Here is a 57,671-nt window from a genome sequence, read left to right as displayed (position 1 = left end):
CTCGTCCTGTCCCAGCACGTCGAGCAGTTGTACGCGCGGGAACTGCTGGCGGACGGCCGGGGCGGGGTGGGCTATCTGCTGAAGGACCGCGTGTTCGACGCCGACCAGTTCATCGACGCGGTGCGGCGGGTCGCCGCGGGCGGCACGGCGATGGACCCGCAGGTGATCTCGCAACTCCTCGACCGGCGCTCCCGGGACCGCCCGATGGGGGCGCTCACCCCACGCGAACGGGAGGTGATGGGGCTGATGGCGCAAGGGCGCTCCAACACGGCCATCGCCGGGCAGCTGTTCATCACCGAACGGGCTGTGGCGAAGCACACATCCAACATCTTCGCCAAGCTCGATCTGTCCCCCTCGGACGACGACAACCGGCGGGTTCTCGCGGTTCTGGCCTATCTGGACCGGGGCACCGGGGAATGAGGTCCGCACGGGGGTTTGAACACGGGGGCCCCTCGCTGCGTATCGCTGGCCATGAAGCCCAAGACACACAAGCGTTCCCCTTTGCTGAACAGAACGGCCGGTGCGGCGGCGGCCCTTCTGTTGGGAGGCGGCGGGCTCGCTGCGGTGAACTACGCCTCCGCCGGCGAGTGGAACAACCAGCCCGAAAGCCGGAAAGGAGCGGCGGTCCAGCAGGTCTCCACCATCGCCTGTCCCAACGTGGTGGACCGCCTGCGCAACGTCCCCAAGCAGTCGAAGCAGGAGGTCGCCGAGGAGCTGGCCAAGCTCGACAGCCAGATCGGCGACTCCTACAAGCGCCTGGCCACCAACGGGGACGAGGCGCTGCGCGACCCGTCCTGGACCCGCAACGCGGTGCTCAACCCGCTGGTGGACAAGCGGCGCGCGACCATCGAGCGCATCCAGATCGCCCTCGAACGCCAGGGTGTGCAGCAGGCGGGCCTGAAGAAGCTCGCCAAGTGCAAGATGAAGAACGGCGGCCAGATCGCCCCGAACGACGGCCAGCAGGGCGGTGACCAGGGCGGCCAGGGCGGCGGCCAGGGTGGCCAGGACGGTGGTGACCAGGGCGGCGAGGCTCCGCCCGCGAGCGGCCCGGTGCCCGAGGACTTCGTCGACATCAACGACGTCCAGCCGAACGTCCAGAACCCGGAGAACCAGGGCAACGCCTCCACCGGGAAGTTCACGACGGCCTGCGGCACCAACGAGAACCGGATCTTCAACTCCGACAACGTCATCGTGGCGCCCGGCGTGAGCAACGGCGCGCACCACATGCACGACTACGTCGGCAACCAGGCCAACGACGCGTTCGCCAGCGACGAGGTCCTCGCGCAGGGCGCGACCACCTGCGCCAACCAGGAGGACCTCTCCACGTACTACTGGCCGGTGATCCGTGACCTCACCGCCGGGGACGAGGCCGACGTCAACGAGCCGGGCGGCGGCCAGGACGGCAACGTCGGCAAGATCATCCAGCCTGCCGAGGTGACCCTGGACTTCGTGGGCAGCCCGGTCGGCGAGGTCGTGGAGATGCCGCGCTTCCTGCGCATCATCACCGGTGACGCCAAGTCGTTCACCAACGGCAACGCCAACGTCAACTCCTCCTGGAGCTGCACCGGCTTCGAGGACCGGCAGATCGAGGACAAGTACCCGCTCTGCCCCGAGGGCAGCCAGGTGGTGCGCAAGTTCGAGTTCCAGAGCTGCTGGGACGGCCAGAACATCGACAGCGCCAACCACCGTGACCACGTCGCCTTCGCAGGTGAGGACGGCTCCTGCAACGACGGGTTCGTCGCCATCCCGAAGCTGGTCCAGCGGATCGTCTACGACGTGCCGACCGGCCCCAACTTCGCGCTGGACACCTTCCCGGAGCAGCTCCACAAGCCCATCACGGACCACGGTGACTTCATCAACGTGATGTCCGAGGGGCTGATGGCCCAGGCCGTGGAGTGCATCAACACCGGCCAGGAGTGCACCTGACGGGGCGCCTCCGGGCGGCCCCGGGCGGCTCACCCGCCGATCGGATCCCCTGACGGTCCCGCGTGACCGCCCTGGTGGGGGTGCCGGTGCTCGCACCGGCACCCCCACCGCTGTTTCCGGGGCGGGGCGGGATGGGGCCCGCTGTTCCCGGGGCGGGGGCGGGGTAGGGCTCCGCTGTTTCCGGGGCGGGGGCCGGACGGAGTCCCGCGCCGGAAACCGCGGCCCCGTCGGCAGGCCGCCCACGGGCGGAGACAGATCGGCGCGCGGCCCGGGCACCCGGGCCGGGGCTCGGCCCGGGCGCCGTGACCGTTCCGGCGCCGGGCCTCCGGCGCCGGGCCGGGCCGCGCGTGCCCGCCACGACGGTGACACCGGTGCCGCTCGCCCGCGGGGCGCCCCCGCCGTGCCACCGCCCCGGGCCCGCTCCCCCGGGCCCGCTCCCCCGGGCCCGCTCCCCCGGCCGGGGCGCCCCGCGGCCGCGTCAGCCGTGGTCGCCGCCGTGGCCCTTGCCGTGCCCGCCGTCCCCGCCGTCCCCGCCGTCGTGCTTACCGCCGTCGTGCTCGCCGCCGTCGTCACCGGAGTCCCCGCCGTGCGAGGCGCCCGCCGCGAGGTCGCCGCCGAGCTTCCCGCGGAAGTTCCGCAGAAGGTCCTCGTCCCCGACGATCACCCACTTGGGGCCCACCAGATACGAGCCGCCGTACGCCTCGGCCTCCGAGAGCCAGTCCTGCTGCCCCTGGTGGCTGAGGAAGGTGGTCACGACATAGCGGCCGTCCCCCTTGCCGCACTGCCCCTGGCGCAACTCCTCCGCGTCGATCTGGATGTGCGGCTCCGGGCAGCCCGCCTTGCCCGCGAGCTGCTCCACCGTGCCGGTCGCCGCCTTCGGCACGGTGTCCCCGTCACCACTGTCACCGCCGTCGCCGCAGCCGGCCAGCAGCAGGGCGCCGGCCATCGCGGCGGCGGTCACCGCGGCGCGGAGCGGGCCGACGGGCCCCCGGGCCGGGGCAGGGCCGGTGGCCCGGGCGCCGCTCCGGGCGGGGCGGGACAGGACGGGACGCTTCGCGGACACGGTTCCTCCGAATGGGTCGACGAGGGTGGCGGACCGCCCGGGCGCAGGGCGCCGTAACGGTCTCCTGACAGCGGGTACGGGCCGGCGCGGCGCGCGTCTCATTGCCCGTCCCCGCCGCGGTCGTTAGCGTGCACCCTTCGCACATCTGTTGTCCTGTGACTACGCAGAGTGGGGAGCGCACGTGACCGATCTGACCCGACGTGTACTGCTGGGCACCGCCGGGGCGCTGGGCGCGGCCACCGCGCTCGGCCCCTCTCACAGCGCCCACGCCGCCCCCGCCGCCGGGGCGGCGCACGCGCGGGCGGGTGCCGCCCGGCCCGGCGAGCCGCCCTTCGACACCGTTCCCGCGCGGTCCGCCCTGGAGCGCCTGCTGCCCGGCCACGCGGACCAGTTCACCCTGGAGCCGCTGGCCGGGGGGCCGGACCGGTTCCGGGTCGGCGCCGGGCCGGACGGGCGGGTGGAGGTCGCCGGCACCGGGCCGGGCACCCTGCTCACCGGCGTCCACTGGTATCTGAAGTACGTGTGCCGGGCGCATCTGAGCTGGTCCGGCGTCCAGGCGGAGCTGCCCGGCCGGCTGCCGGCGCCGGCGCGCCCGCTGACCCGGTCCGCAACCGTGACCCACCGCTTCGCCCTCAACGACACGCACGACGGCTACACCGCCCCGTACGCCGACTGGCCCCGCTGGGAACGCCTGATCGACATCATGGCGCTGCACGGCTGCAACGAGGTGCTGGTCACCCCCGGTCAGGAGGCCGTGTACCACCGGATGCTCCAGGACTTCGGCTACTCCGGCGACGAGGCCCGCGCCTGGCTCCCCGCCCCCTCCCACCAGCCGTGGTGGCTGCTCCAGAACATGAGCGGTTACGGCGGCCCGGTCGGCCCGGAGCTGCTGGCCCGCCGCACCGAGCTGGGCCGCCGCATCTGCGGGCGGCTGCGGGAGCTGGGCATGGCGCCGGTCGTCCCGGGTTATTTCGGCACCGTCCCGGACGGTTTCGCCGGGCGCAACCCCGGCGCCCGGACCGTCCCCCAGGGCACCTGGGCCGGGCTGAAGCGCCCCGACTGGCTGGACCCGCGCTCCCCCGCCTTCGCCGCGGTGGCCCGCTCCTTCTACCGCCATCAGAGTGAACTCTTCGGTCCGGTCCGCCACTTCAAGATGGACCTGCTGCACGAGGGCGGGGACCCGGGTGACGTGCCGGTGCCGGAGGCCGCGCGGGCCGTGGAGTCCGCGCTGCACGCCGCCCGCCCGGACGCCGTGTGGGTGATCCTCGGCTGGCAGGCGAACCCGCGCCGGGAACTGCTGGACGCGCTCGACCGGGAGCGGACGCTGATCGTCGACGGGCTGTCGGACCTGGAGACCGTCACCGACCGGGAGGCGGACTGGGGCGGTGTCCCGTACGCCTTCGGCACCATCCCCAACTTCGGCGGGCGGACCACCATCGGCGCCAAGACCCACCTGTGGACCGAGCGGTTCACCGTCTGGCGGGACAAGCCCGGCTCCGCGCTGGCCGGCACCGCCTACATGGCCGAGGCCGCCGAGCGCGACCCCGCCGCTTTCGAACTCTTCAGCGAGCTGGCCTGGCGGGAGGAGGCCGTGGACCGCGCCGCCTGGTTCGAGGGGTACGCCGACCTCCGCTACGGCGGGCGGGACCGCGCCGCCCGCGAGGCCACGGCCGTCCTCCGCGACACCGCGTACGAGATCAGCAGCCGCGACGGCCGGCCGCACGACTCGATCTTCGCCGCCCGCCCGAGCCTCACCGCCCGCTCCGGCACCCATTACGCCACCCACACCCCCGCCTTCGACCCGGCCGCGTTCGACGGCGCCTTCGCCGCCCTGCTCGCCGTCCGGGCGCCGCTGCGCGACTCCGACGCCTACCGGCACGACCTCACCGACCTGGCGCGGCAGGCCCTGGCCAACCGCTCGTGGCAGCTCCTCCCCCAGCTCCGCACCGCCTTCGAACGCGAGGACCGGGAGACCTTCGCCGCGCTCTCCGCCCTCTGGCTGGAGCTGATGCGGCTCAGCGACGAGATGACCGGCGCCCACCGGCGGTTCCTGCTCGGCCCCTGGCTGGCCGACGCCCGCCGGATGGCCTCCGGCGAGGCGGAGGCCGACCGGCTGGAGCGCACCGCGCGGGTGCTCGTCACCACCTGGGCCGACCGCCCCACCGCCGACGGCGGGCGGCTGGCCAACTACGCCAACCGGGACTGGAACGGCCTCATCGGCGACTTCCACCTCCCGCAGTGGCAGCGCTACCTGGACGAGCTGTCGGCCGCGCTGGCCGGGGAGCGCGAGCCCGGCGCCATCGACTGGTACGCGGTCGAGGAGCCCTGGACCCGGGAGACCAAGCGCTACCCCGAGCAGCCGGTGACCGACGCCTTCACCACCGCGCGCCGCGTCCACCGCGTCCTGGCCCGCGCCCCGTACCAGGGCACCGTCACCGTGACCGCCGAGCCGGCGACCGTGCCGCCCGGCGGCTCCACGGAGCTGACCGCCGCCTTCCGCAACACCAACGGCCTCTCCCCCACCGGCCGCGTCGTGTTCACCCTCACCGGCCCCGGTGCCGAGCCGCCCGGGCCCGTCACCCTGCCCGCCGTCGAAGCGGGCGGCACGGCCGAGGCCCGCTGGCGCGTCGCCGCCCCGGAGGGACCACCGAGCCGCCCCCTGGAACCACTCCCCTACGACCTCACGGCCCGTTACGGACCGCGCGGGGAGGAACCGGTGCGCGCCTCGCACCCGGGCACCCTGTACGTGGCCTCCCCGCCGGCGGCCGGCTGGCGCACGGCCAACGGCAACGGCGCCCTCTTCGGGCAGCTCGGCGACCGGTACGCCATCGAGGGCGGTGGCGCCGACCTGTGGAAGGCCACCGCCGAGTTCGGCGCCCTGTACCGGCCGGGCGTCCTGGCCGTGGGCGCGGCGGTGACCCTCCGCGTGGACACCCAGGCGGTCACCGGCCCCTGGGCCCGCGCGGGGATCATCGTCCGCGACGCGCTGGGGACGGCCGGCTCGCGCGGCTTCGTCAACCTGTCCGTCACCCCGGCGAACGGCGTCGCCCTCTCCTACGACGCCGACGGGGACGGCACCCTGGACACCTACCGGCGTGTCACCGGGCTCGCCGCCCCCGTCACCCTGCGCCTGACCCGCACCGGGGCCCGCGCCTACCGCGGCGAGTGCTCGGCGGACGGCGGCGCCACCTGGCGCGCGGTGGCGGAGGTGACGGTCCCCGGGGGCGCCGGGGCCACGCAGGACGCCGGGATGTTCATGTCCGCGGCCAACGGGGGTGACGGGGCGCGCGGGCTGGTGGAGTTCAGCGGCTGGCGCCTCTCCTGACCCGCCCGCGCCCGGCGGGGCCCGGTCCACCCGGCGGACGGTGATCGCCCGCCGGGCCCGGGCCCGCCGCCAACTTCCGCGGCCAGGGCGGGACTTGGCTCACGGTGCCGCTCCGGCCCGCGAACCGGGCCCCGCCCGCCCGGACCGGGGCGCTCCCCGCCCGGGTCACGGCGGTCCGGCCGGTGGTTAGGGTGGCCCTCATGACGAGCGTGGCACGCCGCCGGATGGGGGTCGAGGAGCGGCGGGAGCAGCTCCTCGCCGTGGCGCTGGAGCAGTTCGGCCGCCGCTCCCCCGACGAGGTCTCCCTGGACGACATCGCGAGCGCCGCCGGCATCTCGCGACCGCTTCTCTACCACTACTTCCCCGGCCGGAACGGCCTCTACGAGGCGGCGGCGAACCGGGCCGCCGAAGAGTTGAAGAATCGTTTTTCCGGACCTCCGGAAGGGCCGCTGCGGGACCGTCTGGCGCGGGTCACGCGCCGCTGGTTCGACTTCGTCGACACCTACGGCCCCGGCTTCGCCTCCCTGCTCCGCCACGACGGCCCCCCGGGCCACGGACGGAACCCCGTGCCCGCCGGCGAGATCCGCGCGGCGGCGCTCCGCGAACTCCTGCTCCACCTCGGTCTCGACGAGCCCGGCCCGCGCCTCGCCCTGCTGCTCCGCTCCTGGCTCGCCCTCGCCGAGACCGCCGCGCTGGCCCGGCTGGACGGCTGCGGGATACCGCGCGGGCAACTGGAGGACCAGCTCGTCCGCGCCTTCACGGCCCTGGCGGCGGCCACGGCGCCGGACGACGAGGAGACCGCCGGGCTGGTGCGCCGTATGGCGGCGGAGGAGGGCACCGACGGCCCCACCCTCACCGCCTTCCTCACCGGCCCGCGGCCCCCGCACCGCACGGCGGACCCCGCCGCACCCTGACCCCGCCGCACCTGACCCCACCGCGCGGCACCACCCGGCGTCCCACCGGCCGGCCGCCCGCCCGGGCGCGCCCGACGGCGCCCACGCCACCCGAACCCCGCCGGGGCCCCGGAGCCTCCTCCCCGCACCGCCGCGGAACCGCCTCCGGGCCGCCCGAGGCTCCCGGCCGCCCCCGCCGAAACCCCGCCCCCCGGGGGGACGAGCGGCGGAGCGTTTGAGGAGTACAGTTATGAGAACCGTACTCCTCAAAACAGCATCCGCGACCCATCCAGGAACGCCATGGACAAGCCTGCCGAGATGTTCGACCGCGACCACGAGTGGTCGGCCCTGAGCCGGTTCATCACCGACCCACAGCCGGGCGCCACCCTCGGCGTGGTCTCCGGGCGCCGCCGCCAGGGCAAGACCTTCCTGCTGGACGCCGCCTGCCGGGCCGCGGGAGGCTTCTACTTCGGCGCGACCGAAGCCGCCGACGCCGAGTCGCTGCGCCGGATCAGCGACGCGCTGACCGCGCACGCCCGCCCCGCCAGTCCGTTCCACTTCGCGAACTGGTCGGAGGCGGTGGACGCCCTGCTCGCGCTCGGCACCGCGCGCCCCGTACCGGTGGTGATCGACGAGTTCCCGTACCTCGCCAAGGCCAACCGGGAGCTGCCCTCGATCATCCAGGAGGCGCTGCGGCCGCTGCGCGCCGAACGCACCGGCTCCCGTACGAGGCTGCTGCTGTGCGGCTCGGCGCTCTCCTTCATGGGACGGTTGCTGTCGGGCAGCGCCCCCCTGCGGGGACGGGCCGGGCTGGAACTCCTCGTCCGTCCCCTCGACCACCGGCTCGCGGCCGAGTTCTGGGAGATCGACGACCCCCACCTGGCCCTGAAGGTGAACGCGATCGTCGGCGGAACCCCCGCCTACCGCCGCGAATTCGCACGGGGTGACACACCTGAGGGCCCGGACGACTTCGACGACTGGGTCGTCCGCACCGTCCTCAATCCGGAGACACCGCTGTTCCGCGAGGCCCGGTATCTGCTGGCCGAGGAGCCCGACTTCCGCGACACGGCCCTGTACCTGTCCGTTCTTGCCGCCGTGGCCGACGGCAACGCCACCCGCGGAGGTGTGGCCGGCTACCTGGAGCGGAAGGCGAACGACATAGCGCACCCGATCACGGTTCTCGAGGACGCGGGCCTGCTGCGCCGTGACGCCGACGCCTTCCGGGACAACCGCTCCACCTACCGCATCGCCGAACCCCTGATCGGCTTCTATCACGCGATCATGCGTCCGGCCTGGCATCAGCTCGAACGCCCCGGCAGCGCGCAGCGGGTCTGGCAGGCCAGCCGCCGCCGCTTCGCCGGAAACGTCCTCGGCCCGCACTTCGAGCAGGTCTGCCGCGACTGGGCCCTGCATCACGCCGATCCCGAACTCCTCGGTGGCCTGCCCGCCCGCGTCGGGCACGGTGTCGTCCACGACCCCGCGGCCCGCACCGGCCACGAGATCGACGTGGCGGTCATCGGCATCGCGGACGGCACCAAACCGCCACTCCTGGCCATCGGCGAGGCCAAGTGGAACGACACCATGGGCGCCGCCCACATCGACCGACTGCGGCACCTCCGCGACCTCCTCGCCCGGTCCGGCCGGTACGACACCGCCGGAACCCGGCTCCTCTGCTTCAGCGGAGCCGGGTTCAACGACACGGCACGCGCCGCCGCCGCAGCCGATCCCGGTATCCGGCTGATCGGCATGGCCGACCTCTACGGACAGGACTGACCACCCCGCCCTCCCGCCGGGCACCGCGCGCGGGGCCCGTTCAGCGCCGCTGGAAGACCGCGACCGTGCGGCCCGGGACGGTGAAGGTGCCCGTGGCCCGGTCGTAGGAGGCGGACTTCACCACCGGGTCGGCGCCCCCGGCCTGCACGGGGTGCAGCGCGTGGTCCCGTCCGGCCGCCGGCGGGAGGCGCTGCCCCCGCTCCTGCGGGGTGGCGTTGAAGACGACCACCAGCCCGCCGAGGGCCATGGTGACCACGCCCGGGGTCTCGTCCGGCCCGGAGAGCGGGAAGGAGAGCTGCCGCTGGACGTCCTCGGCCGTGGCCAGCCCGAACTCCGGTTCGGTGGTGCGGATGCGGAGCAGGTCCCGGTACGCGGCCGAGGTGCCCTCGATCTCCGCGCAGCCCGGGCGGAGTTCCTCCCGGGTGAGCAGCGGCTTCGCGAAGGGCCACTTGTCCCGGTTGTCGGCCGCGGGCGGCAGGCCCCGGCCGAAGCCGTTGCCCTGGCGGCAGTCCCAGTGCAGCGCGTTGAACCAGTCGCCGCTGTCGTAGGAGTTGCGGTCCAGGGACTTGGAGCGGAGCAGGTCGCTGCCCGCCTGGGAGAGCGCCGGGCCCTGCGAGAGGGTGGCGGTGGCCATGGCCAGCACCTGCATCCTGGCCCGGTCCGCCGCCGGGGTCCCCGGCGGCAGCTTGTACGCGAGGGCGTCGTAGAGGGTCTCGTTGTCGTGGGCGTCGGCGTAGGCGAGGGCGTCCCCGGGGGCGGCGGCGTAGCCGGCCGGTGAGCCGTTGTAGTCCACCTCCGCGCCGCGGACGGTCCGGCCGGAGGTGTCGGTGAAGGAGTAGGCCGCCAGGTTGCCGGTGAGGCCGACCTTGAGCAGGTCCTGGTAGTGGAGCAGCCGGGCCCGCCGCTCGGCCTCGCCGCCGTTCGCCGCCGAGCCGTTGTCCTCGGTGAACAGGCCGGAGGCGAAGCCCTGGACGCCGGGGTCCGCGTCGAAGGGCCCGCCGCCGCGCACCGCGTCCCGGGCCCGGTCGCTGAAGGTGGCGATCGAGGTGCCGGCCATGTTCTCCTGCGTGGCCTGGACGAACCGGGCGTCGCCGGCGACCTCGCCGAAGTCCCAGCCCTCGCCGTAGAGGAGGATCTCCTTGCCGTCCACCCCGTCCCGCTCGGGCGTCAGCGCGTCCAGGGCCTCGCGGACGGCGAGGATACCCGCCTTGGGGTGGTGGCCCATGAGGTCGAAGCGGAACCCGTCGACCTTGTACTCCTTCGCCCAGGTGACGACGGAGTCCACCACGAGCTTGCCCATCATCGCGTGTTCGGGCGCGGTGTTGGCGCAGCAGGTGGAGGTGGCGACGGTGCCGTCCGCCAGCAGCCGGTGGTAGTAGCCGGGGACGATCCGGTCCAGCACGGACTTCTCGTCCTGGCCGCTCGCCACGGTGTGGTTGTAGACGACGTCCATGACGGCGCGGAGCCCGATGCCGTTCAGGCCCTGCACCATCCGGCGGAACTCGGTGGTGCGCCGGGGGCCGTCGGGGTCGCTCGCGTAGCCGCCCTCGGGGACCATGTGGTGCAGCGGGTCGTAACCCCAGTTGTAGCCGTCCCGCGCGGCGGTCTCCGCCACGCACTCCTGCTGCCGCGGGGAGTCCGCGGGCAGCGCGGGCAGGTCGCAGCGGGGCTCGACGCGGTCGGACGGGCGTTCGGGGATGGTGCCGATGTCGAAGGCGGGCAGCAGGTGGACGTAGGAGGTGCCCGCCTCCGCCAGCTTCCTCAGGTGGGTCATGCCGTCCGAGTCCCGGTCGGTGAACGCCAGGTACTCGCCGGGGTGCCGGGAGGTGGGGTCGCTCGCCGAGAAGTCGCGGATGTGCAGCTCCTGGATCTGCGCCCGCCGGAGTTCCACGGCCGCCGGCTTCTTCAGCGACGCCCAGCCCGCGGGGGCCAGCGCCGGGTCGGCCAGGTCGGTGACCAGGCTCTCCCTGGAGTCGGCGGTGAGGGCGGTGGAGTACGGGTCGGTGACCTCGTTGGTGACCAGCTCCCCGGTGCTCGGGGCCCAGACGGTCACCGCGTAGCGGTACGGCTTGCCGCGCCAGCCCTTCGCGCCGGTGACGCTCCAGACGCCGCTCCGGCCGTCCCGGCGCATCGCGACCGTCCTGCCGTCCAGGGTGAGGGAGACCTCGCGGGCGGTGGGCGCCCAGACGGAGAGGGTGGGGGTGCCGTCCGCGGCGAAGACCGGGCCGAGATCGGCGCGGACGGCCGCCGCCGCGTAGAGGTCGTCCAGGACGCCCGGGATCTGCACCCCCGTCGCGGCGAGCGGCGTACCGTCCGCCGCGCGCTGGACGGCGGCCACCTGGCCGCGCAGCGCCGCGCGGGCCCGGCCGCGGTCGCGTTCATCGACGGTGAACGCCGGAACGTCCCTGAGGTGCGGATACGCCGCCCGTTGCGCCTCGGTGAGGGAGGCGGGTGCGAGCCGCAGCCGATGCCCCTGGGCCGGGCGGGCGCCCTTTCGGACGGTGAGGCCGCCCCGGGGCGCGTACACGAGTTCCTCGCGGGTGGCGGCGGTGGCCGTCACCTGCCAGACGACGGTGTCGCGGTCGATCCACTGCGCCTCGGCCCGGGTGAGGTCGAGGGCGGCGGAACCGGGCGACTCCGAAGAAGCAGCAGGGGCAGCGGGGGCGGCGGATGCGGCGGGGCCGGAGGGGGTTGCGGGCGGCGGCGGGGCGGCGGACGCGGGCCCGGCCGCGGGCAGCACCGCCGCGACGAGCGCCGCGGCGACGGCCGCGACGGTGTGGCGGCGGCGCGGATGACCGGTCACGGGTGACGACTCCTCGGGGTCCACGGGGTGTGGGGCATGAGCGCGCGGCTGACGCGATCCGGACGGCGCGGCGCCCCGCCGGGGGCCGGGGCCGCGCCGTCCGGGCGGGGTTCAGCAGCCGCGTGCCCCGGTGTGCAGGGCGAGCGCGGTGTTCGGGCCGAGGGTGGCGGTGAACCGGCCGGAGCCGTCCACCGTCACCGTCCGGCCGCTCTGCACATCGCAGTACGCGCCACCAGGCAGCGAGGTCTGGAAGGTGCGGTTGAGCGACCCGCTCTCGTGGTTGACGGCGACGTAGCCGGCGCTGCCGCGGCCGAAGGCGATGGCGTCGTTCCCGTTGTCCCACCAGTGGGTGACGGGTGAGGTGCCCACGGTGTTGCGGAAGGCGACCATCTTCATGATCTCCGGCCACTTGTGCTGGCACTTCCAGCCGTCCTGCCAGCAGGCGTTCACCGTGCCGCCGTTCGGGGGACCCGCGTCCTTGTCCGACCACTCGTAGCCGGAGTGGATGTCCGGCGCCCCGTACGGCCAGGCCAGCATGAACACGTTGGCCAGGGTGTAGTCGGCGCCGTTCTTGTAGCTGAGGGTGTCGCCGCCGCGCTCGGTGTCGTGGTTGTCGACGAAGACGGCGGACCGGCCGCTGTCCATGTGGCCCCAGCCCTCGCCGAAGTTCGCGAGGTACGCGAGGTTCTCCTGCTGGAAGACCCGCTTGAGGTCGCGGGCGTAGCGGAACTCCTGGACGTCGCCGTTGCCCAGGTACTCGCTCGGCGAGACGGCCTCGCCGGCGCCGAAGATGGCCTCCTGCTTCCAGTAGGCGCCGGGGTTGGTGAGCCGGGACTTGATGTTCGCCAGGTCGGCGGCCGGCATGTGCTTGGCGGCGTCGATGCGGAAGCCGTCGACGCCGAGGGAGAGCAGGTCGTTCATGTAGGCGGCGATGCGGCCGCGGACGTACTCCTCGCCGGTGTCCAGGTCGGCCAGGCCCACCAGCTCGCAGTGCTGGACGTTGTAGCGGTCGCGGTAGTTGCTGATCTCGGACCGGCAGTCGTCCATGTCCGCGCCCGAATAGAGGCCCGGGTAGTCGTACTTGGTGTACGAGGACCCGCCGGTGCCGGTGCCGGAGCCGGCCGACATGTGGTTGATGACGGTGTCGGCGACGACCTTGACCCCCGCCCCGTGACAGGTGTCGATCATGTTCTTGAAGGCGTTCCGGTCACCGAGCCGGCTCGCGATCTTGTAGCTGACGGGCTGGTACGACGTCCACCACTGGCCGCCCTGGATGTGCTCCTGCGGGGGCGAGACCTGGACGTAGCCGTAACCGGCCGGTCCGAGGGTCTGGGTGCACTCGCGGGCGACGGAGTCGAACCGCCACTCGAAGAGCACGGCGGTGACCTGCTTGTTTCCCGGGGGTGCCGCCTGCGCGGGGGCCGCTGGCGAGACCAGCCCGACGGCGGCGCCCGCCACCAGGGCGAGTACCGCGGCCAGGGGCCGGCGTCCGCTGACGCAACGGGCCATTGCTTCCTCCTGGGGTGAGGAATCGAGGGGTGGGGAGAGGGGGCGCGAGGTGGGGGTGCCGAAGGTGGAGGCGGCCTCGTGCGGCGACGCGCCACGCCCGTGGAGACCGCTGAAGGTTCTTGCTGCAAGAAACGTCAAGCGCTTGGTTCCCGGAACGTATGCGACCCTCCCTCCGAGGTCAATACCCTGGACATCGCCGCGTTACCGGCGGGAAATCGGCATCGCGACCACCCTGCTGACGACCTGCAATCTCTTACGCAATCAGTTGCATGAGAGGGGACACCCAGAACCGGGGCGCCGGAAGCGGGGGCATGACGGTCTTCACCCCCCGGAGCCGTCGCCTACGGTGAAATCTGAAAGCTGACACTGACGTCAGAGGCAGATCCGCCGAGGCGGGGCGACGGGAGACACCATGAGGATCGGGGAACTGGCGAGGCGGGCCGGGGTCAGCGTGCGCTCACTGCGCTACTACGAGCAGCAGGGGCTGCTGGACCCGGAACGCACCGCGGGCGGCCAGCGCGTCTACGAGGAGGGAGCCGTCGAGCGGGTCCACCTGATCCAGCAACTCTTCGCCGCGGGCCTGCCCAGCCGCACGATCATCGATCTGCTGCCCTGCGTGTCGACGGGGGTGGCCACGGCCGGCATGTTCGACACGATCCGGCACGAGCGTGCGGCCATCGAGCGGCGCATCGCCGAACTCACCGCGGCACGCGACAAGCTCGACGGGGTCATCGAGTGCGTCCTGCGCGCCGGGATCCACCAGGAACCGTCACCGCACGCCGCCGGGTGACGATCCCGCGCCCGCCGCGCGCCGCGCTCCCGGCCGCGGGAGGCCACCGACCGGCGTCACAGTAGGGGCGCCCGGCCGGCGGTTCACCCGCGGTCCGGGCGGCCCGCCAGCAGGTCCGACGCCCAGGAGGTGAGGCGGCCCCAGCGGGCGTCATGGCGCCGCTCCCGCTCACCGGCGCGGCGCCGGCGGCGGGAGCCCTCGGGGTAGCGGCGGTGCGCCCAGAGCGAGCCGGGCCGGGCCAGCCGCACCGCGGCGATCCAGGCGACCGGGGGCAGGAAGACCCCCAGCACCCCGGAGCGCAGCTTGCCCTTGGCGAAGGCGACCACCACGACCAGGAAGTGCGCCACCACCGACAGGACCAGCACGGTGCGCCCGTTCTGCTGGTCGACGCCGATGTTCTCCACCCCGAGCGGCGAGACGCCCAGCAGGACCATGCCGACCGCCGCGGCCGTGAGCACCACGGCCTCCACCGAGGCCCGGCCCTGCGGGCTCCAGTAGACGTCGGTGAGGTAGAGCATCAGCGCGAACTCGTCCATGACCAGGCCCATCCCGGCGCCGAACACCATGGCCATGGCGTTCCGCCCCCAGCCCTGGCCCGGCGCGGCGGCCATCCCGAAACCGCCGACCGCCGCGAGGACCACCCCGGGCACCATGTGGTGCACATGGACCCGCCCGCCGCCGATGTTGCGGAAGGGTCCGACGCCCGCCCGGATCATCCGGGTGACGCCCCGGGTGACCAGGAAGACGATCACGAAGACGGCCAGGGCGAGCAGCAGCGGCAGCTTCCCCGGCGCCTCGATGTTCCGGTACCACCAGTCCCCCATGCCACCTCTCCTCCCGCCGCACCCACGGACACGACGACCGGTATGCCACGAATATCCCGATCGGCGTTCACCTTAGGCGCCGCGGCCACCCCCGGACCGCCGACCGTCCCTGCGGCCGCTGCCGGATCACCCGGACTCCCCCGGGACCGGTGGCGCGCCCACGGCGTACGGACGGGGTCCGGGTGGTGTCCGGGTTCTGTACGGGTCCGCGCCCGGAACCCCGGCCGCGTTCCGGAGTTGGCAGGGCGTCGCCGTGGACACATCCGGAGGGAAGGGACGACGAGGATGGGAACCAGCCGCCTGCGGAGCAGGGCCCCGAAGGACGACCGTCCCGCCATCTGGGTGGGCTACGGGAAGATCGTCAAGCTGTTCCGGGAGCGCGCCGGGCTGACGCAGGAACAGTTCGCCGAGGCCATCGGCTACTCGTCCGAGCAGGTGGGCTCCGTCGAACAGGGCCGCCGCCCGGCGAAACTCAACTTCACCCAGGGGGCGGAACGGACACTGAACGCCGGGGGTGTGCTGGACGTGCTCCAGGAGAGCGTGGACCTCGCCCGGCTCCCCGCGTTCTTCCAGGACTTCGCGTTGATCGAGGCGAACGCGGTGAGCCGCTTCGCCTATGATCCGCTGCTCGTCCCCGGCCTCCTGCAAACGGAGGCATACGCCCGCACGCTGCTCAACGCGCATTTCCCGCCACTGGCCGACCGGGTGATCGAGGAGCGCCTCTCCGCACGCCTGGCTCGTCAGGATCTGCTCAGGCGCACGCAACCGCCTCTGGTCCTCGTCTTCATCATCGAGGAGGCCGTCCTGCACCGGCACGTCGGGGGGTCCGACGTGATGCGGGAACAACTGGGATACCTGCGGGAGTGCGGCAGTCTGCGCAACGTCTCGGTACAGGTCATGCCGACGGCCCGTTGCGCCCACAGCGGTCTCAACGGCCCCATGGTGCTGCTGGAGACCTCCGACCGCAGGCCCTTGGTCTACATCGAATCGCAGGACATCGGCACGGTGGTATCCGACCGGGAAGAGGTCAGTGAGTTCTGGATGCGCTATGGGATGCTTCGCTCGCAGGCTCTCGGAGAGGAGGAGTCTGCGCATCTCATCGAGCGCTTGGCGGGAGACCTATGTCAAGGGAACAGCCCGAGCACATGACGTGGTTCAAGAGCAGCTACAGCGGGACGAGCGGCGGTGATTGCGTGGAGGTGGCCGTCGACCGGAACGCCGTTCACGTACGGGACTCCAAGGAGCGGCGCGGCCCGGCGCTGCGGTTCTCCGCCGCCGGGTGGTCCGCCTTCGTGGCGGGCGCACGCGCCCGGGGCTGAGTCCCGCGCCGCTGCCGCACGGCGTGGCACGGCCGGACCCCGCACCCGATCGCCGGGGTGCGGGGTCCGGCCGTTCCCGGCGCCGGCGGCTCGCCCCGCTCAGCCGAGCGGGGCGACGAGACGGAAGGAGCTGTCGTTGCGGAACAGCTTCGACCCGTCGGTCGTCTCGGCCTTCAGGGCGAAGTTGCGGTGGCGGAGGAAGACGTCCGGCAGGAACTGGGACTCGAAGGACACCGAGTCGGCCGTGGCGCCCGGGCGGTCGCAGAAGGTGGCCTGGCGCCGGAAGGACTGGGAGTCCCCGAGCGCCGAGAGCACCACCTGCGAGTCGGCGTCGACCCGCACATAGCGGCCCTCGTCGTTCTTGAACGAGTAGCAGGAGTCGTCGGAGAGGCCGGGGAGCACGTTGAAGGCGGCCCGCCGGTCGTCGGGCACGTCCCCCGCGTCGATCCTGCTGAGCCGGATCCGGCCGTCGCTGTGGCGCAGGTAGCGGCCGGGGTAGTTGACGGCCTGGAATGACCGTTTCGCCACGGCGCCGGGCTCCGGCAGCCCGCCGCCCTCGGGGGCGGTCGGGCTCGGGGGCACGCTCGGCTGGGGCGCGTTGGGCAGCGAGGGGGTGGGACGGGGGGCCGCCCCGTCGTCACCGTCCGGGAGGAGGCTGCCGTCGTTCATCCCGAAGAACCAGATGGTGGCCAGCAGGGACAGGCCCAGCAGGGTGGCGAGGAACAGCACCGGGTTCAGCGGCCACCGGCGCAGACGGCTCCCCGTCCCCCCGGTGTCCTCCGGCGGTGGCGGAGGGGACGAGGGTTCGGCGGGTTCCTCCGGCGCCTGCGCGAAGAAGGCCTCCGCCGGTGACGGCGGGGAGGCTTGCCCACCGCGACGGGCGCTCCGCCCCGGGCGCCGCTCGCGGGGCGGTTTCCGGCGGCGCCCCTCGGGCGCGGGTGCGGGCGGCGCCATCGGGACCAGCGGCCCGGTGGAGAACGGCCCGGACGCCGCCGGCATGGAGGAGAACGGGTCGGCCGCGGGGAAGGGATCGGGCGGGAACGGGTCGGAGGGGAACGGATCGGCCGGGAAGGCGTCCGTCCGGGAGGGCGCGGACGCGAACGGATCGGCGGACGACGCCTGCGCCCCCGCGAACGGGTCGGCGGGCGCCTGCGCTCCGGCGAACGGGTCCGCGGGCGCCTGGGCCCCCGCGAACGGATCCGCGGGCGTCTCCGCCCCGGCGAACGGATCGGCCGGCGCCCGGGCCCCCGCGAAGGGGTCGGCGGGTGCCTGCCCCGCGAAGGGGTCCGTGGCCGCGCGGGCCCCGGCGTAGGGGTCGGAGCGGGCCCCCGCGGAGGCGAACGGGCCCGAGGTGTACGGGTAGTCCCCGGCCTGCGGGGGGAACCCCGTGTCCTCGCCCGTGGGGAACGGGCCACCCGGCCGGGCGTCGCCCGCGCCCGGGTACGGCGGGAAGCCTGTGGGGTCGGGGCCCGGATCACTGTCGAAGCGGTGGTCTTTGGCCAACTTGGTTTCCTCTCAGGCCTGTCCGGCGAACACAGCGGGAGCTGAGCGGCCTGCGGACCGGAGGGTCCGGGGCCCGGGACGCACGAGATTGCGCCACAGTAACGGAAAGGTCACCCCGGAGGAGGGCGTTTCACTTACTGGTTCCACGGTGGTAATCGCCCAGTTGGCACCCGGAAACGGAAGAACAGCATCCGCGACCGGTCCGGACCTGGGAGATCATGCTCCGGGCCGGGCACCGAACGGTCACCGGACCGCGCCTGCGTCCCCCGGCCCCCGGCCCCTGCCCACTGCCCACTGCCCACTGCCCACTGCCCGCCGCAACCCGGCCGTCCCGCCGGGGTGTTCCGCGCCCCGGGCCTGCGCCGCCGACGGGATCGGCCGCGGGCCCCACCGTCAGGAGACCGGCCCCCACCACCTCTCGGCCGCCACCTCACGGGCGCTCATCTCGCGGATCTCACCTCTCGGGCCGCCGCCCCTCGGTCCCCGTCACCGCCTCGCCGCCGCCCGCCGCCCGCCGCCCGCCGCCCGCCGGTCAGCCTGCCGCCGCCCGCCGGGCCGGCCCGGTGGAACCGCGCACCACCAGGTCCGGCTGGAAGACGAACTCCGCCCGCTGGCCCCGGCTGCCCTCGATCTCCTCCAGCAGCGCGCCGACCGCCGCCGTCGCCATGGACCGCACCGGCTGCCGCACGGTTGTCAGCGGCGGGTCGGTGAAGGCGACCAGCGGGGTGTCGTCGAAGCCCACCACGGAGACGTCGCCGGGCACGTCCATCCCCCGCTGCCGGGCGGCGCGGATCACACCGAGCGCCATCAGGTCGCTGCCGCACACCACTCCGGTGCACCCCTCGTCCAGCAGCGCGCCCGCGGCGGCCTGGCCGCCCTCCAGGCCGAACAGGGTGTGCCGCACGCGCCGTCCGGCCTCCTCGGCCGAGTGGCCGAAGGACTCCCGCAGTTCGGCAGTGAACCCCTCGGCCTTGCGCCGCGAGGGCACGAAGCGTTCCGGGCCGACGGCCAGGCCGATCCGCTCGTGCCCCAGCTCCGCCAGGTGCCGGACGGCCATCCGGGCCGCGGCGCGGTCGTCCGGGGAGACGAAGGGCGCGGCGACATGCTCGTTGTAGCCGTTGATCAGGACGAACGGCACCCCGTGCGCCGACAGCCGGGTGTAGCGGACGGGGTCGGCGGAGGTGTCGGCGTGCAGCCCGGAGAGGAAGATGATCCCGGTGACGCCCCGCTCCTGAAGCTGTTCGACCAGTTCGTCCTCGGTGGCGCCGCCGGGCATCTGGGTGCAGAGGACCGGCGTGTAGCCGTGCCCCGCCAGGGTCTGCTCGATGACCTGGGCGAAGGCCGGGAAGATCGGGTTGGTGAGCTCGGGGATCACCAGCCCGACCAGCCCGGCGCTGCGCCGCCGCAGCCGCACGGGACGCTCGTAGCCGAGGACGTCCAGCGCGGCGAGCACCTTCTGCCGGGTGGTCCGGGCCACCCCCGCCTTGCCGTTCAGCACCCGGCTGACGGTGGCCTCGCTGACGGCCGCCTGGACGGCGATGTCCGCGAGCCGCGGGGCGGCGGAGTCGCCACCCCGCGGCGGCGCCATGGTCACACCGTCCACCACACGGCGGAGTCGGCGGGCAGGACCGCCTCACCGCCTTCGAGGGTGACGTCCGAACCCGCCAGCAGCACCTGCCCGGGCACCGGGAGGCGGACCGGCTCGGCGGTGGTGTTGACGGTGCAGACGAACGCCGTCCCGCCGTTCCCGCCGCTCTCCCCGCTCGTCCCGGGCTCCCCGGCCGGGACCCGCCGGAAGGCGAGCACGCCCTCGGGCGCCTCCAGCCACTCCACCGCGTCCCCGGCGCCGAGCGCCGGGTGGTCCCGGCGGGCGGCCAGCGCGGAGCGGTAGAGCTCCAGCATCGAGGCCGGGTCGCCGGTCTGCGCCTCGACGCTGAGCTTGGCCCAGCTCTCCGGCTGCGGGAGCCAGCTCGGGCCGCCCGGCTCGGGCCCGAAGCCGTACGGGGGCTCCGAACCGGACCACGGGATCGGCACCCGGCAGCCGTCACGCAGCCCGTTCTGCCCGTTCGTCTTGAAGAACGACGGGTCCTGGCGGACCTCGTCGGGCAGGTCGGTGACCTCCGGGAGGCCCAGCTCCTCGCCCTGGTAGAGGTAGGCGGAGCCGGGCAGGGCCAGCATCAGCAGCAGGGCGGCGCGGGCCCGGCGCAGCCCGCGTTCCGGGTCTCCGCCGGCGTAGCGGGTGGTGTGGCGGACCACGTCGTGGTTGGAGAGCACCCAGGTGGTCGGGGCGCCCACGGGGCGCATGGCCTCCAGGGACTCGTCGACCGCCGCGCGGATCCGGGCGGCGTCCCAGCCGGTGTTCAGATAGTGGAAGTTGAACGCCTGGTGGAGTTCGTCGGAGCGGAGGTAGAGCGCGGTGCGGTCGGCGCTGGGGGTCCACGCCTCGGCGACGCCGATGCGCTCGCCCGGGTACTCGTCGAGCACCTTCCGCCAGTCGCGGTAGATCTCGTGGACGCCGTCCTGGTCGAAGAAGGGCAGCTTCTGGTTGCCGAGCAGTTTCAGCTGCTCGCCATGGCCCATGTCGGGCAGGCCGGCCGCCTTGACCAGGCCGTGGGCGACGTCGATGCGGAAGCCGTCGGTGCCCAGGTCCAGCCAGAAGCGGAGGATGGTGCGGAACTCGTCGTGGACGGCGGGGTGGTCCCAGTTGAAGTCCGGCTGCTCCGGGGCGAAGAGGTGGAGGTACCAGTCGCCGGGGGTGCCGTCCGGGTCCGTCGTGCGGGTCCAGGCGGGCCCGCCGAAGATGGACTCCCAGTCGTTGGGCGGCAGCTCACCGTCCGCACCCTTGCCGGGCCGGAAGTGGAAGCGGTCGCGCAGCGGGGAGCCCGGCCCCTCGCGCAGCGCCTGACGGAACCAGACGTGCTGGTCGGAGCAGTGGTTGGGCACCAGGTCCACGATGACGCGCAGGCCCAGCGCGTGGGCGTCGCGGATGACGGCGGCGGCGTCGTCGAGGGTGCCGAACATCGGGTCGATGGCGCGGTAGTCCGCCACGTCGTAGCCGGCGTCGGCCTGCGGGGAGGCGTAGAAGGGGGAGAGCCAGACGGCGTCCACGCCCAGGTCCCGCAGGTACGGCAGGCGGGCGCGCACCCCGGGCAGGTCGCCCATGCCGTCGCCGTCGGCGTCGGCGAAGCTGCGCGGATAGACCTGGTAGATCACCGCGTCCCGCCACCAGCCGGTGGGCTGAGCCGCGGTGGGGGCGGGGGAGCCGGTCCGGGTCACGTCGGTGCGGTCGTCGATCATGTCGTCCCTGAGTCTCGGGGAGGGCGGCGGCCGGTCCGGGCGGATGTCCGGAGACCGCCGGGCGGCAGGTGGGGGGCGGGTAGGGGTGCGGACGGTTACCGCTGCCCGTATCCGGTGGTGGCTGTGCCCATGAACGCTGTGTGCACGGGCGCTGTGTTCATGGGCACGGCGTCCGGCCGGTCTCCCGGGGTGCCGGTGGGCCGGCGGGCGCCATGGGGTCGGTGGGCTCCTCGGGGTCGGTGGGCTCCGTGCGTTCGGTGCGTTCGGTGGGTCGCGGGACGCCCGTCAATTCTCCCGGATGCCAGGCGCGTTCCGGCGGGGAGCACCCGCGCGTCGTGCGGGCCGTTCACGACCGCTCCGGGCCGGTCATGACTTGGTCGCGCCCGCGGTGAGCCCGGACACCAGATGGCGCTGGGCGATACCGAAGACGATCGCGGCGGGCACGGCGATGACGACGGCCGCGGCCGTCATCGATCCCCAGTCGCTGCTGTACTGGTTGACGAAGGTCTGGAGGCCCCCGGCGAGCGTCAGGTTCTCCTCGCCGGTCATGAAGGCCGAGGCGTAGGCGACCTCGGCCCAGGCGGTGACGAAGCTGTAGAAGCCGGTGACGGCGAGCCCGGGCTTGGCCAGCGGCAGGATCAGCCGCCAGAAGGTGCCGAAGGGGTTGAGCCCGTCCACCCGGCCCGACTCGTCGATGGCGACGGGGATGGTGTCGAAGAAGCCCTTCATCATCCACGCGCAGAACGGCACCGCGATGGTGAGGTACGTGATGATCAGGCCGATGGGCTGGTTGAGCAGCCCGAACCGCGCCATGAGGTTGTAGAGCGGCACGATCAGGATCGCCATCGGGAACATCTGCGTGATCAGCAGGGTCCACATCAGCGGGCGCATCCCGGGGAAGCGGAAGCGGCTGACGGCGTAGCCGGTGGTGGCCGAGATGAACACCCCGAGCACGGTGGTGACCAGCACGACCAGCACCGAGTTGCCGAACCAGGTCAGGAACGCCGTCTCGGTGAGCACGTGGTGGTAGTTGTCCAGGGTGAAGTTCTCCACCAGCGAGGTGGTGAAGGCGTCGCTCCCGGGCTTGAAGGAGGTCACCAGCAGCCACAGCGGCGGGAAGACGGCGACCGCGGCGGCCAGCAGCAGCCCCGTGTGCAGGGCGGCGGAGGCCAGCGGCCCCCGCTCGCCCCGGCCGCGTACCCGCGCCGGGGACGATCCGCCGCCGGTGCCCGGGGGGCGCCCGGCCGGGGCGGGGGCGGTGGTGGCCGGGCCGGGGGTCACCACCGGCGGCGCTGCCGATGTGCTGTCCGGGCGGCCGGCGGGCTCCGGGTTTCCGGTGGTCCTCACGGTCGTCACCACACCTCTCCCTGCTTGCGGAGCGAGCGGCGGTAGACCACCGCGAAGAGCATGAGGATCAGCAGGATCAGCACGCCCCAGGCCGCCGAACCGGCGAAGTCCCGCGGGCTGTTCAGGAACGACAGCCGGTAGGCGTAGGTGACCAGGATCTCCGTGGAGTCACCGGGCCCGCCCCGGGTGAGCAGGAAGATCACCGGGAACATGTTGAAGGTCCAGATCGTGGAGAGCAGGATCACCGTGGAGCTGACCGAGCGGATGCCGGGCAGCGTCACGTTGCGGAACCGCTGCCAGGCGCCGGCCCCGTCCATCTCGGCGGCCTCCAGCAGCTCGCCGGGTATGGACTGGAGGGCGCCCAGCAGGGCGACGAGCATGAACGGCACCCCGAGCCAGACGTTGACCGCGATGACGGAGATCTTGGCCCAGGCCGGGTCGGCCAGCCAGGGCACCCCGTCGATGCCGCCGCCGGCCAGGACCTGGTTGAGGATGCCGTTCTTCTCGTTGTAGAGCATCCGCCAGGCGAAGACGGAGACGAACGCCGGGATGCCCCAGGGCAGGATCAGCGCCATCCGGTAGGCGGCCCGGCCGCTGACCTTGCGGTTGAGCATGTTGGCCAGGACCAGGCCGATGAGGAAGGTGATCGAGACACAGCCGACCGTCCACACCACCGTCCAGCCGAGCCGGTCCCAGAAGACGGAGTCGGTGAGGACCGCCCGGTAGTTCTCCAGGCCGGTGAACTCGTAGGTCGCCTCGATCTCGTTGACGCCGATGGTGCGGGCGACGTTGGCCTCGTCGGCGTCGGTCAGCGACAGGTACACACCGCGGGCGAGCGGATAGCCGATGATCACGCCGATGACGATGACCACCGGGGCCACCATGGCCCAGGCGTACCAGTGCGTGGCCAGGGCGCGGCGCAGCCGCCCGGGCGCCCCTCCGGATGGTTCGCCGGTGCCGCGGGCCCGGCCGCGGGCGCTCTTCCGCGCGCCCGCGGCCGGTTCCGCCGACCGGCCGGTCTCGACAGCCATGGTCGTCGGTCAGCCTCTCCCCGAGTCGTCCGCGGCGCCCGTCGCGCCCGCGGCTCGTGCTCCGTCTACTTCCAGTCCCCGTCCTTGAGGAGCTTCGCGTACTCCTCGCCGACCTTGTCCGCGGCGGCCCGCGGCTTCGTCTTGCCCGTCAGCACGTCGGCGAGCTGGACGCGGATGGGCTCGAAGAGGGAGTTGCCCTCGGCGATCCAGGGGCGCTGGACGGCCTTGTCCACGGCCGGCTTGAAGAACTGGACCATCTGGTTGTCCTTGACGGACGCCTCCGCGTAGACCGAGGTGCGGGTCGGCAGCAGGCTCAGCTCCTCGGTGGTGGCCTTCTGCACCTTCGCGGAACTCATGTACTCCACGAACGCGTAGGAGGCGTCCAGATTCTTCGAGCCCGCGTAGACGGAGAGGTTGTGGCCGCCCTGCGGGGCACCCTGGGCCTTGCCGCCGGCCGGGACGGCGGCGACGCCCAGGTTGTCCTTCTCGTCCTTGAACTCCTTGCCCGCGAGGGTGTCCTCGATGGCCCAGGGGCCGTTGATCATCATCGCGACCTTGCCGTCCTTGAAGGACTTCTGCATGTTCTCCCAGCCGTCGGTGATGTCCGTCGTCGCGGCTCCGGAGTCCACGAGGTCCCTGATCGCCTCGAAGGCGCCGGCGCCGGGGCCGTCGTCGATGGTGATCTTCTTCGCCTCGTCGTCGACCATGTCGCCGCCCTCGCCGTAGAGGAAGGGCAGGAACCAGTAGGGGTCGTCACCGCGCATGTAGAAGGGGGTGACGCCGTCCTTCTCGAACTTCGCGGCGGAGGCCTTGATGTCCGCGAAGGACTCGGGGACCTCGACGCCGGCCTCCTTCAGCAGCTTCTTGTTGTAGAAGAGCGCGAGGGTGTCGGTGACCTGCGGCACGCCGTAGGTCTTGCCGTCGTACTGGGTGGAGCCCCAGGGCTGCTCCAGGAAGTCGTCCTTGTCCTCGACGGCGCCCGTGCCGTCCAGCGGGGCGAGGTAGCCGATCTTGGCGAAGTCGGCGACCCAGGCGACCTCGGTGCGCATCACGTCGGGCGCGCCGGAGCCGCCGCCGCCCGCGGCGTTCTTGAACTTGCCGTTGGCCTCGCCGAAGGGGACGTTGACGTAACGGACGTCGACCTTCGGGTGCTCCTTCTCGAAGGCCTCGGCGGTCTTCTCGAAGAAGGCCTTCTCGGCCTCGTTGGAGGTGTCCCAGAAGGTCACGGTGCCGGAGAGCTCACCCGAGCCCCCCTTCCCGCCGTTCCCGCCATCGCCGCTGTCGCCGTCCCCGCCGCATCCGGCCGCCGCCAGGGAGAGCGTCGCGACCAGCGCGGTGGCCGCTATGCCACGCCGCATGGTGTAACTCCTTCATGAGATGCCCGAGTCGGCCGGGGCCCCGCGGGGGCGTCCCGCCCTGGCCGCGCCGTCGCGGCGCCGGGTGTACGGGGAACGTAACAGGGACGCAAGGTGGCCGAAACCCCTTGCGGCAACTTTCTGCAAGAAGCCCGGATCGTTACGGCCACGTGTCTGCACGGTAGCCTCCACCCTCTTGACGTCCGGGATCCGAGCCTCCCTCCGCCGCCCCGGGAGCGGGCCGCCGCTGCAAGACTTTGCATGGTGATACGACTTCCGGCCTGCGGCCCCGTACACCGCCACCGTGGCCCGCGGCACCCGCGAGGGACGCACGCGGCCGGAGCGCGCCCCGCCGGGCCGGGCCGTCGGCGCGCGGTGCGCGGTTCCCGACGCCGCGCGGGGCTGCCGGACCCTCGCGCCGGCCTGCCGCCGCCACCGCGGGCTCGGGCGCGGGCGCGGGCGGCCTCACCGATGCGCACCGGCCCTCCGTCACCCGGGCGGCCCGCCCGACTTGCACCTCACACCGATGTGAGCTTTTAGCTTGGAGAGTGCCGGCGCCCGCCGGGCATTCACCCCGTGACCTCACACGCGGCCGGACCGGGCCGTGCGGAAAGGCGGAACGTCATGCGCGCAGCACGGTATCACGAGTTCGGCGATGTGGAGACCCTGGTGGTCGAGGAGGTGCCGGACCCGCATCCCGGGGCCGGTGAGATCCGCGTCCGTGTCGCGGCGGCCGGCGTCAACCCCATCGACTGGAAGGTGCGCTCCGGCGCGGCGCGGGAGCGGATCCCCGTGGACCTGCCGGCGATTCCCGGACGGGACGCCACCGGTGTCGTCGACGAGATCGGCGCAGGGGTGGACGGGGTGAGCGTCGGCGACCGCGTGTTCGGGCTGGGCGGGGTCACCGGCGCGACGGCGGAACTGGCCGTGCTCTCGGCCTGGGCCCCCGCGCCCACCGCCTGGTCCGACGAGGAGGCCGCCGGCGCCGGCCTGGCGCCCGTGACCGCGATGAGCGGGCTGACGGTGCTCGGCCCCCTGGAGGGACGCACCCTTCTCGTCGAGGGCGCCTCCGGCGGCGTGGGAAGCGCCGCGGTGGAGATCGCGGTGGCTCAGGGCGCCACCGTGATCGGGACGGCCGGTGAGCGCAACCAGGAGTTCCTCGCCTCTCTCGGAGCCATCCCCACCACCTACGGCCCGGGCCTCGCGGAGCGCGTGGCCACCCTGGCCCCGGGCGGGGTCGACCTCGCGTTCGACACCGCGGCCTCCGGATCCCTGGCCGACCTCGTCGCGATCGTGGGCGGCGACCCCGCCCGGGTGTCGACGGTCGCCGACCACGCCAACGCGGAACGCTTGGGGGTCCATGTGGCCAACGCCCGGAACGACCCCGCGCTCCTCGCCGACGTGGGTGAACTCGGCCGGCGGGGCCGCTACACCCCCCGCATCGAGCGGACCTACCCGCTCGAACAGATCCGGGAAGCCCACGCGCACTCCGAGAGCGGACACACCCGGGGGAAGATCGTGGTCCTCATCTGAGCCCGCTCCACCGTCCGGGGCCTTCCGCGGCCGGGGCCGCGGGAGGCCCGCCCTCCGCTCACCGGTCCCGCGACGATCCGGCCACACCGGAGAGCGTCCGGTCCACGGTGGCCGGGAGCGGGCGCCCCCACGGCCGGACGGGGCCGGCCCGCCGACCACCGCCCGGGGCACGCCACCCCGTCCCACGAGTCCCTCCGTCACCAAGGGGACCCGCCGCGCGTTGTCCCTGCCGGCGTCCCCGCGCCGCACCGGCCCACCGAAGGGGAGACGACGATGACGACCCGCGCGCACACGACCGCCCGCCCTGACCGGCCCCGCACCGCGCCGGCAGCCGTGCGCTCCCCCGTCCGCCCCGGCGGCCGCTGGTGGCGGGGCGCGGTGATCTACCAGATCTTCGTCCGCTCCTTCGCCGACGCCGACGGGGACGGCATCGGCGATCTGCGCGGCGTCCGCGAGCGGCTGCCGTATCTGGCCCGGCTCGGCGTGGACGCCGTCTGGCTCACCCCCGTCTACCGGTCCCCGCAGGCCGACGCCGGTTACGACGTCTCCGACTACCGGGAGGTCGACCCCCTCTTCGGGAACCTGGACGAGCTCCGCGCCCTGATCCACGATCTCCACGCCCGGGGCCTGCGGATCATCCTGGACATCGTCCCCAACCACACCTCCGAACAGCACCCCTGGTTCCGCCAGGCGCTGCGCGAGGGGCCCGGCTCCCCGCTCCGCGGGCGCTACTGGTTCCGGCCCGGCAAGGGCGCGCACGGCGAGGTACCGCCCAACGACTGGGAGTCCGTCTTCGGTGGCCCCGCCTGGACCCGCACCACGGACCCGGACGGCACCCCCGGCGCGTGGTACCTCCACCTCTTCTCCCCCGGGCAGCCCGATCTCAACTGGCAGCACCCCGCCGTCCGCGACGAGTTCCGCTCCATCCTCCGCCGCTGGCTGGACCTGGGCGCCGACGGCTTCCGCATCGACGTGGCCCACGGGCTCGTCAAGGAACCCGGACTCCCCGACATCGCCCCCAGCGAGCAGGCGCGGCTGCTCTGCACGGAGTACCTGCCGTTCTTCGAGCAGGACGGGGTGCACGAGATCTACCGGTCCTGGCGCCAGGTCCTCGACGAGTACCCGGGGCCGCGGATCGCGGTGGCCGAGGCCTGGACGCCCAGCGTCGACCGCACCGCTCTCTACCTGCGCCCCGACGAACTCCACCAGGCGTTCAACTTCCAGTTCCTGCGCAGCGCCTGGGACGCCGGGGAGCTGCGCTCCGTCATCGACGCCTCTCTCTCCGCCGCCGCCGTCGTCGGCGCCACCACCACCTGGGTGCTCTCCAACCACGACGTGGTCCGCCACACCACCCGCTACGCCGGCGGAGACCCGGAGCGCGGGCTGCGCCGGGCCCGCGCCGCCCTGCTGCTGATGCTGGCCCTGCCCGGCTCCGCCTACCTCTACCAGGGCGAGGAACTGGGCCTCCCCCAGGTCACCGACCTGGCCACGCTCGGCGGCGGGGATTCCGCCTCGGGGGGTAAGGGACGGGAAGGCGCGCGGGAGGGCTGCCGGGTCCCGCTCCCCTGGTCCGGCACCGAGCCCCCGTACGGCTTCGGGCCCGAGCCGGGCGGCCCGAGCTGGCTCCCGCAGCCGGAGAGCTGGGCGGGGCTCAGCGTCGAGGCCCAGAGCGGCGACCCCGCCTCCACCCTGGAGCTCTACCGCTCCGCGCTGGCCCTGCGCCGGGAGCACCCCGCGCTCGGCGCCGGGGAGCGGATCCGCTGGCTGGCGGCGCCCGACGGCGTGCTGGCCTTCCTCCGCACCTCCGCCGACGGGCCGCGCCGGGACGGCGGGGGTGCGCGGGCGGGTACGCGGGCAAGCGCGCAGGCAAGCGCGCGGGCGGGAGCGGCCGGAGACGGGCCGGGGCACGGCGGGGACGGCGAGGCGGGGGCCGGGGACGCCGTGGTCTGCGTCCTCAACACCCTCGGCCACCCCGTTGACCTCCCCCACCCCGGTGGCAGGCCCCTGCTCGGCTCCACGCCCCCCGCCCCCGCGTCCGGCGGGGCCGGAGACGGGAGCCACGACGGCACCGGTGACGGCCCTGACGGCCCTGACGGCGCTGACGGCGCCGGCGCCGTGGAACCGGCCCGTGCCGGGAGCGTCCGCATTCCGGCCGAATCCTGCGTGTGGTGGGCAATCTGACACGGGACCGGTACAGTCCAGCCCATGACCGCACGGCTCGCCGACATCGCAGCCCAGGCGGGGGTCAGCGAGGCCACCGTCAGCCGCGTGCTCAACGGCAAGCCCGGAGTGGCCGCGGCCACCCGCGAATCCGTGCTCGCCGCGCTCGACGTCCTCGGCTACGACCGCCCGGTCCGGCTGCGGCGGCGCAGCGCCGGCCTGGTCGGCCTGATCACCCCGGAGCTGGACAACCCCATCTTCCCGGCCCTCGCGCAGGTCATCGGGCAGAACCTCACCCGTCAGGGTTACACGCCCGTGCTGGCCACCCAGACGCCCGGCGGCTCCACCGAGGACGAGCTCACCGAGATGCTGGTCGAGCGCGGGGTCTCCGGCATCATCTTCGTCTCCGGGCTGCACGCGGACACCTCCGCGGACATGGGGCGCTACGACCGGCTCCGCGGCCAGGGGGTCCCGTTCGTCCTGGTGGGCGGCTTCTCGCCGAAGGTGCGTGCCCCGTTCGTCTCGCCCGACGACCGCGCGGCGATGCGGCTGGCCGTGACCCATCTCGCGGCGCTCGGCCACACCCGGATCGGCCTGGCGCTGGGGCCCCGGCGGTTCGTCCCCGTACTGCGGAAGACCGAGGGGTTCCGGCAGGGGATGCGGGAGGAGCTGGGCACCACCCCGGAGGAGTGCGAGGAGCTGATCGAGTACTCCCTGTACACCCTGGAGGGCGGGCAGGCCGCGGCCGACGCGCTCCTGGGGCGTGGCTGCACGGCCGTGGTCTGCGCGAGCGACATGATGGCCCTCGGCGCCATCCGCGCCGCCCGGCGGCGGGGGCTGTCCGTCCCCCGGGACGTCTCGGTCACCGGTTTCGACGACTCCCCGCTGATCGCCTTCACCGACCCGCCGCTCACGACGATCCGTCAGCCCGTCCAGGCCATGGGACAGGCGGCCGTGCGGGCACTCCTGGAGGAGATCGGGGGCACCCCCGCCCCGCACAGCGAGTTCATCTTCCTGCCGGAACTGGTGGTCCGTGGCTCGACCGCGGCGGCTCCCCCGCGCGGGCCCGCCCCCGGCCCGCGAGGCGGCGGGCAGCACGCGGCCGACGTCCGGGCCGGAGGGTGATCGGAGGGACGCGGCCGTCTGGCACACTGTGGCGCGTGGGTGACGCGACTGTGAGGACTCTGGAGAAATCACCGGCCGCCGAGCGGCCCGAGGAAGCACAGCCCCGGGGGGAGCGCCTTTCGTTCGACCGTCTCAGGCTGCCGCGCCGCCCCCGGCTGCGTTTCGAGATCCTGCTGATCGCGGTCAGTTACTGGACGTACTCGCTCATCCGCAACGCCGTTCCCGAACAGAAGGCCGCCGCCCTCCGCAACGCCGACTGGATATGGCGGGCGGAGGAAGCGCTCGGCATCGCCGTGGAACACGCGATCAACCACGCCGTCAACTCGGTGACCTGGCTGATCGTGGGGATGAACTACTACTACGCCACCTTGCACTTCGTGGTGACCATAGGGGTGCTGGTGTGGCTGTACCGCCGCCACCCCGGCCGCTACGCCGCCTCCCGGCTGGTGCTCTTCCTCACCACGGGCCTCGCGCTCCTCGGCTACTACCTCTTCCCGCTCGCCCCGCCCCGGCTGGTGCCGGACGGCGGGTTCATCGACACCGTGGTGGTGCACGGCACCTGGGGGTCGATGGCCTCCGGCAATCTGGCGTCGATGTCCAACCAGTACGCGGCGATGCCGTCCATGCACATCGGCTGGTCGGTGTGGTGCGGCGTCACCGTCGCCCTGCTCGCCCCCGCGCTGTGGGCCAAAGTGCTCGGCTGGCTCTACCCGGCGGTGACCCTGCTGGTGATCGTCGCCACCGCCAACCACTTCTGGCTGGACGCGGTGGGCGGGGTGCTCTGCCTGGGCGGTGGTTACGCCCTCTCCTGCCTCTGGTACCGCGCGCCGTCCCACCGCCTCCCGCGCCATCCCGCCGTGGCCGATGCCCGCTGAGCCCGCTGAGCCCGCTGAGCCCGCTGAGGTGCGGGGCGCGGCGGCCGTACCCCGTCCCGCCGGGCCCACGGACCCCGCGCGCTCCGGCCCGACGGCGATCCCCGGCGGCCCGTCCGGGCGGAGCGCCGCGGCCGGCGGACGGCCGGCCGGACTGCCGTACCAGGTGGTCGCCACCGACCTGGACGGCACCCTGCTCCGCGGTGACCTCACCGTCTCCCTGCGCACCCGGCAGGCGCTCAAGCTGGCCACCGGCGCCGGGGCGCTGCATCTCGTCGTCACCGGCCGGCCCGCCTCCTCCTGCCGCCGGTTCCTGCTGGAGCTCGGTTACAGCGGGCTCGCGGTCTGCGGGCAGGGCGCCCAGCTCTACGACGCCGCCACCGACCGGCTGCTGTCCTCGGCGGCCCTCCACCGGGACCCGGCCCGCGCGCTGGTCGCCGCGGTGGAGCGGGAACTCGGCCGGCTGGAGCTGGGGGTGGTCAACGCCGCGCCGGAGAACCGCTGCGTCTCCACGGCCGGCTTCTTCGGCGCGCCGCCGCCGGGCAGCGAGACGGTCACGGACCGGGCGGCGCTGTGGGCCGCGCCGCTGGAGAAGGTGCTGATGCGCCATCCGGAGCTGCCCGACGCGGCCGTGGTGGCCACCGCCACCCGGCTGGCGGGCGGCGCGATGACGGTGGTGCACTCGCAGCGGGGCATGGTGGAGCTGCTGCCCGCGGGCATCTCGAAGGCGACCGGGCTGGCCGCCGCCGCGGAGCGGCTGGGCTTCACCGCCGCCGGGACGGTCGCCTTCGGCGACATGCCCAACGACCTGCCGATGCTGGCCTGGGCCGGCCACGGCGTGGCCATGGCCAACGCCCATCCGGACCTGCTCGCGGCGGCCGACGAGACCGCGCCGGCGTCGAACGACGCGGACGGGGTCGCGATGGTCCTTGAACGCCTGTTCGCGGTGGAGGGTGACGGGACGGCGGCCGGCACCGGCACGCGGGACCTCCCGGAGCGCCGCGCCGGCCGGTGACGCGCGCCTTCCCCGGTCCCGGGCGCCCTCCGGCGCCGGGCGCCCGGCCGGGAGCGGCGTACGCCACGCGCCGGACGCGGCACGGACCGGTCAGGCCCGGCGGCACCCGGGCCGCGCGCGGCGTCAGGCCGTACGGCCGACCGGGCGGGGCACCGGGGCCGCCGCCGGCTCAGCCCTCGTCGTCGTAGAAGAGGCGCTCCATCACCCCGCGGGCGCGGCGCGTCACCCGGCGGTAGTCGTCCAGGAGTTCGCCGCTGCTGCCGAGTTCGTAGCCGAGGTAGCGGCCCACCGCCGCCCGCTCACGGACGTCCGCCGGGAAGGTGTCGCCGGGCCGGCCGCGGACCAGCATGACGGCGTTGCGGACCCGGGTGGCCAGCACCCACGCCTCGTCCAGCATCGCCGCGTCCTCCGCGGTGACCAGCCCGGCGGCGTGCGCGGCGGCCAGCGCCTCCCGGGTGCGGGTGGTGCGCAGGCCGGGCTCGGCCCAGGCGTGCCGGAGCTGGAGGAGCTGGACGGTCCACTCGACGTCGGAGAGTCCGCCGCGGCCCAGCTTGACGTGGGTGGAGGGGTCGGCGCCGCGGGGCAGCCGCTCGTGTTCCATCCGCGCCTTGAGCCGGCGGATCTCGCGGAGGGCCGTCTCGTCCGGCCCCCCGGCCGGGTAGCGGAACGGGTCGATCAGCTCGATGAACCGCTTCCCCAGCTCCGGGTCGCCGGCGACCGGCGCCGCGCGCAGCAGCGCCTGCCGCTCCCAGGGGCGGCCCCAGCGGCGGTAGTACGCCTCGTAGGAGGCGAGGGTGCGGACCAGCGGTCCGGTCTTGCCCTCCGGGCGGAGGTCGGCGTCGATGGGCAGCGGCGGGTCGGCGGAGGGGAGCTGGAGCAGCCGCCGCATCTCGTTCGCCACGGCGAAGGCGGCCCGGGTGGCCTCCGCCTCGGCCACGCCCTCGCGTGGCTCGTGGACGAAGAGGACGTCGGCGTCGGAACCGTAGTTGAGCTCCTGCCCGCCGAAGCGGCCCATGCCGATGACGGTGAAGCGGGTGGGCAGGGTGTCGCCCCACTCCGCGCGGACCGCGGCCCGCAGCGCCCCGGCGACGGTGGCCGCGTTGAGATCGGTGAGGGCGGTGCCGACCCGGTCGACGGCGGGCCCCGCGTCCTCCCCGGCGGGGCTGTCCTCGGTGCCGTAGGCGCCGATGAGGTCGGCGGCGGCGGTGCGGAACAGCTCGCGGCGGCGGACTCCGCGGGCCGCCGTGACCGCCTTCTCCGGTCCGTCCGCCCGGCCCACCGCGGCCAGCACCTCCTGGGTGAGCGCCGCCCGGTCGCGGGGGCGCAGCCCGTCCTGCCCGCCGAGCAGGGCGACGGCCTCCGGGGCGCGCATCAGCAGGTCCGGGGCGAGGCGGCCGGCGGAGAGGACCCGGGCGAGGTTCTCCGCGGCGGGCCCCTCGTCCCGCAGCCAGCGCAGATACCAGGGGGTGCCGCCCAGGGCGTCGGACACCTTGCGGAAGTTGAGCAGGCCGGCGTCCGGGTCGGCGGAGTCGGCGAACCAGCCGAGCAGCACCGGCAGCAGGGTGCGCTGGATGGCGGCCTTGCGGCTCACGCCGGAGGCCAGCGCCTCCAGGTGGCGCAGGGCGGCGGCGGGGTCCGCGTAGCCGAGGGCCTCCAGCCGGGTGCGGGCCGCCGCGGTGGACAGCCGCACCTCGCCGGTCTCCAGCTGCGCCACGGCGTCCAGCAGCGGGCGGTAGAACAGCTTCTCGTGCAGCCGCCGCACCTCGCGGGTGTGGCGCCGCCACTCCTTCCGCAGCCGGGCCGCGGGGTCCGTGGCGCGGTCCCAGCGGCAGACCGCGGCCATCGCGCGGCCGAGGCGGCGCAGGTCCTCCTCCGACTCGGGGACGAGGTGGGTGCGGCGCAGCCGGTACAGCTGGAGGCGGTGCTCCATGGCGCGGAGGAACCGGTACGCCTCGTCGAGCGCGGCGGCGTCGGCCCGGCCGACGTAGCCGCCGGCGGCGAGGGCGGCCAGCGCCTCCAGCGTGGAGGCGCTGCGCAGCGTGGTGTCGGCGCGGCCGTGCACCAATTGCAGGAGCTGGACGGCGAACTCGACGTCCCGCAGTCCGCCGGGGCCGAGCTTCAGCTCGCGCTCCACCTGCGCGGCGGGGATGTTCTCCACCACGCGGCGGCGCATCTGCTGGACGTCGGCGACGAAGTTCTCCCGCTCCGCGGCCTGCCACACCAGCGGGGTGACGGCCGCGCGGTACGCCTCGCCCAGCCGCTCGTCCCCGGCGACCGGGCGGGCCTTCAGCAGCGCCTGGAACTCCCAGGTCTTCGCCCAGCGCTCGTAGTAGGCGAGGTGGCTGGAGAGGGTGCGGACCAGCGGCCCGTTGCGGCCCTCGGGGCGGAGGTTGGCGTCGACCGGCCAGATGGTGCCCTCGGCGGTGGTGTCCGAGCAGAGCCGCATCAGGTGTGAGGCGAGCCGGGTCGCCGCCTGGAGCGCCGCGGCCTCCTCCTCGGCGGAGGCCCGCTCGTCCGCGGCCTCGGCGACGAAGACGACGTCCACGTCGGAGACGTAGTTCAGCTCGTGGCCGCCGCACTTGCCCAGGGCGATGACGGCCAGCCGGCAGGCGGCGGCGTCCTCGGGGGCGGCCTCCCCGGCGATGCGCAGCGCGGCGCGGAGCGTGGCGGTGGCCAGGTCGGCCAGCTCGGCCGCGGCCTCCGCCACGTCGATGGTGCCGCAGACGTCACGGGCGGCGATGGTGAGCAGGCAGCGGCGGTAGGCGGCGCGGAGCGCGTCGGCGTCGCCGGCGGCGGCCAGGTCGCGTTCGAACTCGGTCAGCCCGGGGTGGAGGTCGTCCGCGTCGTAGCCGACGAGCGTCTGGAAGTCGAGAGGGTGGCGGACGAGGTGGTCGCCGAGTTCCTCGGAGGCGCCGAGCACCCGCAGCAGCCGGTCGCGGAACGGCTTGGCGGAGACGAGGGTGTCGAGCAGGGCGCGGGCCCGGGGGCCGTGCGCGGTGATGTCGCGGGCCCCGGCGCCCCGGCCCTCCGCGTCGTGCGCGACCAGGGCGTCGGTGAGCCGGACCAGCGTGCGCAGGGCGAGATCGGGGTCGGCGGTCGCGCCGAGCGCGTCGAGCAGCTGGGGGTCGCCGCCGATGGCGCCGAGTTCGGGTGAGCGCAGCAGCCGTTCGGCCGTCGCCGGGTCGGTGAATCCATTCCGCACCAGCCGGGCGTGGTGGCTGTCCCGGCGTCCGCTCGGCAACGTCATCAGGCCTCCGGTCCTGTTCGGGGTGGTCCGAGCCTATGCCCTGCGGCGGCCGCCGCGGGGGCCGGGAGCGGAACGCGGACGGTTCGCCGCCCCGCGCCCCCGCCGGGTGGCGGATCTCCCCCGGACGGGCGGTCCGCTCGGCCATCGGGACGGCGGGGGCGGGGAGGGCCGCCGGTGAGGACCCGCCGCCGGGTAACGGCCCCGCATGACTGTCGCTGCCGAGTTCCCGCCACAGGGCTGGCTGACCGAGACGATCGCGGTGCTGGTCCTGGTGGTGGAGACCACCGGGGCGCTGATCGTCTTCACCGGCGCCGTCTGGGCGTTCCTCCGGTTCGCGGCCGGCCTCGCGCCGGGCCGGGCGCGGAAAAGCGGCCGGGAGCGGGGTGGCGGCCGGACACGGGGTGGCGGCCGAGTACGCGGCGGAGGCCGGGAGCACGGTGGCCGGGAGCGCGGCGGCTTCAACGCGATCCGGCTGACGCTCGGCCGGTTCCTCACGCTGGGGCTGGAGTTCCAGCTCGCGGGGGACGTGCTGCGGACCGCGGTCGCCCCCACCTTCACCGAGATCGGGCAGCTCGCCGCCATCGCCTCCATCCGGACGGCGCTCAACTACTTCCTCGGCCGCGAACTCGCCCAGGAGCGCGCCCAGCTCGAGCACGACCGGGCCCGCGCCGGAGGGGGCCGGTCCGGCGGTGGCGCTTCCGGCGGTGGTGACGGCCCCGGCGGAGGCGACGGCCCCGGCGCGGGCGGTGGTGACGGCTCCTCCGGTGGCGGGCACCCCGGTCCCGGCACGGGCCGCGGCGCCGTCGCCGGGTCCGGCGCGCGCGGCGGCGAACCCGGCGGCGGGTCCCGGCCGGGCGGGCCGCCCCTCCCGGGCGACGGTTCGTGAGGGCGCTGATCGAGACGGCCGCGCTGCTCTCCGCCGTCCTCGGCGTACCGGCCGCGCTGATCGTCTACGCCCGCGTCCGCGAGGTGGGGACGGCGCTCGGCGTCCTGCTGGACTTCCTGGCCGCCGCGGGCCTCATCCGGCTCTCGGCGGCGATGTCCTGGAGCTCCATCCTCGGTGCCGCGGCCGTCATCACCGTCCGCAAGGTCGCCGCCTACGGGGTGACCCTGACCGAACGCGGCCACAGGGCCCCTGACGTTCCGGACGCCAGGCACGCCACGGACGATCCGGATGCAACGGCTGCCACGGCTGCCCCGGACCCGGCGGACGCCCCCGGCGCGCCCGGCGCCGCGGGGAACGGCTGACCGGCGGCCGCCGGACCTGCCCGTTCCCCGCGTCTCCACCCGGCGGGGAAACGGCGGCCCGCCCGCCGCCGCCTCCCGCTCCGTGCCGCCGGGGCCCGGGGCACCGGCGGCCCGCTCAGTAGGTGATCTGGAAGGTGGCGTCCGCCCGGTCACCGGCGGGGGACCCCGCGCCGATCTCGTCGATGCGCAGCACGTAGTTCGCGTGCCGGAGGTACCGGGACGGATAGTTGTGCGAGCGGAACGACGTCCAGGAGGCGTCGGCGAGCCCGGCGGCCCGGTGGAAGGTGGCGTCACCGGCGAATCCGGCGGAGCCGTCGTTCCGGTCCAGCCGCAGCGCGTAGCCGGAGTGGCGCAGGAAGCTGCCCGGGGCGCTCACCGCCTCGAAGGACACCCCGGCGGGGTCGGCGAGCCCCGCGACGAGCCGCCACTGTGACTCGGGGTAGGGGTCGAAGGGGTAGGCGTCGATACGGGCCGCGGAGTTCTGGTGGCGGATGAACCGGTCGGGCTCGTTGTAGGACCTGACGCGGCGCCAGGACGGTGTCCCCCAGCGGGCGACCAGGTTGTCGTGCTCGGCGGTGGTGATCGGGCAGATGGTGGCGTGCTTGGCGTTGAGCGGCTGGGTGTAGGAGAACTTGCCCACCCGACTCCAGGCGTCCCGGCTGATGTCGTTGCTCGTCCAGACCTCCAGCTCGGCGTTGTTGGGGCTGAAGGAGTCGCCCCACAGATACCACTGGTTACGTGTGTTGTCCTTGGTGACGATGGGCGCCTCGATGGCGCCGCTGACGACTCCGGCGGTGTAGGTGCCGTTGTCGAAGCTGCGCGGCTGGAGCGTCGCGGACCGCGCGCCGTACAGGCGGCCGTTCGTCAGGTTCTTGTAGTAGAGGTAGTTCCCGGCGGCGGAGATGTGCAGGGTGGCGTCGAGCACGTCGTAGCCCGGGTGGAAGAACAGCTGCGGGGCGCTGACGTTGACGAAGTCGCTGGTGTAGTTGACCCAGAAGGCCTGGTAGCCGTCGATGTTGCCGGAGAAGACGATCCCGTACTGGCCCCGGGAGGCGTCCCAGAACGCCTCGGGCGCCCAGGTGTGCGCCTGCTTGTCGTGCAGCTTGAGCCGCCGGTAACCGGTGAAGGCGCGCAGGTCGGTGGAGTCCCAGGCGTGGATGTACTGGTTGTTCCGGCCGAAGTCGAGACCGTAGAGGTCGGTGGCGAGGACGATGAAGGTGCCGTCCTGCTTGCGCATGATGTAGGGGTCGCGCAGGCCACCGGTGCCGGCGGTGGGGGTGGCGACGGGGTTGTTGCCGTTCAGCGGGACCCAGTTGAGGCCGTCCCGGCTGACCGCCAGGTGCAGGGCGTACACCGCGCCGAGCTGGGAGGGCGACTCGGTGAAGTAGCCCATCACATAGCCGCCGTAGGGCTCGGCGGCCGCCGCCCGCCCGGCGGCCGCGGGCACTCCGGCGGTGGCGGCGGCCAGCGATGCGGCTCCCCAGGAGAGGAAGGTACGTCTGCTGCTCATGCTGTTCCCCTTGTCTCGCGGACATCTCACGACGGACGTGCGGATCTCGCGGGGGACGCGCGGGGCCCCGGATTCCGCGTCGTGGCGGACCTGGGGGTGCCGTCGGTGACGGGCACGGAAGCGCCGCGGGCCCCCGCGGCCGGGGGCGGGGCCGGCACGGCAGGGCGGGAACGGTGTCCCCGGCCTGGGCGTCCATGGGCGGGGCGCGGGGACGGGCGCCGGTCAGGGGTTACGTCACCGGAGCCATTCCGTTCGATACTGCGAACAACGTTCGTATAGCCGGACAGAATCTAGGATGGGTCCCGGCGGGTGTCAATGGCTCACGCAGCCGCGGCCACCGCATCCCGCGACCCGGCGGCCGGTGGCCCCCGGAGCCCGCGGAAGACCCACGGCACCGCTCCGTCCGGCCCGTGACCGTCCCGCACCCGCATCCGCGCCCGGCGCCACAGGGCGCACGACCGGGGGCCGACGGTTCACCCCCGCCGGCCCCCGGTCACCCCTCACACCGCGAACGGCGCCTACAGCACCGGCAGCATCTTGCGCAGTTCGAAGGCGGTGACCTCGGAGCGGTACTCCTCCCACTCCTGCTTCTTGTTGCGGAGGAAGAAGTCGAAGACGTGCTCGCCGAGGGTCTCGGCGACCAGCTCGCTCCGCTCCATCAGGTCGATGGCCTCGCCGAGGTTCTGCGGGAGCGGCTCGATGCCCAGGGCGCGGCGCTCCGCGTCGGAGAGGGCCCAGACGTCGTCCTCGGCGCCGGCCGGCAGCTCGTAGCCCTCCTCGATGCCCTTGAGGCCGGCGGCCAGCAGGACGGCGTAGGTGAGGTACGGGTTGGCGCCGGAGTCGATGGAGCGGACCTCGACCCGGGTGGAGCCCGTCTTCCCGGGCTTGTACATCGGGACCCGGATCAGCGCGGAACGGTTGTTGTGCCCCCAGCAGATGTACGAGGGGGCCTCGCCGCCCGCCCCCGCCGTGCGCTGCGCGCCGCCCCAGATCCGCTTGTAGGAGTTGACCCACTGGTTGGTCACCGCGGAGATCTGCGCGGAGTGCTGGAGCAGCCCCGCGATGAACGAGCGGCCGACCTTGGAGAGCTGGTACTCGGCGCCGGACTCGTAGAAGGCGTTGCGGTCGCCCTCGAAGAGCGAGAGGTGGGTGTGCATCCCCGAGCCGGGGTACTCCGAGAACGGCTTCGGCATGAAGGTGGCCTGGACGCCCTGCTCCAGCGCCACCTGCTTCATGATCAGCCGGAAGGTCATGATGTTGTCGGCCGTGGAGAGGGCGTCGGCGTAGCGGAGGTCGATCTCCTGCTGGCCGGGGGCGCCCTCGTGGTGGGAGAACTCCACCGAGATCCCCATGGACTCGAGCATGGTGATCGCCTGGCGGCGGAAGTCCATGCCGACGTTCTGGGGGGTGTGGTCGAAGTAGCCGGAGCTGTCCGCGGGGACGGGGCGGCGCCCGTCCACCGGCTTGTCCTTCAGCAGGAAGAACTCGATCTCGGGGTGGGTGTAGAAGGTGAAGCCCAGGTCCGAGGTCTTGGCGAGGATGCGCTTGAGGACGTGGCGCGGGTCGGCGTAGGACGGGGAGCCGTCCGGGGTGAGGATGTCGCAGAACATCCGCGCGGTGCCGGGGGCCTCGGCGCGCCAGGGGAGGATCTGGAAGGTGGAGGGGTCCGGCTTGGCGATCATGTCGGATTCGTACACACGGGCGAAGCCCTCGATGGCCGAGCCGTCGAAGCCGATCCCCTCGTCGAACGCCTGCTCAAGCTCGGCGGGGGCCACGGCGACGGACTTGAGGAAGCCCAGCACGTCGGTGAACCACAGCCGCACGAACCGGATGTCGCGCTCCTCCAGCGTCCGGAGCACGAACTCCTGCTGCTTGTCCATCTCTCTCCTTGCCTGGGGATTCCCGGTCGCGGACCGGGAGGGAACGCGTCCTCCGCCCTGGTAGCCATGTGCAGCGTAGTACGCGGCGGCCCCCGCCCCCCGCGGCGGTCGCGGGCCGGGCCACCCTCCGGCGGCACGGGCGGTCACGAACCCGCCCCGGCCACCGGATGGCTGCGCCGTACTCGCCATCCTCGCAGGTCGGGGACGCGTCCACGAGTCCCCCGCCGGACGGCTCACCCGGCAGTATCGCAATCGGGGGTTACCGCTGGATTTCGCCCGGGTCCCGGGCCGCGGAACGGCCGGGAACCTCCCGCCCGCGCGGCCGGCTCCCGGGGGCGGACGGCGCCTCCACGGGCCGGCCCTTCCGGCCCGTGCGCCCCGCCTGCCCCGGCCACGCGCGGGCACACCGGCGGCCCGCCGATGGGGGATGCCGGCGGGCCGCCGGCCTCGGGGTGGCCGGGGTGGCCGCGAAGGGCCGGAGGCGGCTGTGGGCGGCCGCGGGGCGACGGCGGGGTGACCGCGGGTGCGCGCCGGCGGGGCCGCCCGTGCCGAGCGCCGGGCCGGCGCGCCCCGGGCCGGCGCGCCCCGGGGCCGGGGCGCGACCCGGCGATCAGCGGAAGCTGTGCTCCTCCGCCGGGTACGCGCCGCCGGTGACGTCCTCGGCGAACGCCCGCGCGGCGCCGCCCAGCTCCTCACGCAGCCGCGCGTACCGCTTGACGAACCGCGGCACCCGGCCGCCGGTCATCCCGGCCATGTCCGTCCACACCAGCACCTGGGCGTCGCACGCGGGCCCCGCGCCGATCCCGACGGTCGGGATGTGCAGCGAGCGGGTGACCTCGGCGGCCAGTTCGGCCGGGACGAGCTCCAGGACGACCGCGAACGCGCCCGCGTCCTGCACGGACTTGGCGTCCCGCAGCAGTTGCTGCGCGGCCTCCTCGCCGCGCCCCTGCACCGGGTAGCCGCCGTAGGCGTTGACGGACTGCGGGGTGAGGCCCACGTGCGCCATCACGGGGATCCCGGAGCGCACCAGCAGCTCGATCTGGTCGGCCGAGCGCTCGCCGCCCTCCAGCTTCACGGCGCCCACCCCCGCCTCCTTGACCAGGCGGGTGGCGCTGCGCAGCGCCTGGACGGGGCCCTCCTGGTACGACCCGAACGGCAGGTCGCCGACGACCATCGCCCGCCGGGTGCCGCGCACCACGGCGGCGGAGAGCAGGAGCGTCTCATCCATGGTGACCGGCACGGTGGAGTCGTAGCCCAGGTGGCAGTTGCCCATGGAGTCGCCGACGAGGAGCACGGGGATCCCCGCCTCGTCGAACACGGAGGCGGTCATCGCGTCGTAGGCGGTGAGCATGGGCCACTTCTCGCCCCGCTCCTTGGCGGCGGCGATGTCGCGCACGGTGAGACGGCGGCTGCCCGTCCCGCCGTACAGCGCCCCGGTGGTGCCCTTCGGCGCGCCCGGCGCGGGCCCGGAGGGCGCGGGGGCGCCCGCGGCTCCGGGGGTTCCGGGGGTGTCGGAGGCAGGCGGAACGTGCGTCATGGCGGTGACTCCTTGTCGTCTCGAGGCGCCCTGACGGCGTCCCCGGATCGCCTCCCATGGTGGCACCGGGCGGACGGCGGCGGAAGTGGCGTGCCCCACACCCGGGGCCCGCCGCGCACCGGCCGCCGCACCGGCACGACCGGAGGCAGATATTCCGGTTTCCGCGGGGTGACCCAGGGCACCGGTACGGTCCGGAACCCGGCGCCCCGCCCCGGACGTCCCCCTCACGGAGGGCCGCCGCGCACGGCGGGGCACCAGCGGCCACGTCCCCTAGGGTGCGTACCGGGGAGCGGCACGGCGAGGCACGAGGACGGCAGATGGCGCAGGTGTACATGACGGACGCGGAACGCGGCGGCGCGGACCCCGGCGGGCCCCGATCCCGGTTCCGCCGCCTGCTGGCCGCCCGGTTCGGGCCGGGCACCTGGCGCCGGGGGGTGCTGCTGGCCCTGTGCTCGGTGGCCGTGGCGCTGCTGCTCGTCCTCCACTCCGAGGTGCCCAACCGCGTCGGCAGCCTGGGCAGCCTGCTGGAGACGTTCCTGCCGTGGCTGGGGCTGGCGCTGCCGGTGCTGCTGATCCTCGGGCTGATACGGCGCTCGGCGACGGCGCTGGTGGCGCTGGTGCTGCCGGTGGCCGTCTGGCTCAACCTCTTCGGCGGCCTGATCACCGACAAGGCCGCCCCGGCGGGCGGCGGCGGGCTGACCCTGGTCTCGCACAACGTCAACGCCGACAACCCCGACCCGGCCGGCACCGCGCGGGACGTCGCCGCCTCGGGCGCCGACGTGGTGGCGCTCCAGGAGCTCCGCCAGGCGCACGTCCCGGTGTACGAGAAGGAGCTGGCCTCCGCGTATCCGCACCACGTCGTGCGGGGCACGGTCGGGATCTGGAGCCGCCATCCGCTGACCGGCGTCCGCGACGTCGATCTCGGGCTGGGCTGGACCCGGGCCGTGCGGGCCACCGTGACGGCGCCGGACGGGCCGCTGGCCGTCTACGCGGCGCACCTGCCGTCGGTGCGGGTCAAGCTGAACGCCGGCTTCACCGCCGGGCAGCGGGACGACAGCGCGGAGGCGCTGGGCCTGGCCATCCGCGAGGAGCCGCAGGAGCGGGCCGTGCTCCTGGGGGATCTCAACGGCACGATGAACGACCGCGCGCTGTCCCCCGTCACGTCACAGCTCCGGTCCACGCAGGGGGCGGCGGGCGACGGCTTCGGGTTCAGCTGGCCCGCGTCGTTCCCGCTGGCGCGGATCGACCAGATCCTGGTGCGCGGGGTGGACCCGGTCACGTCCTGGTCCCTGCCCCGGACGGGCAGCGACCACCTGCCGGTGGCCGCCACCGTGCGGTACTGAGCCGGGGCGGGACAGGGGCAGCACCGTCCGGTCGCGGCCCCGTGCCGTCCCGCCCCCGGGCGGGACGGCACGGGGCCGCGACCGGATCCGCCGGCCGGGGTCAGTCCGTCTCCTCGCGCCACCGGTTGGTGATCGGCAGCCGCCGGTCCTTGCCGAACCCCTTGGCGGAGATCTTGGTGCCCGGCGGGTACTGGCGCCGCTTGAACTCGGCGGCGTCCACCATCCGCAGCACCCGCGCGACCAGCTCCGCGTCGAAGCCCGCGGCGACGACCTCCTCGAACCCGTGGTCCCGGTCGACGTAGAGCTCCAGGATGCGGTCGAGCACGTCGTAGTCGGGCAGCGAGTCGCTGTCCACCTGGCCGGGGCGGAGTTCCGCGCTGGGCGGCTTGGAGATCGAGTTCTCCGGGATGGGCGGGGTCTGGCCGCGCTCCTCGGCCGCCCGGTTGCGCCAGTGGGCGAGGCGGTAGACGGAGGTCTTGTAGACGTCCTTGATCGGCGCGTAGGCGCCCACGGAGTCCCCGTAGAGGGTGGAGTAGCCGCAGGCCAGCTCGGACTTGTTGCCCGGGGCGAGGACGATGTGGCCCTCCTGGTTGGAGAGCCCCATCAGCAGGGTGCCGCGCAGCCGGGCCTGGAGGTTCTCCTCGGCGAGCCCGGTGAGCTCCGCCGCCTCCAGATAGGCGTCGAACATCGGGCCGATCGGAACGGTGCGGAAGTGGAGCCCGGTGCGCTCGGCCAGCTCGGCGGCGTCCCCCTTGGAGTGCTCGGAGGAGTAGCGGGACGGCATGGAGACGGCGTGGACGTTGCGGGCGCCCAGCGCGTCACAGGCGATGACCGCCGTGAGGGCGGAGTCGATGCCGCCGGAGAGGCCGAGGACGACGCTGCTGAAACCGTTCTTCGCCACGTACGCCCGCAGCCCCACCACCAGCGCCGAGTAGACCTCCTCGTCGTCGCCGAGGCGGTCGGCGTAGCCGGCGGTCAGCTCCGGCTCGTAGGGCGGCAGCGGCTCGGATCCGATGACGACGTGCTCGACGCGGAGCCCGTCGCCGGGAGTGCCGGAGGGGATCTCCCCGGCGGCCGGCAGGTCGAGGTCGACCAGGACGCAGCCCTCGGAGAACTGCGGCGCGCGGACGAGCACCTCGCCGCGGGAGTCCACCACGATCGAGTCGCCGTCGAAGACGAGTTCGTCCTGGCCGCCGATCATGGCCAGGTACGCGGTGGTGCAGCCGGCCTCCTGGGCCCGCTTGCGGACCAGCTCCAGCCGGGTGTCGTCCTTCTCCCGCTCGTAGGGCGAGGCGTTGATCGACAGCAGCAGGCCGGCACCGGCCTCCCGCGCGGCGGGCACCCGGCCGCCGTCCTGCCAGAGGTCCTCGCAGATGGCCAGGGCGACATCGACGCCGTGGACCCGGATGACGGGCAGCGTCTCCCCGGGCACGAAGTAGCGGAACTCGTCGAACACCCCGTAGTTGGGCAGGTGGTGCTTGGCGTAGGTCAGCACGATCTCACCGCGGTGCAGCACGGCGCCCGCGTTCCGCGGCGCGCCGGCGGGCTGCCCGTAGCGCGGCTGCGGGTGCTCGGAGCGGTCCAGGTAGCCGACGACGACGGGCACCTCGCCCATCCCCTCGTCCCGGAGCCGGGCCGCCAGCGAGGCGAGGGCGGAGCGGCTGGCCTCCACGAAGGAGCGGCGCAGCGCGAGGTCCTCGACGGGGTAGCCGGTCAGCGCCATCTCCGGGAAGGCCACGAGATGGGCGCCCTGCTCGACCGAGTGCCGGGTCCAGTGGACGATGGACTCGGCGTTCCCGGCGAGGTCGCCGACGGTGGAATCGATCTGGTTCAGTGCGAGGCGAAGTTGGGGCACGCCGGCCATCCTAGTCCCGAGTAATCGTCTATCTGACACGATGCGGCGGAGAGACGGGTCACCGCCCCTCCCGGCCGACCGTCTACCCGGTGCCGAGCGCTCCACCACGGCCACGGAGGGGACCGCCCGGGCGCCCCGCGGGGGCCTTCGCCGCCCTCCGGCGCGGCCCCGGCCGCGCCCGGCGGCGGGAGCTCGCGGCGGTGGTCAGCCCGTGGTGTGCCCGGCCGAGGCGGCGCGGGCGGCCCGGGCCCGCCGGTGGTAGAACCAGGCCATGTTGGAGGAGACACCCGCCACCATCACCCAGAGGACGCCGAGCCAGCTGCCCTCCACGAAGGACACGACCGCCGCGGCGGTGGCGAGGAGACAGACGGCGACGGCGAACAGGGCGAGGCGGGGCATGGGGGCGGCTCCTTGGCGCGCGTTCCGGGGCGGCGTACCGGACCATTGTCCCCCACCCGGCGCGGACCCCTGCGCCCACCCGGCCCGGACCACTCCCCCGCCCCGCCCGTGGCTCCCGCCACCGGGCCGTACGCGCCGCCGCCGGCCCGGCCGCGCCGCGCCGCCCCGTCCACCGCGCGGTGCGTTTCCACCCCCGCCGCCCGGCGGGAGTCTCCGCGCACGGACGCGGTTGTGCTCCGGCGCGCGCACGGCCCGGCCGCCGCCTCGCGCGGCCTCCCGTTCCCGTGGCGGTACCGTCGCCCCGGGCCGGCGGCCCCCTTCGCTCACACGTCGGTGACCCGCAGCCCGGCGTGCGCCTTGTAGCGCCGGTTCACCGAGATCAGGTTGGCGACGAGCGACTCCACCTGGTGCGCGTTGCGCAGCCGGCCCGCGAACACACCGCGCATCCCGGGGATGCGGCCGGCCAGCGCCTGGACGAGCTCGCAGTCCGCGCGGACCTCCCCGAGCACCATGACGTCGGTGTCGATCTCCTCGACCGCCGGGTCCTTCAGCAGCACGGCGGAGAGGTGGTGGAAGGCGGCGGTCACCCGGGAGTCCGGGAGGAGCGCGGCGGCCTGCTCGGCGGCGCTGCCCTCGTCGGGACGGATGGCGTAGGCGCCCTTCTTGTCGAAGCCGAGCGGGTTGACGCAGTCCACGACGAGCTTCCCGGCCAGTTCCTCCCGGAGCGAGCCGAGGGTGGCGGCGTGGCCCTCCCAGGGCACGGCGACGATGACGATGTCGCTGCGGCGGGCGCACTCGGCGTTGTCCGCGCCCTCGACCCCGTGGCCGAGTTCGGCGGCGGCCTCCTGCGCCCGCCCGGCGGCCCGGGAGCCGACGATCACCCGCTGCCCGGCCCGGGCGAGCCGGTAGGCGAGGCCGCGGCCCTGGTCACCGGTACCGCCGAGGACGCCGACCACCAGGCCGGAGACGTCGGGGAGCTGCCACGGGTCCTTGGCGGGGGCTTTCCGCACTGCGTCGGTGGAGTTCATGACAGTGATGTTGTCACACATGGCGCACGTGCGGACCGTCCTGCCTCGTCCGGCCCCGGCCGCCCACCTCACCCCGCGCCGCCGGGCCGTCTCCTCCGTACGTCACCCGCCATGCCGCCTGCTTTCGCGCGGACGTCCGCAGGACCGGCCGCCCGGGGCCGCCGGCTCGGCCCGGCGCCCGGGACGGCCGGGTGGGCGGGGTCGCCCCCCGGGGTGAGGGCGGGGGCGGCGGTGAGACGGGGTCCTCCCCGGACAAGCGGGTGCCGGGACCCGTGACGGCGACCGCCCATCCGCCGATCGCCCCGGTGGGTGCCGTGTGGCCATCGGACTCTGCCGGCGCGTCCGCCCGCGCCCCGCACCACCCGGCGGTCCCCTGCCGTACACCCTCCCGTCACCCCTGCGGGGGAACGGGGCGCCGTCGGGCCGACGCGCCCCGCGCGGCCGGAGCAGGATGCGGGCCATGGACGCCGTACGGGTGGCGCTGCTGCGCGAGATCCTCGCCGGAACGGCCTGGCTGGACGCCACCCGGTGGTTCGCCGGGGCGTTGCGCCGCTCCGTGGACCCACCGGGCGGCGGGCTGCTGCTGGTCGGCGGCGAGGGGTACGAGCCCTGGCACCTCGCCGCCCACCTCGGCGAGGAAGCCGCCCGGTCCGGGCTCCCGCAGCTCTCCCCCACCCTGGTCCGCCACCGCGTGGAGCCGGGCGCGCCGCCGCACCTGGCCGTCGGCCCGGACCGGCTGGCCGCGGCACGGCGCGGGGAGACACTACTGGTCGTCGCCCCGGACCGGCCCGGCACGCCCCTCCTCGAACGGGTGCGGGACGCCCGGCGCGCGGGGGCGACCGTGCTGGCGATCGACGGGGGCGACCGGGACCTGCGCTCCCTGGCCCACGAGTCGCTCGGCGTGCCGGAGACGGATCCGGCCCATGCCGCGTCCGGTGCGGCCCCCGGCACCGCCGGGATGGCCGGGGTGGATGGGATCACCGGGGTGGCCGCTGTGCTCGGCCTGCGAACAGTTCCCGCTCCCGGCCCGGGGCCGGTCTCCCCGACCGGGGCGGCGGCCCCGTCCGTGTCCGGTGCGCGGCCCCCGTCCCCGCCCGGCCCGCGGGCACTCTCCGCACGCGACCCGGAGCGGCCTTCCGTGTTCGGCCTGGAAGCCGCGCAGCACCTGGTGAGCGCGGTGGCCGCGGAAGACGGCCGGAGCGCCGGGGCGGGCCCGCGCGGCCGGCGCCGGCTACGGGAGAGGCTGGCCCGGCTGGCGGAGGAGCTGACGACGCCTCCGCCGCCCCCTTGGTGACGCGGTGCCCCGCCCGGCCCGATGTCCACTTCGCGGCCCGGGCCGAGGCCCGGGCCGCCGCACGTCATCTCGGGCCAAGGGCGCCCAGGGGCCCGGCTCCCCGGTTCGGTGCGGGGGCCGCCGTGGGGGGCCTGTGCGGCCCCGCGCCACCGGAGAGGAACTCCCGGTCCCGTGCGCGGCCGTCCGCCGGGCGGGACGGAGAGCGTCCGGGGCGGCGGCACCGGTGGACGTGGACGGCGGCCCACGTCCGATGGCCCACGGCCGGCCACCGGCCACCGCCGGCCCCTCCCTCACTCCCTCGCCCTCCATGCCGGCGGCGAGCCTCCGGGCCGGGACCGGAGCCGGGACCGTCAGGCGCGGCGGGCGCCGTCCGGCGGCGCGTCCCCGTCGTGCCAGCGCGGATCCGTCTCCCACTCGGCGTTCCGCTCCCGGGCCGTCTCCATGGCGTGCTCGGCCTCGCCCCGCGTCGGGTAGGGGCCCATCCGGTCCTTGGCCGGGCACTCCGGACCTTCCTCGACCTTGCCGTGCTGGAGGCAGTAGTACCACTCGCCCGCCTTGCCGGCCGCCCGCTTCCGGAACAGCGCCATCGAAGGCCCCTATCTCTCGTATCTCTCGTGTCTCTGGGTTGTCTCTCGGCGGTCTTCGGCCATTCCCCGGTGATCTCGGCCGATCCCGGTTCCGGCTCGCCCGGTTCCCCGCCGCAGGCCGCTGGTGACGTGGCCCCCGGCGGCCGGAAGGCCGCTCTGCCGCTCATGTTGCCCGAGCGGCCGCCGATACACTCGCCCCATGTCTGGCCAGTCGCTCCTTGTCCCCGGGACGTTGTCCCCTCGCCGTCCCGTCCCCGCCTCGATCCCGCGCCCCGAGTACGTCGGCCGGGACGCTCCCACGCCGTACACCGGGTCCGAGGTCCAGGACGCCGAAACGATCGAGCGCATGCGGATCGCGGGGCGGATCGCCGCCCGCGCGATGGAGGAGGCCGCGGCCCACATCGCGCCGGGGGTCACCACCGACGAACTGGACCGGGTGGCCCACGAGTACATGTGCGACCACGGCGCCTATCCCTCCACCCTCGGCTACCGCGGCTACCCCAAGTCGCTCTGCGCCTCGGTGAACGAGGTCATCTGCCACGGCATCCCGGACTCGACCGTGCTGCGCGACGGCGACATCGTCAATCTGGACGTCACCGCCTACATCGGCGGGGTGCACGGCGACAACAACGCCACCTACCTCTGCGGCGACGTGGACGAGGAGTCCCGGCTGCTGGTCGAGCGGACCCGGGAGGCCCTGAACCGGGCGATCAAGGCGGTCAAGCCGGGCCGGCAGATCAACATCATCGGCCGGGTGATCGAGTCCTACGCCAAGCGGTTCGGCTACGGCGTGGTCCGCGACTTCACCGGGCACGGCATCAACAGCTCCTTCCACTCCGGCCTGATCATCCCGCACTACGACAGCCCGCAGGCGACGACGGTCATCAGCCCCGGGATGACCTTCACCATCGAGCCGATGCTCACCCTGGGCACCCACGAGTACGACATGTGGGAGGACGGCTGGACGGTGGTGACCAAGGACCGCAGGCGGACGGCCCAGTTCGAGCACACACTGGTCGTGACGGAGACCGGAACGGAGATCCTCACGCTCCCCTGACCCCCGGCCCCTGCCCCCTCACCCCGGGCCCGCACCCGGGCACCACGCCCTCCGCCGGAGGGGGCACGAGGTCCCGCGGGCACCGGCGCGGGGAGGACCGGGGGCACCGGCCCTCACCCGGCGTCCCACGGGCACCACGCCCTCCGCCGGGGGCAGGGCCCATGAGCCACGGCACGGCCGGGCGGCCGGCACCCGGCCGTGCCGCCGCTGCCGGGCCGGGGCGCCCTCACCCTTCCCGACACCCTGTCGGAAAGTTATAGACTTCGGAATCAAGCCCGCATGTGCAGATTTCGATCAGGCGGCGATCAGACCTGAGCAGATCCCGGCGCATCACCAGCGGCACCCGAGCAGAAAGCCCTACATCGGCCACCGCTCCCCCTCTCCCGCCACCTCCGCGCCCCCTCTCCGCATCCCGTCTCCCAGCCCCCCGCTTCTCCGCCTCTGCGCCTCCCGCACGCCCGCAGCGCCGACCGAGCCCCGTTCCGCCCGTACCGCTCTCCGGAGGCCCGTCATGGACGCCCCCAGCAGCACGCCCTTCTCCGCCCGGATCCGCGCCGCCACTCAGGCCCAGCACACGGAGGCCGAGAACGCGCCCTTCGTCGGTGACATGCTCGGCGGGCGGCTCGGCGTTTCGGCGTACGCCCTCTACACGGAGCAGTTGTGGTTCGTCTACCGCGCCCTGGAGGAGCAGGCGGACACCCTCTCCCGGGACCCGGTGGCGGGCCCCTTCATCCGCCCGGAGCTGCGGCGCGTGCCCGAACTGGAGCGTGATCTGGACCATCTGCTCGGCCCCGGCGGCCGCGCCCGCTCCCGGCCGCTGCCCGCCACCGCCACGTACGCCGACCGGATCGCGGAGGTGTCCCGCGGGTGGCCGGCCGGTTACGTCGCCCACCACTACACCCGCTACCTCGGCGACCTCAGCGGCGGCCAGATCATCCGCGCCACCGCCGAGAAGACCTGGGGTTTCACCCCCAAGGGCGACGGCGTGCGGTTCTACGTCTTCGAGGGACTGGGCAGCCCCTCCGCGTTCAAGCGCGAGTACCGGGCCCGGCTGGACGCCCTGCCGGTGGACGAGGCGGAGAAGCAGCGGGTGATCGAGGAGTGCCGGCGGGCCTTCGCCCTGAACACCGCCCTCTTCCGTGACCTGGGCGAACGAGCGGCGGAACGATCCGGCGGGCGCCCGCTCAGCGCCTGACCGCGCCCTCGTCAGGGCCCCTACAACAGCGAGACCCCGGGCGCGACCTCAACGACGCATGTTCACGCCAAGAAGTGAATTTCAGGCATATCTCCGAGCAAAGTTCGGCAAACAGCAGCGGACGCCTGACCCGTTGCCCTACGGTTCGGTGAAACCAAGTGTGCCACCCCTTGGGGAAGGGACGGCACGCTCTCAACAGTCGCACTGTGCCAGGGGGGTCCATGCGGCATATCGATATGTCCAAGGCCGGTCGCGTCACGGCGCCCGGCGCCCGTGGGGGGGCGCCACCCCACAGACCCGGCGGCAAGTCCGGGTGGTATCTGCCCGTGACGCTCGCCGCGGACCTCGGAGGAGTCCTTCTCCCCGTGGCTCCGGTCCTGGCCGGTACGGGAGCGCCGCATCCCGTACCGGCTGCTCTTGTCGCGGCGGGACTCTGGGTCACGGTCCGGGCCGCCCGGCGCCGTTACACCTCCGACGCCCTGGGGGAGTCGCGCGGGGTCTTCCCCGTGCTCCACGACTGGCTGAACCTGCTGGGGCTGCTCGCGGTGGTGCACATAGCCGCAAGTGAGGCGTACGACCCGGTGACGGCCGCGGTGGCGCTCTCCTTCGCGCCGATGCTGACGATCCTGTGCGCCAAGGCCGTCCACCGCCATCTCACCGGGCTGCGCCGCTCGGCCCGTGCCGTGCACCGCGTCCTGGTCATCGGGGAACCGGCCTCCGCGGACACCGTGGTGGAACATCTGGCCTCCCGCACCGACCACGCCTACGTGGTGACGGGCGTGGTGGCGGTCGGAGACGCCCAGCTCACCTCCGGGGTGCCCGCGATGGCGCGGCTCGGCGCCACCCCGCCCGCCCGCGCCGCGGAGGACTGGCTCCCCGTGCGGAGCGCCGCCGAGCAGTCGGGGGCGGACCTCGCCCTGGTCGCGCCCGGTCAGCGGATGAGCGGGACGCGCCTGCGCCGGCTGGCCTGGGCCCTGTACGACGCGGGCCTGCCGCTCGCGCTGGCCCCGGGGCTGACGGATGTCGCGCCGCGGCGGCTGCGCGCCACCGCGGTCGCCGGGCTCCCGTTGCTGCACATCACCCCGCCGCACCGGCGGGGCCCGCAGGTGGCGCTGAAGTCGGCGCTGGACCGGGCGGGCGCGGCCCTCGGCCTGCTGCTGCTCGCCCCGTTCTACGCCCTGCTGGCGCTGGTCATACGCCTCGACTCCCCCGGCCCGGTGCTGCACCGTCAGGTCCGGGTGGGGCTGGACGGCAAGCCGTTCACGATGTGGAAGTTCCGCACCATGGTGGTCGACGCCGAGCGGCGGCGCGCCGAACTGGCCGCCGCCAACGAGAAGGACGGCCCGCTGTTCAAGATGCGCAGCGACCCCCGGGTGACCCGGGTCGGCCGCCGGCTGCGCCGCAGCTCGCTGGACGAGCTGCCACAGTTGGTGAACGTCCTGCTCGGGCAGATGTCCCTGGTCGGCCCGCGCCCACCGCTGCCGGACGAGGTGGCGCAGTACGACGAGGTGGCGATGCGCCGGCTGGCCGTCAAGCCGGGGCTGACCGGCCTGTGGCAGATCAGCGGGCGGTCCGACCTCTCCTGGGACGAGAGCGTGGCGCTGGATCTGCGCTACGCGGACAACTGGTCGGTGCGCGGGGACCTGGACCTGCTCGCCCGTACCTTCCGCGCCGTGGTCGACGGACGCGGAGCGTACTGAGCGCGTGGCACCGGTGAGAGGGAGCGGGCCGCGCCACCCGCGGGACCGTGGCGCGGCCGGCGTGCCCCGTCCGCTATCCCGTGCGTCCCTGGTCCGCCCGGCGGCCGGCGGTCTCCGCGCGCCAGTCGGCGTAGACGGCCGCGATGCCGTCCCGGAGCGGGATGCGCGGCTTCCAGCCGAGGGCGGAGATCCGGGAGATGTCCAGCAGCTTGCGCGGGGTGCCGTCGGGCTTGGTGGCGTCGAAGGCGATGCCGCCCGCGTAGCCCGTCACCTCCCGTACGGTCCCGGCCAGTTCACGGATGGTGAGGTCCTCCCCGCAGCCGACGTTGACCGGGTCGTCCCCGTCGTAGCGGCGCAGCAGCAGCGCGCAGGCGGCCGCCAGGTCGTCCACGTGCAGGAACTCACGGCGTGGGGTGCCGGTGCCCCAGAGGGTCACCTCGGGGGCACCGGACTCCTTCGCCTCGTGGAAACGGCGGATCAGGGCCGGCAGGACGTGCGAGGTCTCCAGGTCGAAGTTGTCGCCGGGGCCGTAGAGATTGGTCGGCATGGCGGAGATGTAGGAGGCGCCGTACTGCCGCCGGTAGGACCGCACCTGGGTGATGCCGGCGATCTTGGCCAGCGCGTACGGCTCGTTGGTGGGCTCCAGCGCGCCGGTGAGCAGCGACTCCTCCCGGATCGGCTGCGGGGCGAGCTTCGGGTAGATGCAGGAGGAGCCGAGGAAGAGCAGCCGGCCGGTGCCGGCGGCGTGGGCACCCGCGATCACACTGAGCTGGATGCGGAGGTTGTCCTCCAGGAACGGCACCGGCTGGGTGCTGTTGGCCATGATCCCGCCGACCTTGGCCGCCGCCAGCACCACGGCGTCCGGGCGGGCGTCGCGCAGGAAGCGCTCGGTCGCGGCGGCGTCCCGCAGGTCGAGGCGGTCCCGGCCGCGGGTGATCACCTCATGGCCGTCGGCGGTGAGGCGGCGGGCGACCGCCGATCCCACCAGGCCGCGGTGGCCCGCGACGAATATCCGGGCCGCCGCCGGCAGAAGTTCACGCGTCTCCGTCGTCATGTGCGGGATTCTGCCAGGACATTCGGCGTGTAGCGCACCAAAGCCAGAAAACCCGGAACCCCGGGGCAGGCGACCCGGTGACCGCCGTCCACGAGGCGACCGGGGCCGCCGCCTCACGGGGCCCCGAAGCCACGAGGCCGGGGAAACGCGGAGCCACAGAGCGAAAGAGCCACGGAGCCACGGGACACCACAGCCCACAGGAGAGAACACCAGCGACCGGCGCGGCGGACCGCGCCGGGAACACCGAGAACCGGGGAGGGGCCGCCGCCGGCCCTTCCCCGGCCGCACCGGGGCCGTACGCCGTACGGCCCCGACCCGAGGGGGGAACCACCGATGAACGACCACACGGCCGCGGGACGCACCGGGGAGACCGGAGTCACCGGGCGGACGGCGGGCAGAACCGCGCTGATCACCGGGGTCACCGGGCAGGACGGCTCCTATCTGGCGGAGCTGCTGCTCTCCAAGGGGTACACCGTGCACGGGCTGATCCGCCGCTCCTCGTCCTTCAACACCGAGCGGCTGGACCACATCTATCAGGGCCCGCAGGAGCCCGGCCGCACCCTGGTGCTGCACCACGCCGACCTCTCCGACGGGGTGGCGCTGGTCAACCTGTTGCGCGACCTGTGCCCGGACGAGGTCTACAACCTGGGCGCGCAGTCCCACGTCCGGGTCTCCTTCGACGCCCCGCTGTACACCGGGGACGTCACCGGGATGGGCTCGCTGCGGCTGCTGGAGGCGATCCGCGCCAGCGGCGTGGAGACCCGCATCTACCAGGCGTCGTCCTCGGAGATGTTCGGTTCGACCCCGCCACCGCAGAACGAGCGGACGCCGTTCCACCCGCGGAGCCCGTACGGCTGTGCCAAGGTCTTCGGCTACTGGGCGACCGTCAACTACCGCGAGGCGTACGACCTCTTCGCGGTGAACGGCATCCTCTTCAACCACGAGTCGCCGCGGCGGGGCGAGACCTTCGTGACCCGTAAGATCACCCGGGCCGTGGCCCGGATCAAGGCGGGCCTCCAGGACCGGCTCTACCTGGGCAACCTGGACGCCGTGCGGGACTGGGGCTACGCCCCGGAGTACGTCGACGCGATGTGGCGGATGCTCCAGTGCGACGAGCCGGACGACTACGTGGTGGCCACCGGGCAGGCCGCCACCGTGCGGCAGTTCGTGGAGACGGCCTTCGCGGCGGTGGACCTGGACTGGAACGAGTACATCCGGTTCGATCCCAAGTACGAGCGGCCCGCCGAGGTGGACGCGCTCATCGGGGACGCCGCCAAGGCGGAGTCGCTGCTCGGCTGGACACCCCAGGTGCGCTGGCCGGAACTCGCCCGGATCATGGTCGAGGCCGACTGCGCACGGCTCGACGCCGAACTCGCGGGCACCGCGGTGCGGATCGACCGCTGACGGGCCGGCCCGGAACCGCAGGCGAGGCGTGCCCGCCGATCCTCCCCGCCGATCCTCCCGGCTGATCGTCCCGGCTGATCGCCCCCGGCCGTCGCGGGCCACCCCGGGACACCGCGGACCGCCGTGAGGGGGCGCGGGCGGCGCACGGCAGGGCGCAGCAGGACACGGACGGACCGCGGTTCGCCCCGGCCGGAGCACAACCGGGCCGGGGTGACCGCAGTCCGACAAGATGAGTTCCCGTGATGGGATGACCAAGGGGCGGGCGACGCCTTAATCTCGCCTGCTACGGGCGGCCGTCGGGGCCGTGCCGGGAAGTACAGCCCGGGGGGGCACATGCGCACAGTGGGGGTATTGACGGCTGCCATGTCATTGGCAGCCGGATCGCTGGTGGGAGTGGCGGTGTCGGCTCCGCCGGCCGCGGCTCTCACCCCGCCCGTCGCCATGACGGCCGACGAACTGCCGACCTGGCAGACGAACGGCATCGTCTGGGCGACGGCGGCAGCCGGGGGAACCGTCTTCGCGGGCGGCACCTTCACGGCCGTCAGACCGCCCGGCACGGGCGCCGGCAGCGGCCAGTCACGCGAGGCGGTGAACTTCACCGCGCTGAACGCCGCGACCGGCGCGCCGACCGGCTGCGACCTGTCCTTCACGGTCGGCTCCGGCAACGCCACGGTGCGCGCGCTGGCCGTCTCGCCGGACCAGAAGACGCTCTACGCGGGCGGGTTCTTCGGCGCCGTGAACGGCGTCCCGGTGAGCAGCCTGGCCGCCATCGACATCAGCACCTGCACGCCCCGGACGGACTTCCGGCCGTCGGTCAACGCCACCGTGCGGGCGCTGGCCGTCACCGACGACGCGGTCTACCTCGGCGGCGACTTCCGGACGGTGGGCGGCCAGTCGCGGGACTACTTCGCGGCCGTCTCCACCAGCGGCTCGACCCTGCCCTGGCAGGCGGACGCCGACTACCCCGGCCGCGCGATCGAGGTCACCCCGGACGGCGGGACGGTGCTGCTCGGCGGTGACTTCTTCACCATCCGCGGCCAGGACTCGCACGCGCTGGCCGGAGTGGACGCCACCAGCGGGGTGGTGACCAAGCGCTACCCGCTCGGCTTCTTCCCGCGGACCTCCGTGGTCAAGGACATCCACGCCGACGCCTCCGGGGTCTACACCGGCAGCGAGGGCACCGGCGGCGGCGTCTTCGACGGGCGCGTCGCCTATGACCTGGGCACTCTCGACCAGCGCTGGCGGGACACCTGCCTGGGCGCGACCCAGGCCGTGCAGACCTACCGGGACGTCCTCTACAGCGGCTCGCACGCGCACGACTGCAGCAGCATGGGGGCCTTCCCCAACCAGCCGCGGTACCACCTGCTGGCGCAGTCCGTGGACGACCCCACGCTGCTCGGCTGGTTCCCCGACACCAACGACGGCCTGGGCGAGATGATCGGCCCGCGCACCCTGTCCCTGGCCTCCTCCGGAGGCAAGGACTACCTGTGGGTCGGCGGGGAGTTCACCACCGTCAACGGCGGCGGCCAGCAGGGGCTGACGCGCTTCGCCGACAGCCCCGACACCGGAGCGCCGCCGGCACCGCAGACCGAGGCGTCCAGCACCCAGCCGGGCCGGGTCACGGTCCGCTGGCAGCCGAGCATCGACCTCGACGACAGCGAGCTGACGTACCGCGTCTACCGCAACGGCGGTTCCACCCCGGTGCACACCGTGACGGCCTCGGCACTGCCCTGGGACCGGCCCCAGCTGAGCTGGACCGACACGGACGTCACCCCCGGAGCCACGTACACCTACCGGATCACCGCGAGCGACGGCACCAACACCAGCGCGCTCTCGGCGCCCCGGTCGGTCGTCCCCGCCGTCTCCCCCGAGGCGTACGCCCAGCAGGTCGTCGCCGACGGCGCCGAGCTCTACTGGCGCTACGACGAGCCGTCCGGCACCTTCGCCGCGGACTCCTCGGCCCCCGCCGACAGCGCGGGCATCCACCGGGGCGGACCCGAGCGCGCCGTCGCCCCGGGCGCCGTGCCCGGCACGGGGACGGCCCTCGGCCACGACGGCACGGACTCCTACACCTACAGCGACAAGCGGCGCGAACGCCCGGCCGCCTTCTCCGTGGAGACCTGGTTCAAGACCACCACCACGAGCGGCGGCATGCTCGCCGGTTTCGGCAACCGCCAGCTGGAGAACAGCTCCAGTCATGACAAGCACATCTACATGGCCAACAACGGCCGGCTGATCTTCGGCGTCAACAGCGGATTCGTCCGCACCGTCACCACCACGGCGTCCTACAACGACGGCAAGTGGCACCATGTCGTCGCCACCCTGGGCAGCAGCGGAATGCGCCTGTACGTGGACGGGCAGCTCCGGGCGAGCAACCTGCTGGTCGTCAGCAGCCAGAACTTCGCGGGCTACTGGCGTTTCGGCGGGGACAACCTGAGCGGCTACCCGACCCGTCCGAGCAGCGACTACTTCGCCGGCCAGCTCGACGAGACCGCCGTCTACCCGACGGCTCTGAGCGCCAACCAGATCCAGCGCCACCACACCCTGGGCACCGCGCCCTCGGACACGGTCACCACGGTGCAGCCCTCGGCCGACACCTACGTCAACCAGCAGGCGCCGAGCGCCAACCACGGCACGGCCGGGCAGCTCGCGGCCCGCGGTTCCGCGCTCTACGAGTCCTACCTGCGCTTCCCGCTGCCCTCGGCGCCGTCCGGCAAGGTGCTGAAGAGCGCCGCCCTGCGGGTGACGCTGACGGGGGACTCCTTCGCCGGCTCCACGGACACGTTCCGCGTGGTGCCGATCACCGGCTCCTGGTCGGAGACCGGCACCACGTACACGAACCGGCCCGAGCTGTCCGGGACGGCGCTGGGCACCCTGACGGGCGCCACCACCCCACAGGGCACCTACTCCACCGCGCTGAGCACCTCCGCGGTCTCCGGCAAGCTGGGCCAGAACCTGGACCTCGCGCTGACCGGTGACGGCACGGACAACCTCTGGCTGTCCTCGCGGGAGGCGTCGGGGACGGCCGCCCGTCCCGCGCTGGTGCTGACGTTCGGGGCGCCGTGAGCCGCCACGGTGCCCGCCGCGGCGCGGCCGTCGCCCTGGCGACGGCCGCCGCCGTGCTGCTCGCGGGCTGCGGCTCGGGCGACGACGGGGGCGGGGAGCACGCCGGGCGGCCCGGCGCCTCCCCCTCCGCGTCCGCCCCACGGGACGGGGAGCGCTCGGACACCCCGCAGGACGGGAAGGGCCCGGACGCGGGGGGCGTGCCGTCCGGCCCCAAGGTGCCGGACGACCAGCTCGACGCGGCCGAGCGCTCGTTCACGACGAAGGAGAAGAAGTACCTCTCCGGGCGGGTGCCGAAGGGCCACGACCCGGCGGCGGTGCTGGAGGGCGGCCAGGAGGCCTGCGACCGCCTGCGGTTCCTGAACGAGCTCGACCCGGAGATGGCGGTGAGCGCGCTGATCCTCGGCGAGATCACCAACGCCCGCGCGGCCGTCTCCGACCTCTGCCCGACATACCGGTCGACGGTGGAGGCCGCCGACCGGGGCCACACCGACGGCGAGTTCACCGTCGGCGCCGAGCGGAAGGCCGGCACGACCGTGGTCCCCGGCCGTTACCGCTCGCCCGGCCCCGGCCCGTCCGGCCCCTCGGGCGAGGACGGCGGGGGCGGCGAGGAGTGCTCCTGGCAGGTCACGGGGGCCGGCGGGAAGCCGCTGGACTCCGGCTCGGGGCGCGCCAAGGGCGGGGACATCGACATCACCATCCCGAAGGCGGCCCGGGGCTTCACCTCCACGGGCTGCCACAGCTGGCTGAGACTGGGAGGCACCGGATGAGCAGCAGACTCCCCATCCTCGTGGCGATACCGACCAA

General features: G+C 74.1%; 41 protein-coding genes and 2 pseudogenes (2 of these 43 only partly in view). 24 read left to right on the top strand and 19 right to left on the bottom strand.

Translation table 11 applies throughout. The annotated features are described in order from the left end of the window. On the top strand, positions 1-420 hold the 3' portion of the coding sequence (locus HCK00_RS03860; RefSeq protein WP_168100289.1) for a response regulator transcription factor. It extends 237 nt beyond the left edge of the window; the window shows 420 of its 657 coding nt (coding positions 238-657); its start codon lies beyond the left edge, outside the window; the stop codon is at positions 418-420. A gap of 51 nt (positions 421-471) precedes the next feature. Then, positions 472-1,926: a DUF1996 domain-containing protein gene (locus HCK00_RS03855; protein WP_168100288.1), complete on the top strand. Its 1,455-nt coding sequence runs from the start codon at positions 472-474 to the stop codon at positions 1,924-1,926. 478 nt (positions 1,927-2,404) lie between these two features. On the opposite strand, the gene HCK00_RS03850 is transcribed toward HCK00_RS03855, so the two are convergent. Then, the gene (locus HCK00_RS03850) at positions 2,405-2,989 is read right to left on the bottom strand and encodes a hypothetical protein (RefSeq protein WP_311765124.1); all 585 of its coding nucleotides are present in this window, start codon (positions 2,987-2,989) and stop codon (positions 2,405-2,407) included. A gap of 181 nt (positions 2,990-3,170) precedes the next feature. On the opposite strand from HCK00_RS03850, the gene HCK00_RS03845 reads away from it, so the two are divergent. The 3 genes from HCK00_RS03845 (at position 3,171) to HCK00_RS03835 (ending at position 8,980) form a co-directional block, all read left to right on the top strand. Beyond that, positions 3,171-6,314 (top strand): alpha-N-acetylglucosaminidase, encoded by a 3,144-nt coding sequence (locus HCK00_RS03845; RefSeq protein WP_168100287.1) that lies wholly within the window; start codon positions 3,171-3,173, stop codon positions 6,312-6,314. 200 nt (positions 6,315-6,514) lie between these two features. Beyond that, positions 6,515-7,228 carry a TetR/AcrR family transcriptional regulator gene (locus tag HCK00_RS03840; RefSeq protein WP_168100286.1) on the top strand — a complete coding sequence of 238 codons (714 nt, stop codon included), beginning with the start codon at positions 6,515-6,517 and terminating at the stop codon, positions 7,226-7,228. A gap of 279 nt (positions 7,229-7,507) precedes the next feature. After that, positions 7,508-8,980, top strand: a complete 1,473-nt coding sequence (locus HCK00_RS03835; RefSeq protein ID WP_168100285.1) for an AAA family ATPase — start codon at positions 7,508-7,510, stop codon at positions 8,978-8,980. A 40-nt stretch (positions 8,981-9,020) separates the two neighbouring features. Here HCK00_RS03835 and pulA read toward each other — a convergent pair whose 3' ends face one another. Beyond that, the gene (gene pulA, locus HCK00_RS03830) at positions 9,021-11,783 is read right to left on the bottom strand and encodes a pullulanase-type alpha-1,6-glucosidase (protein WP_311765123.1); all 2,763 of its coding nucleotides are present in this window, start codon (positions 11,781-11,783) and stop codon (positions 9,021-9,023) included. Positions 11,784-11,897: 114 nt separating this feature from the next. Continuing rightward, a pseudogene (locus HCK00_RS03825) lies at positions 11,898-13,292 on the bottom strand (alpha-amylase); the annotation flags it as partial. 412 nt (positions 13,293-13,704) lie between these two features. Between HCK00_RS03825 and HCK00_RS03820 the strand changes: the two are divergent. Continuing rightward, the gene (locus HCK00_RS03820) at positions 13,705-14,082 is read left to right on the top strand and encodes a MerR family transcriptional regulator (RefSeq protein ID WP_168100282.1); all 378 of its coding nucleotides are present in this window, start codon (positions 13,705-13,707) and stop codon (positions 14,080-14,082) included. An 83-nt stretch (positions 14,083-14,165) separates the two neighbouring features. On the opposite strand, the gene HCK00_RS03815 is transcribed toward HCK00_RS03820, so the two are convergent. Next, on the bottom strand, positions 14,166-14,906 hold the full coding sequence (locus HCK00_RS03815) for a hypothetical protein (protein ID WP_168100281.1): 741 nt from the start codon (positions 14,904-14,906) through the stop codon (positions 14,166-14,168). 285 nt (positions 14,907-15,191) lie between these two features. Between HCK00_RS03815 and HCK00_RS03810 the strand changes: the two genes are divergently transcribed. Both HCK00_RS03810 and HCK00_RS03805 read left to right on the top strand, forming a co-directional pair. Beyond that, positions 15,192-16,055 (top strand): helix-turn-helix domain-containing protein, encoded by an 864-nt coding sequence (locus tag HCK00_RS03810; RefSeq protein ID WP_168100280.1) that lies wholly within the window; start codon positions 15,192-15,194, stop codon positions 16,053-16,055. Continuing rightward, positions 16,052-16,225 carry a DUF397 domain-containing protein gene (locus HCK00_RS03805; protein WP_375781907.1) on the top strand — a complete coding sequence of 58 codons (174 nt, stop codon included), beginning with the start codon at positions 16,052-16,054 and terminating at the stop codon, positions 16,223-16,225. Before HCK00_RS03810 ends, HCK00_RS03805 begins: the two co-directional genes overlap by 4 nt. Before the next feature lie 99 nt (positions 16,226-16,324). Here the strand turns inward: HCK00_RS03805 and HCK00_RS03800 are convergent, their stop codons facing one another. From HCK00_RS03800 to HCK00_RS03775, 6 genes are all read right to left on the bottom strand, one after another. Continuing rightward, on the bottom strand, positions 16,325-17,728 hold the full coding sequence (locus tag HCK00_RS03800) for an AbfB domain-containing protein (RefSeq protein ID WP_168100278.1): 1,404 nt from the start codon (positions 17,726-17,728) through the stop codon (positions 16,325-16,327). Positions 17,729-18,260: 532 nt separating this feature from the next. Next, positions 18,261-19,316 (bottom strand): LacI family DNA-binding transcriptional regulator, encoded by a 1,056-nt coding sequence (locus HCK00_RS03795; RefSeq protein WP_206319861.1) that lies wholly within the window; start codon positions 19,314-19,316, stop codon positions 18,261-18,263. Positions 19,317-19,318: 2 nt separating this feature from the next. Beyond that, a complete protein-coding gene (locus tag HCK00_RS03790) occupies positions 19,319-21,025 on the bottom strand; it encodes a glycoside hydrolase family 13 protein (RefSeq protein ID WP_168100276.1) in 1,707 nt (568 codons plus the stop codon). Between the two features lie 366 nt (positions 21,026-21,391). Next, the gene (locus HCK00_RS03785; protein WP_206319926.1) at positions 21,392-22,198 is read right to left on the bottom strand and encodes a sugar ABC transporter permease; all 807 of its coding nucleotides are present in this window, start codon (positions 22,196-22,198) and stop codon (positions 21,392-21,394) included. Between the two features lie 179 nt (positions 22,199-22,377). After that, positions 22,378-23,403 carry a carbohydrate ABC transporter permease gene (locus HCK00_RS03780; RefSeq protein WP_168100275.1) on the bottom strand — a complete coding sequence of 342 codons (1,026 nt, stop codon included), beginning with the start codon at positions 23,401-23,403 and terminating at the stop codon, positions 22,378-22,380. A 65-nt stretch (positions 23,404-23,468) separates the two neighbouring features. After that, positions 23,469-24,761: an extracellular solute-binding protein gene (locus tag HCK00_RS03775; protein WP_168100274.1), complete on the bottom strand. Its 1,293-nt coding sequence runs from the start codon at positions 24,759-24,761 to the stop codon at positions 23,469-23,471. Between the two features lie 621 nt (positions 24,762-25,382). Here HCK00_RS03775 and HCK00_RS03770 point away from each other — a divergent pair. The 5 genes from HCK00_RS03770 to HCK00_RS03750 all read left to right on the top strand — a co-directional run bounded on the left by HCK00_RS03770 (position 25,383) and on the right by HCK00_RS03750 (position 31,463). Continuing rightward, positions 25,383-26,291 carry an NADP-dependent oxidoreductase gene (locus HCK00_RS03770; RefSeq protein ID WP_168100273.1) on the top strand — a complete coding sequence of 303 codons (909 nt, stop codon included), beginning with the start codon at positions 25,383-25,385 and terminating at the stop codon, positions 26,289-26,291. Positions 26,292-26,564: 273 nt separating this feature from the next. Then, positions 26,565-28,472, top strand: coding sequence for a glycoside hydrolase family 13 protein (locus HCK00_RS03765; protein ID WP_168100272.1), 1,908 nt, complete (start codon positions 26,565-26,567; stop codon positions 28,470-28,472). 24 nt (positions 28,473-28,496) lie between these two features. Beyond that, the gene (locus tag HCK00_RS03760) at positions 28,497-29,576 is read left to right on the top strand and encodes a LacI family DNA-binding transcriptional regulator (RefSeq protein WP_168100271.1); all 1,080 of its coding nucleotides are present in this window, start codon (positions 28,497-28,499) and stop codon (positions 29,574-29,576) included. A gap of 35 nt (positions 29,577-29,611) precedes the next feature. After that, positions 29,612-30,451 carry a phosphatase PAP2 family protein gene (locus HCK00_RS03755; protein WP_168100270.1) on the top strand — a complete coding sequence of 280 codons (840 nt, stop codon included), beginning with the start codon at positions 29,612-29,614 and terminating at the stop codon, positions 30,449-30,451. Positions 30,452-30,614: 163 nt separating this feature from the next. Beyond that, complete coding sequence (locus HCK00_RS03750; RefSeq protein ID WP_311765122.1) at positions 30,615-31,463, top strand: HAD family hydrolase; 849 nt, start codon at positions 30,615-30,617, stop codon at positions 31,461-31,463. A 169-nt stretch (positions 31,464-31,632) separates the two neighbouring features. On the opposite strand, the gene HCK00_RS03745 is transcribed toward HCK00_RS03750, so the two are convergent. Continuing rightward, the gene (locus tag HCK00_RS03745) at positions 31,633-34,710 is read right to left on the bottom strand and encodes a bifunctional [glutamine synthetase] adenylyltransferase/[glutamine synthetase]-adenylyl-L-tyrosine phosphorylase (protein WP_168100268.1); all 3,078 of its coding nucleotides are present in this window, start codon (positions 34,708-34,710) and stop codon (positions 31,633-31,635) included. 205 nt (positions 34,711-34,915) lie between these two features. On the opposite strand from HCK00_RS03745, the gene HCK00_RS26820 reads away from it, so the two are divergent. Together HCK00_RS26820 and HCK00_RS26815 are read left to right on the top strand one after the other, a co-directional pair. Continuing rightward, the gene (locus HCK00_RS26820) at positions 34,916-35,596 is read left to right on the top strand and encodes a DUF1622 domain-containing protein (RefSeq protein WP_206319860.1); all 681 of its coding nucleotides are present in this window, start codon (positions 34,916-34,918) and stop codon (positions 35,594-35,596) included. Continuing rightward, entirely contained in the window at positions 35,593-35,958 is a 366-nt protein-coding gene (locus HCK00_RS26815; protein WP_206319859.1) for a hypothetical protein, read from the top strand. The genes HCK00_RS26820 and HCK00_RS26815 overlap by 4 nt, the downstream gene beginning before the upstream one ends. Before the next feature lie 115 nt (positions 35,959-36,073). On the opposite strand, the gene HCK00_RS03730 is transcribed toward HCK00_RS26815, so the two are convergent. The 3 genes from HCK00_RS03730 to panB all read right to left on the bottom strand — a co-directional run bounded on the left by HCK00_RS03730 (position 36,074) and on the right by panB (position 40,885). Next, positions 36,074-37,468 (bottom strand): glycoside hydrolase family 43 protein, encoded by a 1,395-nt coding sequence (locus HCK00_RS03730; RefSeq protein ID WP_168100267.1) that lies wholly within the window; start codon positions 37,466-37,468, stop codon positions 36,074-36,076. A 518-nt stretch (positions 37,469-37,986) separates the two neighbouring features. Further along, positions 37,987-39,348 carry a gamma-glutamylpolyamine synthetase GlnA2 gene (glnA2, locus tag HCK00_RS03725; RefSeq protein ID WP_168100266.1) on the bottom strand — a complete coding sequence of 454 codons (1,362 nt, stop codon included), beginning with the start codon at positions 39,346-39,348 and terminating at the stop codon, positions 37,987-37,989. Positions 39,349-39,958: 610 nt separating this feature from the next. After that, positions 39,959-40,885, bottom strand: coding sequence for a 3-methyl-2-oxobutanoate hydroxymethyltransferase (gene panB, locus HCK00_RS03720; RefSeq protein ID WP_240965199.1), 927 nt, complete (start codon positions 40,883-40,885; stop codon positions 39,959-39,961). Positions 40,886-41,202: 317 nt separating this feature from the next. On the opposite strand from panB, the gene HCK00_RS03715 reads away from it, so the two are divergent. Next, positions 41,203-42,228: an endonuclease/exonuclease/phosphatase family protein gene (locus tag HCK00_RS03715; protein WP_168100265.1), complete on the top strand. Its 1,026-nt coding sequence runs from the start codon at positions 41,203-41,205 to the stop codon at positions 42,226-42,228. A gap of 100 nt (positions 42,229-42,328) precedes the next feature. On the opposite strand, the gene HCK00_RS03710 is transcribed toward HCK00_RS03715, so the two are convergent. The 3 genes from HCK00_RS03710 to npdG form a co-directional block, all read right to left on the bottom strand. Further along, complete coding sequence (locus HCK00_RS03710) at positions 42,329-44,083, bottom strand: NAD+ synthase (RefSeq protein ID WP_168100264.1); 1,755 nt, start codon at positions 44,081-44,083, stop codon at positions 42,329-42,331. A 204-nt stretch (positions 44,084-44,287) separates the two neighbouring features. Beyond that, entirely contained in the window at positions 44,288-44,482 is a 195-nt protein-coding gene (locus tag HCK00_RS03705; RefSeq protein ID WP_168100263.1) for a hypothetical protein, read from the bottom strand. Between the two features lie 323 nt (positions 44,483-44,805). Continuing rightward, positions 44,806-45,510 (bottom strand): NADPH-dependent F420 reductase, encoded by a 705-nt coding sequence (gene npdG, locus HCK00_RS03700; RefSeq protein ID WP_168100262.1) that lies wholly within the window; start codon positions 45,508-45,510, stop codon positions 44,806-44,808. Positions 45,511-45,970: 460 nt separating this feature from the next. Here npdG and HCK00_RS03695 point away from each other — a divergent pair. Then, a pseudogene (locus tag HCK00_RS03695) lies at positions 45,971-46,420 on the top strand (hypothetical protein); the annotation flags it as partial. 734 nt (positions 46,421-47,154) lie between these two features. Here HCK00_RS03695 and HCK00_RS03690 read toward each other — a convergent pair. Further along, positions 47,155-47,391, bottom strand: coding sequence for a hypothetical protein (locus HCK00_RS03690; protein ID WP_168100261.1), 237 nt, complete (start codon positions 47,389-47,391; stop codon positions 47,155-47,157). A 199-nt stretch (positions 47,392-47,590) separates the two neighbouring features. Between HCK00_RS03690 and map the strand changes: the two genes are divergently transcribed. The 3 genes from map (at position 47,591) to HCK00_RS03675 (ending at position 51,343) form a co-directional block, all read left to right on the top strand. Then, the gene (gene map, locus HCK00_RS03685) at positions 47,591-48,448 is read left to right on the top strand and encodes a type I methionyl aminopeptidase (RefSeq protein WP_168100260.1); all 858 of its coding nucleotides are present in this window, start codon (positions 47,591-47,593) and stop codon (positions 48,446-48,448) included. 511 nt (positions 48,449-48,959) lie between these two features. Beyond that, entirely contained in the window at positions 48,960-49,643 is a 684-nt protein-coding gene (locus HCK00_RS03680) for a biliverdin-producing heme oxygenase (RefSeq protein ID WP_168100259.1), read from the top strand. 236 nt (positions 49,644-49,879) lie between these two features. Then, the gene (locus HCK00_RS03675) at positions 49,880-51,343 is read left to right on the top strand and encodes a sugar transferase (protein WP_168100404.1); all 1,464 of its coding nucleotides are present in this window, start codon (positions 49,880-49,882) and stop codon (positions 51,341-51,343) included. 73 nt (positions 51,344-51,416) lie between these two features. Here the strand turns inward: HCK00_RS03675 and HCK00_RS03670 are convergent, their stop codons facing one another. Beyond that, a complete protein-coding gene (locus HCK00_RS03670) occupies positions 51,417-52,397 on the bottom strand; it encodes a GDP-L-fucose synthase family protein (RefSeq protein ID WP_168100258.1) in 981 nt (326 codons plus the stop codon). A gap of 333 nt (positions 52,398-52,730) precedes the next feature. On the opposite strand from HCK00_RS03670, the gene gmd reads away from it, so the two are divergent. From gmd to HCK00_RS03650, 4 genes are all read left to right on the top strand, one after another. After that, complete coding sequence (gene gmd, locus HCK00_RS03665) at positions 52,731-53,801, top strand: GDP-mannose 4,6-dehydratase (protein WP_168100257.1); 1,071 nt, start codon at positions 52,731-52,733, stop codon at positions 53,799-53,801. A gap of 363 nt (positions 53,802-54,164) precedes the next feature. After that, on the top strand, positions 54,165-56,867 hold the full coding sequence (locus HCK00_RS03660; protein WP_240965198.1) for a LamG-like jellyroll fold domain-containing protein: 2,703 nt from the start codon (positions 54,165-54,167) through the stop codon (positions 56,865-56,867). Continuing rightward, entirely contained in the window at positions 56,864-57,634 is a 771-nt protein-coding gene (locus HCK00_RS03655) for an Rv1352/Rv1906c domain-containing protein (protein ID WP_168100256.1), read from the top strand. Before HCK00_RS03660 ends, HCK00_RS03655 begins: the two co-directional genes overlap by 4 nt. After that, positions 57,631-57,671, top strand: the start of a protein-coding gene (locus HCK00_RS03650) for a glycosyltransferase family 2 protein (RefSeq protein ID WP_168100255.1). Its footprint extends 796 nt past the window's final position; the window shows 41 of its 837 coding nt (coding positions 1-41); its start codon is at positions 57,631-57,633; its stop codon lies off the right edge, out of view. Before HCK00_RS03655 ends, HCK00_RS03650 begins: the two co-directional genes overlap by 4 nt.

Source organism: Streptomyces zingiberis (assembly GCF_012034935.1).
In the GTDB taxonomy this organism is placed as follows: Bacteria; Actinomycetota; Actinomycetes; order Streptomycetales; family Streptomycetaceae; genus Streptomyces; species Streptomyces zingiberis.
Note: the sequence above shows the minus strand (reverse complement) of the source record. Positions and strands in the feature narration are given on the sequence as shown.

Excerpts from the sequence above, each read along its gene's own strand:
- HCK00_RS03855 (WP_168100288.1), top strand. The coding sequence starts at position 472 with ATGAAGCCCAAGACACACAAGCGTTCCCCTTTGCTGAACAGAACGGCC.
- HCK00_RS03840 (WP_168100286.1), top strand. The coding sequence starts at position 6,515 with ATGACGAGCGTGGCACGCCGCCGGATGGGGGTCGAGGAGCGGCGGGAG.
- HCK00_RS03835 (WP_168100285.1), top strand. The coding sequence starts at position 7,508 with ATGGACAAGCCTGCCGAGATGTTCGACCGCGACCACGAGTGGTCGGCC.
- HCK00_RS03820 (WP_168100282.1), top strand. The coding sequence starts at position 13,705 with ATGAGGATCGGGGAACTGGCGAGGCGGGCCGGGGTCAGCGTGCGCTCA.
- HCK00_RS03815 (WP_168100281.1), bottom strand. The coding sequence starts at position 14,906 with ATGGGGGACTGGTGGTACCGGAACATCGAGGCGCCGGGGAAGCTGCCG.
- HCK00_RS03810 (WP_168100280.1), top strand. The coding sequence starts at position 15,192 with ATGGGAACCAGCCGCCTGCGGAGCAGGGCCCCGAAGGACGACCGTCCC.
- HCK00_RS03805 (WP_375781907.1), top strand. The coding sequence starts at position 16,052 with ATGACGTGGTTCAAGAGCAGCTACAGCGGGACGAGCGGCGGTGATTGC.
- HCK00_RS03795 (WP_206319861.1), bottom strand. The coding sequence starts at position 19,316 with ATGGCGCCGCCGCGGGGTGGCGACTCCGCCGCCCCGCGGCTCGCGGAC.
- HCK00_RS03790 (WP_168100276.1), bottom strand. The coding sequence starts at position 21,025 with ATGATCGACGACCGCACCGACGTGACCCGGACCGGCTCCCCCGCCCCC.
- HCK00_RS03780 (WP_168100275.1), bottom strand. The coding sequence starts at position 23,403 with ATGGCTGTCGAGACCGGCCGGTCGGCGGAACCGGCCGCGGGCGCGCGG.
- HCK00_RS03775 (WP_168100274.1), bottom strand. The coding sequence starts at position 24,761 with ATGCGGCGTGGCATAGCGGCCACCGCGCTGGTCGCGACGCTCTCCCTG.
- HCK00_RS03770 (WP_168100273.1), top strand. The coding sequence starts at position 25,383 with ATGCGCGCAGCACGGTATCACGAGTTCGGCGATGTGGAGACCCTGGTG.
- HCK00_RS03765 (WP_168100272.1), top strand. The coding sequence starts at position 26,565 with ATGACGACCCGCGCGCACACGACCGCCCGCCCTGACCGGCCCCGCACC.
- HCK00_RS03760 (WP_168100271.1), top strand. The coding sequence starts at position 28,497 with ATGACCGCACGGCTCGCCGACATCGCAGCCCAGGCGGGGGTCAGCGAG.
- HCK00_RS03745 (WP_168100268.1), bottom strand. The coding sequence starts at position 34,710 with ATGACGTTGCCGAGCGGACGCCGGGACAGCCACCACGCCCGGCTGGTG.
- HCK00_RS26820 (WP_206319860.1), top strand. The coding sequence starts at position 34,916 with ATGACTGTCGCTGCCGAGTTCCCGCCACAGGGCTGGCTGACCGAGACG.
- HCK00_RS03730 (WP_168100267.1), bottom strand. The coding sequence starts at position 37,468 with ATGAGCAGCAGACGTACCTTCCTCTCCTGGGGAGCCGCATCGCTGGCC.
- glnA2 (WP_168100266.1), bottom strand. The coding sequence starts at position 39,348 with ATGGACAAGCAGCAGGAGTTCGTGCTCCGGACGCTGGAGGAGCGCGAC.
- panB (WP_240965199.1), bottom strand. The coding sequence starts at position 40,885 with ATGACGCACGTTCCGCCTGCCTCCGACACCCCCGGAACCCCCGGAGCC.
- HCK00_RS03715 (WP_168100265.1), top strand. The coding sequence starts at position 41,203 with ATGGCGCAGGTGTACATGACGGACGCGGAACGCGGCGGCGCGGACCCC.
- HCK00_RS03705 (WP_168100263.1), bottom strand. The coding sequence starts at position 44,482 with ATGCCCCGCCTCGCCCTGTTCGCCGTCGCCGTCTGTCTCCTCGCCACC.
- npdG (WP_168100262.1), bottom strand. The coding sequence starts at position 45,510 with ATGAACTCCACCGACGCAGTGCGGAAAGCCCCCGCCAAGGACCCGTGG.
- HCK00_RS03690 (WP_168100261.1), bottom strand. The coding sequence starts at position 47,391 with ATGGCGCTGTTCCGGAAGCGGGCGGCCGGCAAGGCGGGCGAGTGGTAC.
- map (WP_168100260.1), top strand. The coding sequence starts at position 47,591 with ATGTCTGGCCAGTCGCTCCTTGTCCCCGGGACGTTGTCCCCTCGCCGT.
- HCK00_RS03680 (WP_168100259.1), top strand. The coding sequence starts at position 48,960 with ATGGACGCCCCCAGCAGCACGCCCTTCTCCGCCCGGATCCGCGCCGCC.
- HCK00_RS03675 (WP_168100404.1), top strand. The coding sequence starts at position 49,880 with ATGTCCAAGGCCGGTCGCGTCACGGCGCCCGGCGCCCGTGGGGGGGCG.
- HCK00_RS03670 (WP_168100258.1), bottom strand. The coding sequence starts at position 52,397 with ATGACGACGGAGACGCGTGAACTTCTGCCGGCGGCGGCCCGGATATTC.
- gmd (WP_168100257.1), top strand. The coding sequence starts at position 52,731 with ATGAACGACCACACGGCCGCGGGACGCACCGGGGAGACCGGAGTCACC.
- HCK00_RS03660 (WP_240965198.1), top strand. The coding sequence starts at position 54,165 with ATGTCATTGGCAGCCGGATCGCTGGTGGGAGTGGCGGTGTCGGCTCCG.